Source organism: Yoonia sp. R2-816 (genome assembly GCF_046762905.1).
In the GTDB taxonomy this organism is placed as follows: domain Bacteria; phylum Pseudomonadota; class Alphaproteobacteria; order Rhodobacterales; family Rhodobacteraceae; genus Yoonia.
Genome location: NZ_JBKQXN010000185.1, coordinates 284127 through 339078, shown reverse-complemented (window position 1 = coordinate 339078; position 54952 = coordinate 284127). Strand labels below are relative to the sequence as shown.

Annotated in this window: 56 protein-coding genes (2 of these 56 only partly in view); 37 read left to right on the top strand and 19 right to left on the bottom strand. The window is 59.5% G+C overall.

Annotation, left to right across the window (positions count from 1 at the left end; genetic code table 11):
- On the top strand, positions 1-401 hold the 3' portion of the coding sequence (locus tag ACFWW2_RS11105) for a VOC family protein (RefSeq protein ID WP_393928126.1). It extends 238 nt beyond the left edge of the window; only the last 401 of its 639 coding nucleotides appear in the window; its start codon lies beyond the left edge, outside the window; it ends in the stop codon at positions 399-401.
- A 25-nt stretch (positions 402-426) separates the two neighbouring features.
- On the opposite strand, the gene ACFWW2_RS11100 is transcribed toward ACFWW2_RS11105, so the two are convergent.
- Positions 427-636, bottom strand: a complete 210-nt coding sequence (locus ACFWW2_RS11100) for a hypothetical protein (protein ID WP_393928125.1) — start codon at positions 634-636, stop codon at positions 427-429.
- A 179-nt stretch (positions 637-815) separates the two neighbouring features.
- Here ACFWW2_RS11100 and fmt point away from each other — a divergent pair, with 179 nt between their 5' ends.
- The 3 genes from fmt (at position 816) to ACFWW2_RS11085 (ending at position 3030) form a co-directional block, all read left to right on the top strand.
- Entirely contained in the window at positions 816-1715 is a 900-nt protein-coding gene (gene fmt / locus ACFWW2_RS11095; protein WP_393928164.1) for a methionyl-tRNA formyltransferase, read from the top strand.
- Positions 1716-1792: 77 nt separating this feature from the next.
- Positions 1793-2602 (top strand): aldo/keto reductase, encoded by an 810-nt coding sequence (locus ACFWW2_RS11090; RefSeq protein WP_393928124.1) that lies wholly within the window; start codon positions 1793-1795, stop codon positions 2600-2602.
- Positions 2599-3030 carry a VOC family protein gene (locus tag ACFWW2_RS11085; protein ID WP_393928122.1) on the top strand — a complete coding sequence of 144 codons (432 nt, stop codon included), beginning with the start codon at positions 2599-2601 and terminating at the stop codon, positions 3028-3030. The genes ACFWW2_RS11090 and ACFWW2_RS11085 overlap by 4 nt, the downstream gene beginning before the upstream one ends.
- A gap of 70 nt (positions 3031-3100) precedes the next feature.
- Here ACFWW2_RS11085 and ACFWW2_RS11080 read toward each other — a convergent pair whose 3' ends face one another.
- Together ACFWW2_RS11080 and ACFWW2_RS11075 are read right to left on the bottom strand one after the other, a co-directional pair.
- Complete coding sequence (locus ACFWW2_RS11080; RefSeq protein WP_393928121.1) at positions 3101-3517, bottom strand: VOC family protein; 417 nt, start codon at positions 3515-3517, stop codon at positions 3101-3103.
- A 138-nt stretch (positions 3518-3655) separates the two neighbouring features.
- Positions 3656-4141, bottom strand: coding sequence for a hypothetical protein (locus ACFWW2_RS11075; protein ID WP_393928119.1), 486 nt, complete (start codon positions 4139-4141; stop codon positions 3656-3658).
- Positions 4142-4448: 307 nt separating this feature from the next.
- Between ACFWW2_RS11075 and ACFWW2_RS11070 the strand changes: the two genes are divergently transcribed.
- Entirely contained in the window at positions 4449-5243 is a 795-nt protein-coding gene (locus ACFWW2_RS11070) for a L,D-transpeptidase (protein ID WP_393928118.1), read from the top strand.
- Here the strand turns inward: ACFWW2_RS11070 and ACFWW2_RS11065 are convergent.
- Positions 5240-5620: a cupin domain-containing protein gene (locus ACFWW2_RS11065; protein ID WP_393928117.1), complete on the bottom strand. Its 381-nt coding sequence runs from the start codon at positions 5618-5620 to the stop codon at positions 5240-5242. The genes ACFWW2_RS11070 and ACFWW2_RS11065 overlap by 4 nt on opposite strands.
- A gap of 153 nt (positions 5621-5773) precedes the next feature.
- Between ACFWW2_RS11065 and ACFWW2_RS11060 the strand changes: the two genes are divergently transcribed.
- The 9 genes from ACFWW2_RS11060 to ACFWW2_RS11020 all read left to right on the top strand — a co-directional run bounded on the left by ACFWW2_RS11060 (position 5774) and on the right by ACFWW2_RS11020 (position 13752).
- Positions 5774-6853 carry a hypothetical protein gene (locus tag ACFWW2_RS11060; RefSeq protein WP_393928116.1) on the top strand — a complete coding sequence of 360 codons (1080 nt, stop codon included), beginning with the start codon at positions 5774-5776 and terminating at the stop codon, positions 6851-6853.
- Positions 6854-7165: 312 nt separating this feature from the next.
- Positions 7166-8287 carry a hypothetical protein gene (locus tag ACFWW2_RS11055; RefSeq protein ID WP_393928115.1) on the top strand — a complete coding sequence of 374 codons (1122 nt, stop codon included), beginning with the start codon at positions 7166-7168 and terminating at the stop codon, positions 8285-8287.
- Between the two features lie 44 nt (positions 8288-8331).
- A complete protein-coding gene (locus ACFWW2_RS11050) occupies positions 8332-8508 on the top strand; it encodes a hypothetical protein (RefSeq protein ID WP_393928113.1) in 177 nt (58 codons plus the stop codon).
- Between the two features lie 13 nt (positions 8509-8521).
- On the top strand, positions 8522-10462 hold the full coding sequence (locus tag ACFWW2_RS11045; RefSeq protein WP_393928111.1) for an AAA family ATPase: 1941 nt from the start codon (positions 8522-8524) through the stop codon (positions 10460-10462).
- A gap of 93 nt (positions 10463-10555) precedes the next feature.
- The gene (locus ACFWW2_RS11040; protein ID WP_393928109.1) at positions 10556-10897 is read left to right on the top strand and encodes a hypothetical protein; all 342 of its coding nucleotides are present in this window, start codon (positions 10556-10558) and stop codon (positions 10895-10897) included.
- Positions 10876-11415: a hypothetical protein gene (locus tag ACFWW2_RS11035; RefSeq protein ID WP_393928107.1), complete on the top strand. Its 540-nt coding sequence runs from the start codon at positions 10876-10878 to the stop codon at positions 11413-11415. Before ACFWW2_RS11040 ends, ACFWW2_RS11035 begins: the two co-directional genes overlap by 22 nt.
- 1 nt (position 11416) lies before the next feature.
- Positions 11417-12766 (top strand): DUF6638 family protein, encoded by a 1350-nt coding sequence (locus ACFWW2_RS11030; protein ID WP_393928106.1) that lies wholly within the window; start codon positions 11417-11419, stop codon positions 12764-12766.
- Positions 12766-13041, top strand: a complete 276-nt coding sequence (locus tag ACFWW2_RS11025) for a hypothetical protein (RefSeq protein ID WP_393928104.1) — start codon at positions 12766-12768, stop codon at positions 13039-13041. Before ACFWW2_RS11030 ends, ACFWW2_RS11025 begins: the two co-directional genes overlap by 1 nt.
- A 9-nt stretch (positions 13042-13050) precedes the next feature.
- Positions 13051-13752, top strand: a complete 702-nt coding sequence (locus tag ACFWW2_RS11020; RefSeq protein ID WP_393928103.1) for a DUF1523 family protein — start codon at positions 13051-13053, stop codon at positions 13750-13752.
- 86 nt (positions 13753-13838) lie between these two features.
- On the opposite strand, the gene ACFWW2_RS11015 is transcribed toward ACFWW2_RS11020, so the two are convergent.
- Genes ACFWW2_RS11015 through ACFWW2_RS11000 form a run of 4 tightly spaced genes read right to left on the bottom strand, consistent with a single transcriptional unit; the run spans position 13839 to position 18406 of the window.
- On the bottom strand, positions 13839-16157 hold the full coding sequence (locus ACFWW2_RS11015; RefSeq protein ID WP_393928101.1) for an aldehyde dehydrogenase family protein: 2319 nt from the start codon (positions 16155-16157) through the stop codon (positions 13839-13841).
- Entirely contained in the window at positions 16154-16468 is a 315-nt protein-coding gene (locus ACFWW2_RS11010; protein ID WP_393928100.1) for a hypothetical protein, read from the bottom strand. The genes ACFWW2_RS11015 and ACFWW2_RS11010 overlap by 4 nt, the downstream gene beginning before the upstream one ends.
- A 33-nt stretch (positions 16469-16501) precedes the next feature.
- The gene (gene deoC / locus ACFWW2_RS11005; protein WP_393928098.1) at positions 16502-17512 is read right to left on the bottom strand and encodes a deoxyribose-phosphate aldolase; all 1011 of its coding nucleotides are present in this window, start codon (positions 17510-17512) and stop codon (positions 16502-16504) included.
- Between the two features lie 60 nt (positions 17513-17572).
- A complete protein-coding gene (locus ACFWW2_RS11000) occupies positions 17573-18406 on the bottom strand; it encodes a helix-turn-helix transcriptional regulator (RefSeq protein WP_393928096.1) in 834 nt (277 codons plus the stop codon).
- Between the two features lie 154 nt (positions 18407-18560).
- Here ACFWW2_RS11000 and rpe point away from each other — a divergent pair, with 154 nt between their 5' ends.
- The 4 genes from rpe (at position 18561) to ACFWW2_RS10980 (ending at position 22354) form a co-directional block, all read left to right on the top strand.
- Positions 18561-19241 carry a ribulose-phosphate 3-epimerase gene (rpe, locus tag ACFWW2_RS10995; RefSeq protein ID WP_393928095.1) on the top strand — a complete coding sequence of 227 codons (681 nt, stop codon included), beginning with the start codon at positions 18561-18563 and terminating at the stop codon, positions 19239-19241.
- 94 nt (positions 19242-19335) lie between these two features.
- On the top strand, positions 19336-20760 hold the full coding sequence (locus ACFWW2_RS10990; RefSeq protein WP_393928094.1) for a DUF4173 domain-containing protein: 1425 nt from the start codon (positions 19336-19338) through the stop codon (positions 20758-20760).
- The gene (locus ACFWW2_RS10985; protein ID WP_393928092.1) at positions 20757-21446 is read left to right on the top strand and encodes a response regulator transcription factor; all 690 of its coding nucleotides are present in this window, start codon (positions 20757-20759) and stop codon (positions 21444-21446) included. Before ACFWW2_RS10990 ends, ACFWW2_RS10985 begins: the two co-directional genes overlap by 4 nt.
- Positions 21431-22354 carry an ATP-binding protein gene (locus ACFWW2_RS10980; RefSeq protein ID WP_393928091.1) on the top strand — a complete coding sequence of 308 codons (924 nt, stop codon included), beginning with the start codon at positions 21431-21433 and terminating at the stop codon, positions 22352-22354. The genes ACFWW2_RS10985 and ACFWW2_RS10980 overlap by 16 nt, the downstream gene beginning before the upstream one ends.
- Before the next feature lie 96 nt (positions 22355-22450).
- On the opposite strand, the gene ACFWW2_RS10975 is transcribed toward ACFWW2_RS10980, so the two are convergent.
- The 5 genes from ACFWW2_RS10975 to ACFWW2_RS10955 form a co-directional block, all read right to left on the bottom strand.
- Complete coding sequence (locus ACFWW2_RS10975; RefSeq protein WP_393928090.1) at positions 22451-23068, bottom strand: imm11 family protein; 618 nt, start codon at positions 23066-23068, stop codon at positions 22451-22453.
- Positions 23069-23081: 13 nt separating this feature from the next.
- A complete protein-coding gene (malG, locus tag ACFWW2_RS10970) occupies positions 23082-23972 on the bottom strand; it encodes a maltose ABC transporter permease MalG (RefSeq protein ID WP_393928089.1) in 891 nt (296 codons plus the stop codon).
- Positions 23969-25501 (bottom strand): maltose ABC transporter permease MalF, encoded by a 1533-nt coding sequence (malF, locus tag ACFWW2_RS10965; protein WP_393928087.1) that lies wholly within the window; start codon positions 25499-25501, stop codon positions 23969-23971. The genes malG and malF overlap by 4 nt, the downstream gene beginning before the upstream one ends.
- Before the next feature lie 118 nt (positions 25502-25619).
- Complete coding sequence (gene malE / locus ACFWW2_RS10960) at positions 25620-26777, bottom strand: maltose/maltodextrin ABC transporter substrate-binding protein MalE (protein ID WP_393928085.1); 1158 nt, start codon at positions 26775-26777, stop codon at positions 25620-25622.
- 23 nt (positions 26778-26800) lie between these two features.
- Positions 26801-28420 (bottom strand): alpha-glucosidase, encoded by a 1620-nt coding sequence (locus ACFWW2_RS10955; RefSeq protein ID WP_393928083.1) that lies wholly within the window; start codon positions 28418-28420, stop codon positions 26801-26803.
- A 143-nt stretch (positions 28421-28563) separates the two neighbouring features.
- On the opposite strand from ACFWW2_RS10955, the gene ACFWW2_RS10950 reads away from it, so the two are divergent.
- The 4 genes from ACFWW2_RS10950 to ACFWW2_RS10935 are packed head-to-tail and all read left to right on the top strand — an operon-like array spanning position 28564 to position 31708.
- Entirely contained in the window at positions 28564-29613 is a 1050-nt protein-coding gene (locus ACFWW2_RS10950; RefSeq protein WP_393928082.1) for a substrate-binding domain-containing protein, read from the top strand.
- Between the two features lie 2 nt (positions 29614-29615).
- Positions 29616-30668 (top strand): ABC transporter ATP-binding protein, encoded by a 1053-nt coding sequence (locus ACFWW2_RS10945; RefSeq protein WP_393928163.1) that lies wholly within the window; start codon positions 29616-29618, stop codon positions 30666-30668.
- Between the two features lie 46 nt (positions 30669-30714).
- On the top strand, positions 30715-30966 hold the full coding sequence (locus ACFWW2_RS10940) for a hypothetical protein (protein WP_393928081.1): 252 nt from the start codon (positions 30715-30717) through the stop codon (positions 30964-30966).
- Positions 30950-31708, top strand: coding sequence for a hypothetical protein (locus ACFWW2_RS10935; protein WP_393928079.1), 759 nt, complete (start codon positions 30950-30952; stop codon positions 31706-31708). The genes ACFWW2_RS10940 and ACFWW2_RS10935 overlap by 17 nt, the downstream gene beginning before the upstream one ends.
- Before the next feature lie 18 nt (positions 31709-31726).
- On the opposite strand, the gene ACFWW2_RS10930 is transcribed toward ACFWW2_RS10935, so the two are convergent.
- Positions 31727-32947, bottom strand: coding sequence for a urate hydroxylase PuuD (locus ACFWW2_RS10930; protein WP_393928078.1), 1221 nt, complete (start codon positions 32945-32947; stop codon positions 31727-31729).
- Between the two features lie 90 nt (positions 32948-33037).
- Between ACFWW2_RS10930 and ACFWW2_RS10925 the strand changes: the two genes are divergently transcribed.
- From ACFWW2_RS10925 to ACFWW2_RS10910, 4 genes are read left to right on the top strand one after another with little or no spacing between them, the layout of a single operon-like run.
- On the top strand, positions 33038-33958 hold the full coding sequence (locus ACFWW2_RS10925; protein WP_393928077.1) for a LysR family transcriptional regulator: 921 nt from the start codon (positions 33038-33040) through the stop codon (positions 33956-33958).
- Between the two features lie 60 nt (positions 33959-34018).
- Complete coding sequence (puuE, locus tag ACFWW2_RS10920; protein ID WP_393928076.1) at positions 34019-35419, top strand: allantoinase PuuE; 1401 nt, start codon at positions 34019-34021, stop codon at positions 35417-35419.
- The gene (locus tag ACFWW2_RS10915) at positions 35416-35892 is read left to right on the top strand and encodes an ureidoglycolate lyase (protein ID WP_393928075.1); all 477 of its coding nucleotides are present in this window, start codon (positions 35416-35418) and stop codon (positions 35890-35892) included. Before puuE ends, ACFWW2_RS10915 begins: the two co-directional genes overlap by 4 nt.
- 36 nt (positions 35893-35928) lie before the next feature.
- Positions 35929-37356, top strand: a complete 1428-nt coding sequence (locus ACFWW2_RS10910; protein WP_393928074.1) for a uracil-xanthine permease family protein — start codon at positions 35929-35931, stop codon at positions 37354-37356.
- A 66-nt stretch (positions 37357-37422) separates the two neighbouring features.
- On the opposite strand, the gene bhcD is transcribed toward ACFWW2_RS10910, so the two are convergent.
- From bhcD to bhcA, 4 genes are all read right to left on the bottom strand, one after another.
- Positions 37423-38388, bottom strand: a complete 966-nt coding sequence (bhcD, locus tag ACFWW2_RS10905) for an iminosuccinate reductase BhcD (protein WP_393928073.1) — start codon at positions 38386-38388, stop codon at positions 37423-37425.
- Positions 38389-38487: 99 nt separating this feature from the next.
- Positions 38488-39651 (bottom strand): 3-hydroxy-D-aspartate aldolase BhcC, encoded by a 1164-nt coding sequence (bhcC, locus tag ACFWW2_RS10900; protein ID WP_393928071.1) that lies wholly within the window; start codon positions 39649-39651, stop codon positions 38488-38490.
- 11 nt (positions 39652-39662) lie between these two features.
- Positions 39663-40634, bottom strand: coding sequence for a beta-hydroxyaspartate dehydratase BhcB (bhcB, locus tag ACFWW2_RS10895; RefSeq protein WP_393928070.1), 972 nt, complete (start codon positions 40632-40634; stop codon positions 39663-39665).
- Positions 40634-41824, bottom strand: coding sequence for an L-aspartate--glyoxylate aminotransferase BhcA (gene bhcA / locus ACFWW2_RS10890; RefSeq protein WP_393928069.1), 1191 nt, complete (start codon positions 41822-41824; stop codon positions 40634-40636). The genes bhcB and bhcA overlap by 1 nt, the downstream gene beginning before the upstream one ends.
- A 147-nt stretch (positions 41825-41971) precedes the next feature.
- On the opposite strand from bhcA, the gene bhcR reads away from it, so the two are divergent.
- The 9 genes from bhcR (at position 41972) to ACFWW2_RS10845 (ending at position 52201) form a co-directional block, all read left to right on the top strand.
- Entirely contained in the window at positions 41972-42817 is an 846-nt protein-coding gene (bhcR, locus tag ACFWW2_RS10885) for an HTH-type transcriptional regulator BhcR (RefSeq protein WP_393928067.1), read from the top strand.
- Positions 42818-42863: 46 nt separating this feature from the next.
- Positions 42864-44024, top strand: coding sequence for a 4-hydroxybenzoate 3-monooxygenase (gene pobA / locus ACFWW2_RS10880; protein ID WP_393928066.1), 1161 nt, complete (start codon positions 42864-42866; stop codon positions 44022-44024).
- Between the two features lie 9 nt (positions 44025-44033).
- On the top strand, positions 44034-44408 hold the full coding sequence (pcaC, locus tag ACFWW2_RS10875) for a 4-carboxymuconolactone decarboxylase (RefSeq protein ID WP_393928064.1): 375 nt from the start codon (positions 44034-44036) through the stop codon (positions 44406-44408).
- Positions 44401-45120 carry a protocatechuate 3,4-dioxygenase subunit beta gene (pcaH, locus tag ACFWW2_RS10870; RefSeq protein ID WP_393928063.1) on the top strand — a complete coding sequence of 240 codons (720 nt, stop codon included), beginning with the start codon at positions 44401-44403 and terminating at the stop codon, positions 45118-45120. The genes pcaC and pcaH overlap by 8 nt, the downstream gene beginning before the upstream one ends.
- Positions 45120-45602, top strand: coding sequence for a protocatechuate 3,4-dioxygenase subunit alpha (locus tag ACFWW2_RS10865; protein ID WP_393928061.1), 483 nt, complete (start codon positions 45120-45122; stop codon positions 45600-45602). Before pcaH ends, ACFWW2_RS10865 begins: the two co-directional genes overlap by 1 nt.
- Before the next feature lie 277 nt (positions 45603-45879).
- Complete coding sequence (locus ACFWW2_RS10860; protein ID WP_393928060.1) at positions 45880-47040, top strand: acyl-CoA dehydrogenase family protein; 1161 nt, start codon at positions 45880-45882, stop codon at positions 47038-47040.
- On the top strand, positions 47040-49028 hold the full coding sequence (locus ACFWW2_RS10855; protein ID WP_393928058.1) for an acetate--CoA ligase family protein: 1989 nt from the start codon (positions 47040-47042) through the stop codon (positions 49026-49028). Before ACFWW2_RS10860 ends, ACFWW2_RS10855 begins: the two co-directional genes overlap by 1 nt.
- Positions 49025-49807, top strand: coding sequence for a carnitinyl-CoA dehydratase (locus ACFWW2_RS10850; RefSeq protein ID WP_393928057.1), 783 nt, complete (start codon positions 49025-49027; stop codon positions 49805-49807). Before ACFWW2_RS10855 ends, ACFWW2_RS10850 begins: the two co-directional genes overlap by 4 nt.
- A gap of 183 nt (positions 49808-49990) precedes the next feature.
- Positions 49991-52201 (top strand): methyl-accepting chemotaxis protein, encoded by a 2211-nt coding sequence (locus ACFWW2_RS10845; protein ID WP_393928056.1) that lies wholly within the window; start codon positions 49991-49993, stop codon positions 52199-52201.
- Between the two features lie 85 nt (positions 52202-52286).
- Here ACFWW2_RS10845 and ACFWW2_RS10840 read toward each other — a convergent pair whose 3' ends face one another.
- Positions 52287-53186 carry a LysR family transcriptional regulator gene (locus ACFWW2_RS10840; RefSeq protein WP_393928055.1) on the bottom strand — a complete coding sequence of 300 codons (900 nt, stop codon included), beginning with the start codon at positions 53184-53186 and terminating at the stop codon, positions 52287-52289.
- Between the two features lie 104 nt (positions 53187-53290).
- Between ACFWW2_RS10840 and ACFWW2_RS10835 the strand changes: the two genes are divergently transcribed.
- Together ACFWW2_RS10835 and ACFWW2_RS10830 are read left to right on the top strand one after the other, a co-directional pair.
- Positions 53291-54826: a trimethylamine methyltransferase family protein gene (locus ACFWW2_RS10835; RefSeq protein WP_393928054.1), complete on the top strand. Its 1536-nt coding sequence runs from the start codon at positions 53291-53293 to the stop codon at positions 54824-54826.
- Between the two features lie 9 nt (positions 54827-54835).
- On the top strand, positions 54836-54952 hold the 5' portion of the coding sequence (locus ACFWW2_RS10830; protein WP_393928053.1) for an NAD(P)-dependent oxidoreductase. Its footprint extends 783 nt past the window's final position; the window shows 117 of its 900 coding nt (coding positions 1-117); the start codon lies at positions 54836-54838; its stop codon lies off the right edge, out of view.

Sequence of the window (54952 nt, the reverse complement as noted above, 5' to 3'; positions counted from 1 at the left end):
GGGCCGACTGGGAGGATGGGCGACGTTTGCGAGGGTGGGTCGCCAGCACTGATGCAATTCAGACGGTCGTTTCCGCCCATCGCGCGATTTACGGCGATGTTGTACCGCTTCCGCCGGAGGAACCGGCCTTTGGCTTTGCCATTCGTGCCGATGGGTCGCTGCCGTTGGGTGGCGCGGCCCCATCGCTGATCGACCATCGTGGTGATCCGACGGCAATGGCCGACATTCCTGACATGGGTGCGCGTTTGCGGTGGTTCGGGCTTGCCTGCCCCGACCCGGTGGGGGTCGAGGCGCTGTATTATGACTTGTCGATTGATCGACCGCCCGCTGTCACGCAGGGACCAAGGATCCGTTATAGCGCACGGATTGACACACCAACAGGATTGAAAGAGCTCATCTGAACCGGTGTGTCGTTATTGTTGGTACCTATTCGTGCGGCGCTTCTTGTTCTTCATCTGCGCTGCCCATCGAGAAGACGATACCGCCGGCGATGATCGCGATCCAATGTGAAAAGCTCCAGACGATCGCGGGCAGGGTGATACCGACACGCGCCCAAAGATCCATGCCTTGCATGCCCATGACCAGGTCGGCGATGCCCCAAAGCACCAGAATGCCCCCAAGTATTTTGAACAACATTTTCGCTTCCTTACGGTTGTTAAAATATATGAGGTTTCATCGTGCCCAACGAAACATGGTTATTTTGCGGCGTGTTAAAGGAAATTTAACTATCGAGCCGATCCGTTGCTGCGTTGCGATATACGCCTGATTGGCCTAACTGAGTGCCGGAACGCGCGCAGTTGGCCGGGGGCGATATTGTGAAAATCATCTTTATGGGCACGCCTGATTTTTCGGTGCCGGTGCTGGAGGCCCTGCACGCAGCCGGTCATGACATCGTTGCTGTTTATTGCCAGCCGCCCCGTCCCGCAGGCCGGGGGAAAAAGGATCGTCAGTCGCCCGTTCAGCGCCGGGCTGAGGCGCTCGGTTTGATGGTGCGTCACCCGGTGTCGTTGAAGGGGGTGGAGGAGCAGGTGGCCTTTGCCGCGCTGGATGCGGATGTGGCCGTGGTTGTTGCCTATGGGTTGATCCTGCCGCAGGTGGTGCTGGACGCCCCGCGTCATGGGTGCCTGAATATCCATGCATCGCTTTTGCCGCGCTGGCGAGGTGCCGCGCCGATCCATCGCGCTGTAATGGCGGGCGATGCGCAGACCGGCGTGTGCATCATGCAGATGGAGGCCGGGCTGGATACCGGCCCGGTTCTGCTGCGCGAGTCGACGGATATCGGGGCGGAAGAGACGACCGGCGCCCTGCACGACCGTTTGTCGGGGATGGGGGCCCGACTGGTGATCGATGCGCTGGCCCGTTTGCCGGACCTGACGCCGGATGCGCAGCCCGAGGATGGCGTGACCTATGCCGCCAAGATCGACAAGGCCGAGGCGCGGGTGGACTGGACCCGACCGGCGGTTGACGTGGACCGTCTGGTCCGGGGCTTGTCGCCTTTTCCCGGGGCCTGGTGTGACGTTCAGGGTGAACGGGTCAAGCTGCTGGGGTCGCGGTTGGCAACGGGTGCCGGTGATCCCGGTCAGGTGCTGGGTGGTTTTACCATTGCCTGCGGGGAGGGTGCGGTCGAAGTGACGCGCGCGCAGCGGCCCGGCAAGAAGGCGATGTCGGCTGATGAGATCCTCAAAGGATTGGACCTGGGCGGTCAGTTGGACTGAATTGCCGGGGCAATACTGCGCTGGCGCTTCTTTCGTAATCGTTATAGTTCTAAGAAAAATGCAGAGAAGGTCGCCGCATGGATACGATTCCGCAGATTGGATATGGCACGTGGAACAGGCCGGATGGGGCGGCTTATCAAGGTACACTGGCCGCGCTTGAGGCCGGATACCGCCATCTGGATTGCGCCGAAGGATATCAGAATGAAGAATTCGTCGGCCGCGCCATCGCCGCGTTTGACCTGCCCCGCGAAGATCTATGGGTGACGACAAAGGTGGCCCCCGAAAGCTTTGGCCCCGGTCAGGTTCGCCAGCATGTGGAGGCATCGCTGGAAAAGCTGGGCGTTGGACCGGTTGATTTGTTGCTGCTGCACTACCCGTCGATCAAGGATGAATACGACATTGCGGATTACATGGCCCAGTTTGCCGCCGTTTATGACGCAGGCCTTTGCCGAAACATTGGGGTATCGAACTTTACCAAGCCCTATCTGGACAAGGCGCTGGACCTGTTGGGTGACCGCCCGTTGTTGACCAATCAGGTGGAATTACATGTGTATCTGCACAATCGCCCGATTGTAGAGCATTGCGCGGCCAAGGGTATCCGCATGACCGCCTATTCGCCGCTGGCGCGGGGTGCGGTTGTGGATGATCCGGTGCTGCAACAGATCGGGGCCGAGCTTGGTGGGACCGCGTCGCAGGTCGCACTGGCGTGGTTGATGTCCAAGGGCTATGTGGTCATCCCGTCTGCGGGCAGCCCGGCCCGGATCGCCGAGAATTTGGCGGCGAGTGATCTGACCCTGACGGCAGCACAGATTGTCGCGATTGATGCGCTGGACAAGGATATGCGTTTGGTGGACGGGCCATGGTGCCCGGTCTGGGACGCAGCATGACGGTCCCTTTCACCCTTGTGGGCATCGACCATGTGGTGCTGCTGGTCGATGACATGGAGAAGGCGCTGGCGTTTTACTATGACGTATTGGGCTGTGTGCAAGGCTATTCCTATCCCGCTCTGGGGATGGAGCAGGTCTGGGTCTGGGCCGGGGCCGCGCTGATCGTGCTGTGGGACACGACGCACCCGGGAGCCGCCCATGCCGTACCGCCGGTCGCGGGTGGTCGGAACATGGATCACCTGTGCATTGCCACATCCCCCTTTGCGCCGGACGCATTGCGCGCCCATTTGGCCGCCCACGGGATCAAGATTGACCGCGAGGCCGTCCATGGCGGGGCACGCGGCGTCGGGCATTCGTTCTACATCTTTGATCCGTTTGGGAACAAGCTGGAAATCAAGGGGCCTGCTGAATACGCGGACGGGCGTTGAAGGTGATCGCGGGCTGAGTTGGATGGCCGGTTTGAGCCCATACCTGCCAACAAAACTATTACGAGTTATTCTAGGTCGACCGGCGATATATGATGAATTCCAGTAGGTTCTGATCGGGGTCACGGAAGTAAATGCTGTCACCGATTTCTCGGCTTTGCGCACGCGCGCCTGTCCGTTCTACAGGCCCAAACTCGATTTGAACTCCCTTTTCACAAACGAATTCGACCGCTTCTTCGACCGTACCGTCCCACACAAAGCAAAAGTCGCCACAACCGGGTAACGCGTTGGGTCCACGCGGAAAATCTGCAGTTTTCCAAGTCTTTGGCTCATGGAAATTCAGACGGATATTGTCCAGCATTACCGCATGGATTGGAAGATCGTCATCGCCGAAGGAACGAACCGAGAAGCCAAGTGATGCGTAGAAAGAGAGCATCTCCTCGACGTTTCCAATTGGCACGGCGGCGTGATCAATTCCAGCTATGGTCATAAGGGTAGCTTAGCCACGATGACCAGCATGTCCAACGGTGACAAAGTCCCGCAAAACCGATGTTTCGTCTCGTCGATCTCAAAACGAAGACAACCGGGCTGGGCCCGGCTGTTTCGTTCAGAGGAGGGAGCGTGGTTTTCAGGCGTGGGCGGGTTGCAGCGTGACAGGTGATTTGACGATCCCGCGCGCCTCCATCACCCAGGCGGCGACGAGGGCGAAGACGATATGGCCCCAGAGTGCGACCCAGGTGATCCCGGTGAAGCCGAGGAAGGGTTTGTTGCCAGCCACCAGATGCGCCATGATGTAGAGCGCAAAGACCCACAGGACGACGCCATAGGCCGTGGCGGTCGCGACCCATGGCAGGGACGGCATGATGCGTTGTTGCAGGGGGCGTGCGATCAGCAGGTAGCCCAGCGTGTAGGCGACCATGCCGGTAAAGACATGTAGCAGATGGGCGAGGCCGGAGGGGCTGGCCCCGAAGACGGTCTTGATCGTCTGGTTGGCGAGGCCGACAGGGGCGAGCTTGGCATAGCCAAAGAGCGGTGACAGCCCCTGACCGAATGCGTCGAATGCGATGGTGGCGAAGGCCCCGGCGGCGAGAATGGTGAAGACGGTGTTTTTCATGGCGAGCGTTCCTTTGTATGCGATTGTATGCGGTTGTTCTGGGGGCTTTATCGGGGGTTTCGGGCTGGCTGTGCAGCCCCCTCACACAAGGGTGACGATCTTTTTCAGCTTTGAAACAGAAGCTGAAACAATGGGCAGGTCAGGCTGATATCGCCGTGAACGCGCCGTAACACTGTAACAATTTCGGGAACTGGGCCGCAGAGTGTGACGTTTTGCAACATATGTGTCTGGAAAGTCGCCGGGTGGTGTTTTGCCTTGTGTCGTCCGGGTGTTAAGAGGGGATTCGCTTGAAACAGGGTGCTGATTGATGACGATGACGACAAATATGACCAGACGGTCATTTGGGGCCATGATGCTGGCAACCACGGCGGCCTGCGCGCGGCCAGCGGCCCCGCCGCCCCTGCCGGATGCGCCCGAGTTCATCGACGGTTACGGCCCAATCCAGGATGCGGGTTACAACCTGCCCGGTATTCCCGACAGATATCTGCAGGGTGTGAATCGCCGGATGTCCGGCATTTATAATGGAGAACAAGGGCCAAATACGCTGGATGTCGATCCTTATGCGAAGTTTTTGTACCATGTGCGCCCAGACGGGACGACCACCCGCTATCCTGTTGGCGTTGGTCGCGCGGGCCGATCTATCCGTGGCAGTGCCACCATCAAGCTCAAGCGGAAATGGCCGGGCTGGACGCCCACCCGAAATATGCTGCGCACCGAGCCAGAGGTTTACGGGCCCTTCCGTGCCGGTATCCCCGGTGGCCTGCGCAGCCCGCTGGGCGCGCGGGCGCTGTATCTGTATCGCGGCAGCCGCGATACGTTTTATCGCATTCATGGCACGAATGATCTGGAATCAATCGGGAATTCTGGTTCGGCCGGGTGTATCCGTCTGTTCAATCAGGATGCGATCCACCTGTATGACCAGATTGACGTGCCGATGAAGGTACATATCCGGTCGCGTGAGGAATCTCTGCGCGTTGATCCGGAGAATTACGAGCGCGGGATCGAGTTGCCGCCCAAAATCATCTCGCCCGATGAACTGCTGGGGCCGGAGGCCGAAGCACTGGACCGCCCGCCGCAGTTTGACGGGTTCGGCGACGTCTAGAGCCGGATCACGTAATCCTTGATCGTGGTTTCCACCACGTCCCATGTGCCGCTGAAACCGGGCCGGATGACATAGCTGTCGCCGGCCCGCAGCGTGACGGCTGTTTCGTCATCGCCGGTGATGACGGAAACGCCCGCGATCATGCGGAAATATTCCCATTCATCATAGCTGATCCGCCATTTGCCCGGTGTGGCCTGCCAGATACCGGCATAAAGCCCATCCCGTTCCTCGATATTCCAGGTGGTAAAGACGGGGTCGCCCGCGATCAGTTTTTCTGGTGCGGGCCGGTCGGTTTCGGGCGTAGCCGCATCCTTGGTCACGGGGAGGAGCAGGTTGGTCATGGCGCTGGTTTCCAGTTTGGTGGGCCTGCCATTCATCCGCGCAACCCCTTCGCCTTGTCAATGCGCCTCGATACGTTGCGAATGGGCAGCTATTGTGCCCTATTCCCGGGCGCTGGGCCTCATGCGCTATTCCCTTCAATGCCCTCGTACCCATATAAGTTGCAGGACAGTGTTATTCAGGAGCCCGATATGGCGAATTTTGAAACCCAGATTGAGGAATCGCAAAAGCAGGTGGCGGAAGCCCAAAGCAAGATTTCCGAGTTGACCAGCCGCATTGAAACCGCCCGCACCAAGATGGCGCTGGGCACCGACATTTCGGTCGATATCGAAAATGCCAGCCTAGAGGACGTGCATCAGCATACCGAGCTGATGAACGCCAATATCGCGGAACTGATCATGGGCCTGGATGATGTCACATCTGCCTTTTCCAAGGACTTTGACGAGATGCGGTCAAAGACCGGGATGGAGAGCCTTATTGGTTTTTTCAGCAAGGCGAAGGCCGACAGCATGCGCCAGGAACGGATGCGCACCGCGTCTGTCGATGACAAGCTGCAGGATCTGATTTCGAAATCTGATGTCATCCTGAAACTGCTGGAAAGCCAGCTGGCCGTTCTGAACGAGCAGAAGACAAGCGTGGAAAAGAACCTGTCTGGTACGTTGGTTGAGCGGGAAGAGACCGTATCGACCCTGGAAGGGCTACGCGCCGATATTCTGGCGATGGATCCGAAGATCATCGAGCTGGAAGGCAAGATTTCGGTGGAACAGGATGCCGCCGCCCGCACCAAGCTTGAGACCGAATTGCAGGCCCTGAACGGCCAGTACAATGAGATGGTTCAGCAGGAGCAGGTCCAATTGGCGAAATCCCAGACGCTGGAACGCTATATCGAGAAGGGCAAGACCTGGATCGATTCATTGCAGAACCAGGCGGCGACCCAGATGGTGCTGATCAACAAGCTGCAGACAGACACCAAGCAGCGGGTGGTCCTGTATGATGCCCTGTCGAAGTCGTTGAAAACGGCCCAGCAGCAGGATGTGGCCCACCAGATCAACGAGATTGGGGTGCAGACCGACCAAGAGGCACAGACGGCCATGGCTGCCATTGGTTCGGCCACGAACGCCCGGATGGCCGACATGCTGGAAGCGCATGAGGACCACATGGTGTTCGCCCGCGAAGTGCTGGAGCAGAAGGCGAAAGCGGATGAACGCTTTATCCGCCGGTTCCAGAAGATCGTGGAGAAGCATGACAGCAATGAATATGGGGCTGAATGAGGTTTGGTGTTCAGCAAGCTGTATTAATCGCGGTCAGTGTGGGAACGCTTAACTCACCAAGGCTTTCTCAATTTCTTGGAGGCATAGAAGCGTGGCAATTACCTGAACACGTGAAGGTGTTCATGGTGTGCCTTATGAATGTTGCTGTTTTTAGGTACTTCTTTTGGTTGGCTTGGAACTCAGAACGAGGAGATAGGTTTTTTCTAACCGTCGGCCTATCGAGGGAGAGGATATTGCACGGCTTTGGTTCCAAAGTCCTTCGATGGTATTGCCACGTTGATGAGCGTGGTGCTGATCGAGATATGATTAGTTATGACAACAACTGACCTCCAAGCCGATCATATGAAGCTGGAAGATACCCGCGTCACGCGCCGGTATTTTGGCAAGTTTGCCAAGATCACAGGTTATCTGACCAAGGTGGCCGCGACGATGGAGGCGGAGGGGCGGTTTTCGCGCACTGATATCGAGGCCTTGGCCCGCTATCTGGTGGGGCTCAACTGGACCTTTACCGCCCTGTCGCACAAATACCATTTCTCGGGCCGGTTTGCGCATGCGGGATCGCTGACATTTGACCGGCGTGAAAGCGGTTTTCCAGTCTATCAAGAGCTGTTGGAGATGGCCAATGATGCGCTGCAGGCAGAGCGGCATCTGGCCTCGCAACCGTCTGCTGAGGCGCTGAAGGATCAGATGGTGCGTGTGATCCTGTCCGAACAGGAAATCCCGACCAAGTTACAATATGCGCTGTCACAGCGGCTGTATTATGAGGAGTTGTTGCGTGGTGATCAATTCTGGGCGCGTAATGATCCGCAGGCGGTCTGGATCGAAAACAAGGGCGACCGGCGTTTGTTTCAGGTGCATTGGGCGGTCTATGACAGCCAGGTGAACCTGCCCACGATCTACCTGATGGATCTGGAGGATACGGGCCGTACCGGCCTGCCCAAGGATGAACGCCGCTGGCCCGAGGTGCAGGCGCATCTGATGGCCCAATCGGTGGCGCATTTGAAGCTGCTGACCATCGCCAAGGGGTTTGATGAGGATTTTGGCGATTTGCATCCTGTCCGGCTGCGCCGTTTCCATATTGGCCCGATGTATTCCCATGCGTTTACCCGCCAAACGGGGCCACTGCGCGAGGTGCTGGAGGCGGCCAAGGCCCCGGTGGGCGAGGATTGGGCGCTGGTCTGGACCGAGGAAGAGCTTGTGTCGGATCGGGTGGAGCATGTGAAATCCGGCTGGTTTGGCACGGTGGAACGCCAAATCTTTGCGCTCGACCCTTTTGAGGGCGGCGGGACAGAGACGGGAGCTTCGCGAATGGAACGGTCGCTGATCATGCCCGAACGCCCCTATCAGGCACTGGCCGAGCGGAACCCGCCGGGGTTTCGGGACGTGCGCAAATTTGTGGTCAGCGATAGCGGCCGGGTGTTGAGCTATCGATAGGATGGGTCAAGACCCATCTTACGATGTGGCAAAGGAGGAAAAATATGGGCTTTCGTTTGGTGATGTTGATCGCTCTTGCCGCCTGTGCCCCGGCTGCCGATCCGCCCCCGCGTTTTCCCGTTGATGACTTTGCTGGCAACACTTCCTTTCCTGTCGATACCCAGGCGATCGCCCGGCAGGTGGCCTTGTCAGAACACCAAGATATTTTGAATTCCCCATAAAGCCGGAGAGAACATGAGCCAGACAAGTGATCAGATGGAACTGCGCGAGGATGATATCCGCAAGCATTACGTGCCCGCGGCGGAAATGCTGATGCAGCTGGATCATACCCCCCGGCTGGCGAAGGCCCGCCTGTCTGTTCAGACGCCCGAGAAATCCCCCGATGTGGCCGCCACCCGTCGCCGGTTCCGTTCGACCACGCCCGGTTTGCTGTCGCGCACATCTGCCCCGTCTGGCGGTGTTCGTTTGCTGGACCGGATTGCGGAAGCTGACGATGATGATCCGCTGACATCGCCCGCCCAGGCGGCGGTGGCCCATGCGCTGCGTCGTGCGGTGTCTATCGCCTTGACTGTGGCTGATGCCTATGCGGACCAGACCCCGCTGACCGAGCTCAAACGTATCAATCTGGAAGGTCGATTGTCTGCGGATCGGTCGGCTGAATTTACTGAATTTCTGGCGGCTGAATCGCTGGTTGCCCTTTATACCTTTGCCAATGCCACGTCGTTTCTGCTGGCACCGCAGGCCAGTGAAGTGAGTGTCGAGGTGGGGTCGGTCGATGAGGTGCTGACGGACAACGCGCCCCTTGCCCTGCATGGCGCCATTTGGGAGCTGGACCAGAAGCTGGCCCAGTTTGCCAAGGATGAGGGCACGCTGATTGCCACGATGCTGGCCTATGCCGAGCTGCTGATGGACAAGGTCGCGAGCCGCGCCAACACAGCGAGTCGTTTGGAATCGTTCAATAATTCGGCCTGGCGGGTGGAAGCGGATGACTTTGTGGTTGATGGGTTCAGCCCGGCGCGCAAGGCCAAGGGCAGCAGCCTGACCATGACCTTCAAGAAGCCAAATGAGGTCGTGGGCAACCATATTGCCAAGTATCAGGCGATGAAGCTCAGCAAGATGCTGATGGCCTATGATTTTGAGCGGCGGTTGAACCCGTTTGCCGAACTGGGTGGCTTCATTTTTACCTTCATGGGGGATGGTAAGCCGGGGACCGGTAAGACCACCCTGATCCAGATGATGGCCGGTCTGGTCAATGATTACTGCAAGGTGGCGGGCTATCCGTTCCGTTATCAGAACCTGAGCACCGACAATATCGACAGCTATCAGGGCAAGTCGGGTCAGAATGCCAAGGCGTTTATCAACAATGTGCTGGATCCGCATGTGATCGGGTTTGGTACGATTGACGATATTGACCAGTTGGCGGGGAAACGGGGGGATCGTCAGTCCTCTGCCGGGCAGTTGGAGATTACGGCTGTTCTGATGGAGAGTTTTGCTGGGGCGAATACCGTCGTCCGAGGCAATTGCACGTTCGGGATGTTTTCGAACTATCCGGAGAACGTGGATGACGCGCTGCGCCAGCGTGCCGGGGCCCGGTTTCTGGTGGATGGGCCGCAGACACGGGATGATTATATCGACATCCTTTATCTTTTGATGGGCAAGAACCACGACATCCCAGTAGGCGAACACGAGGTGTTCAGCGCGCAGGAGATCAAGAAGGCCGTCGCGGCCTCTTTCGAAAGCCACGCCCGTCCCCATGAAGAAGGGCTGCAGCGGGTGTTTGAACGGGTGCATTCCCAGATCGGTGAATTGGACACGATTGCCAAGCTGGGCACTTATCTGAAGGGTATTCAGGAGGCCGATGACCGGTTCACGGGCCGGGCGATCAAAAACATCACGGATGCGGTGAAGGTCAGGGCGATGGATTTCGAACTGCCGGATGAGTGGATGGAGGAGCCCGATCTGTTTCTGTTCAAGGACTACGAGACCAAGAAGGGAATGATTTCCGAACTGCGCCAGCCGATCACGGTGGACATGGTGATCCAGGAGATCAATCGCTATGCCGATAGTGAGTTCCGCTATGCCGACAAATCGGACGAAGTGGCGATTGACGCGATGGTGCGTGATTTTGGCCGTCAGGAGATTGCAAAAAAACGTTATCTGGAGAGCAAAGGGTGATCATTCTGCGGCACCGTCCCGGGCTTGACCCGGGACCTCAACTTCAGCTTCCGTCAAAGGTCCCGGATCAAGCCCGGGACAGTGGGCACTAGAATGGCCGCGGTTTCCGACAGCCTGTTCCTGCCTGCCGTCGTTCTGGCGATTTTGGCGTTTGTCGTGCCGCGCCTGTTGGGGCGGGTGTTGCCCGAAGGGGTGACGCCGCTGCTGCTCAACGCATTTTTGTCAGCGGTATTGTTGGTGGTGATCTCGGGCGGGTTCTTTTTCTGCCTCTATTTGTGGCAAGGGGTCAGCATGGCGCAGATCATGGAGCCGGGGTTGGCGGCCAATGTGGTTTTCTTTGGCCGGTTGGCCTTGATGTCAGCCATCATCTGGGCACCGATCATGGTATTGTCGGTGGCGGGCTTGCCGCGGAAATGGGTGAAAGAGACGTGGTAGCATTGCGCGCAAGATATCTTTTCTGGATTGCGTTGGCCGTTGCAGCGTCGGCGCATGCGCATGCCGATACCTCGGAGGACCTGCCGTATCAGACACTGGAGGCCTGTCTTTCCGAGAACTTTGTCTGGCCCGAGAACTGCCTGAATGCTGTTTACAGATCGTGTATGGGATCGACCCGGGGGTCCATATCTGATGCAAATCTGGCGCGTGAAACCTGCTGGACCGCCGAAAAACAGGCATGGGAGATGGCAATATCCGTTTCCAGATGGCGATTGGAGGCGAATATGTCGCCGACCGCGTTTGACGCATTTCTTGAAGCTATCGAAGGCTCTGCGGTTGACGGAAAGGTGTCTGACAGGTTTGTGGAGCAGTTTCTTGATCGGGATAATCCGCTTGATCGCTCTTACATCGCGCGGACCGAAGCCATCGCTGCACGTAACGTGGGGCTGCAGTTTTTGGACTATCAATCCTATCTCCGAGATGGATTTCTTGAAGAACTGCCGGAGGTGAATGAGTAGAATGCACCGACTGATCGAAAAAGGCCTGATGTTCGGCAACCTGATCCGGGTGGATTCACCGATTTTGGTGGAGCGCTATAATCGTGCGCTCAAGCATTTGACGGGCCGCCAGACCGGGCTGTCGGACTTTCATGTCGACATTTCCGGGTTCAGCCCCGAGATCGGGGATGAGTTGGGTGATGACCTTTATCTCAACCATCAGGGGGTGAACCGGCAGTTCATTCTTTTGACGACAGAACAGGCGAACGCTCCGCTGCTCAACGCGAAGTTTTCAACCTCGCGCGGGATCCTCAAGCAGTTTATCGAGGAAAACCGACAGCAGCTTTTCGCCCTGACCGCGCGGGATGCGGTGGCGGGCGAGATGGTGAATTCGGTTTATGTGGCTGACAGTCCTGCCCGCCTGTTTGATATCCGCAAGGTCCGGATCGAGGCAGATACGACCAGCGGGACGGTGGCCAATGCCGAAAAGCTGGGCCAGATGATTGATCGGTTCAAGACCGAACAGGACGCCTGGTATGATGATGTGCTGATTGCTGAGATGATCGGCATGGCCAAGCAGACCGGTGATGTGGTGCGCAACCCGGTGCGGTTGAAGCATATGGAGTTTGCGCAGGACAATTTCTGGACCGACCATTTCGGGGGCATCTATGTCTTTCGCGGGGTCGAACATCCGGCGGCGATTGTGGCAGGCAACAAGGGCAAAGTGGGCAAGCTTCCGATCCCTTACGTCTTTGATTTCAGCGAACGGTCGGCGATTGCGAAATTTCTGAACCTGAACGATCTGGTTGAGCCGATTACCGATGCGCGCGGCATCGATGCCGCCGCGATCCTGCATCAGAAGATGGATTTCATCGTGATGGCGGTTGCGGCCTCGATGAAAGAGGATCTGACCGGGGCGACCCGGCGTGATCTGCGCCGGTTGGGGCGGCAATATGCCAAGTTGCTGCCGGAAGCGTGGCAAGGGTTGGCGGCGTTGGCGCGCTGGGCCGAAGAGGATGGGCCGTGGCCCAAGATCACGTCGGAACACCCGGCCTATTTCTATACCCTGCGGGCCAAGCCGCATGTGGATTCGGATCTGGTAAACATGCTGCTGGCCGAGATGACGCCGCTGGATGTCCGGCAGTTGTTTATCTGCCACAAGGAGGTGTTTTATCGCGCCTATGCGAAGTGGCCCGAGGAAAAAAAGGCCTATGTCGTTGATTTTCTTGATCGCGAATACCAAGTCGATAAGGCGGGGACGCGCGATGCCCTGTTTGGTCACGAGGCCCCGATGGAGGAACCGCAAGCGGTCCCCCAACCTGATTTGATTACGCGTGTTGGCCCCTGGGGGTCTGTGGCGAGGAGAAACTGATGCAGTTTGTCAGACTTGTTGTGATCGGTTTTGTGGCGCTGAGCATCGTGTATTTTTCGGTTTCGCTTTATTCGCGGTCGGTTCGCAAGGAGCGGTTGGAAAAGGAATTCGATGCCGATCCGCCGGAAGGTGCTGACGAGGCGATGCGAGAGGCCTTTATCGCCGAGGGTATGGCCGAATATAACAGCTCGATCAGGCCCAAGCTGATTGCCCTTGTTTACGTGGTGCCGGTGGTTTTCTTTTCGATTGTGACTTATGTCATCAATGCCAGCTGAGGAATTATGATGCGCAAGATCAAGATCACCCTGCGGATATTGTTTCTGTTGATTTTTGCGACAATCGCGCATTATGCGCTGCCGCAGCACGATGTGGTCCGCGTTGTGAACACCTATCAGGAGCGGCAGGATCTGAACGACTGGACGCGTATGTTCTGGGCGCGCCCGGATGACCAGTCGGCCGAATTAATCAACCGCGATGTGCAGTTCATTCAGACGGTCAAACGACGCACATTCCTCTTGGGCTTCATCCCGCGCGAGGCGACAGAGCCCATGGTTTACCGGAATGAGGATACGGGTTTTTCATGGCCGTTCTATTTCAAGTTCGACACGGCCAATCTGCAAACCGAAGCCGACGATCTACGCTCGACCTCGGAAACGCCCAAATGGGCTGTGATGACCCATTATGGCTGGCGGAATGAATATATCTCGGCCTTCCCCAACGCCATTGCGATCCGTCCAGTGGATAGCCCTAATGTGACGATCATCCCGTGGTTCAATATCTTCTTCTTTATCTGTCTGGCCGCCCTGCTGTTGTTCATACGCGCCATGTGGCGCCAGTTTCGCGAGCGTTCGGTTGATCCGCTGTTGGATGCGGCCGGTCACCGCGTGGACGAGGTGCAGGCCGATGTGGCCGAACGCAAGGGCCGGATTTCGCGCTGGTTGGGGACGTGGCGCAAGAAGGACAACTCGCGCCTGCCGCCAGAATGACGGCTGCGCCGACGACATGATTGGATGGGGGAGTTGCCCCCGTCCCGTGCCGGGACTCCCCCAGAGTATTTTCGGAAGAAAGAAGTTTATTCGCCGTAGGGGATCCAGATGTTTTTGACCTCTGTTGATGCCTGCAGGTAACTCTGGGTGTCCGGCGTCAGGGCCATCGCGTTGTTGACCCATGTCCGTTTGAGGTTTCCGGCGCTGGCTTTTTCGATTGCGCCCGAGAGGTCGCTTGAGGAGAAGGACCAGACCGCGTCAACGTCCAGATGTTTGGCGAGTGTCGGGGCGAGTTCTGCGTGGCTGCCTGTCAGGATGTTGACGACGCCCGCAGGGACATCGGAGGTTTCCAGCACTTGGTAGAAATCGCTGGCGGCAAGCGGGAAAGGTTCGCTGGCGACCATGATGGTCCGGTTGCCCATGGCGATGGCGGGGGCCATGGTTTCGATCAGTCCGGCGAGCGGTTTTGCATCGTCGCAAAGAATGCCGATCGTGCCGACCGGTTCTTTCATTGCCAGTGCCACGCCCCGGATCGGGACCCCATGCACCTGCCCGTCATATTTGTCGGACCATGCGGCATAGGTGAAGAGGGTCCGGATGCTGGTTTCGACTTCGTCCGCGCCTGACCTGTTACCAGTCATGTTGTTGATCCGGGTTGCGAATTCGTCGGCGCGGGCTGACAGGTTCTCGGCGATGTAATAGAGGATTTGCGCGCGCAGGTGGCCGGTGGTTTTGGACCATCCTTTGGCCGCATTGCAGGCCTCGACCGCGTTGCGGATATCCTTGCGGTTGGCTTTGGAGGCGTGCCCAAGCAATTTGCCTTTGGGGCTGTAGACCGGGGTGGAATAGCCGCCATCTGGCCGCGCCTGCTTGCCGCCGATATAGAGCTTGGCCGTCCGGTCCAGCGGATCGGCCGGGTGGCCGTCTTCTGTGGTGTAGGCGTCGATTTTCTTGAGTGGTTTGGCGGTGCCTTTGGGTTTGGTGTAGCCTGAGAGCCCTTCCCAGCCACCTTCGCGCCCGAAGCCGCTTTCGCGCACACCGCCGAAACCGGCAGCGGCGTCCATCATGTTGGTGCCGTTCACCCAGACGATCCCACAGGCGAGTTTCGGGGCGATATCGAGGGCGAGGTTGATGTTTTCCGACCAGACGGAGGCGGCCAGCCCGTAGCGGGTATTGTTGGCGATTTCGACGGCTTCGGACGGGGTGCGGAAGGTTGTGGCGACGAGGACGGGGCCGAAGATTTCCTCTTGCATCAGGGTCGATGCGGGGGAGAGGCCGGTGATGAGGGTTGGCGGGTAGAAACAGCCTTCGGGCGCCTTGGTCTGGTAGGTTTCGCCTTCGGTGTTGGCGCTGACCATTTTGCTGATCTGGTCAAGCTGGACCGGATCGACGATGGCGCCGACATCGATGCATTTGTCGAGCGGGTCGCCGATGCGCAGACCGTCCATGCGGGATTTCAGTTTGGTGTAGAACCGTTCGCTGATCCCTTCCTGCACCAGAAGGCGTGATCCGGCGCAGCAGACTTGGCCCTGGTTGAACCAGATCGCATCGACGAGTCCTTCGACGGCTGAATCCATGTCGGCGTCGTCGAAGACCATATAGGGGGATTTGCCGCCGAGTTCGAGGGAGAGAGCCTTGCCCGATCCGGCGGTCACTTCGCGGATCTTGCGGCCCACCTCGGTCGAGCCGGTGAAGGCGATTTTGTCGACCTCAGCGTTGACGAGCGCCGCACCTGTTTCGCCGTCGCCGGTGACGATGTTGACGACGCCGGGGGGCACGCCGGCCTCTGTACAGATTTCGGCGAATACCATGGCGCTGAGCGAGGTGTATTCGGCGGGTTTCAGGACGACAGTGTTGCCCATGGCCAGTGCGGGTGCGATTTTCCAGGCGAGCATCAGCAGTGGGAAGTTCCACGGGATGATCTGCCCGCAGACGCCCAGCGGTTCGCGGTCGGGTAGTTCGGTGCGCATCAGCTGGGCGAAACCGGCGTGGTGGTAGAAGTGGCGGATGGCAAGGGGGACGTCGATGTCGCGGCTTTCGCGGATCGGTTTGCCGTTGTCGAGCGTTTCCATGACGGCGAGCAGGCGGGAATGTTTCTGCATCAGACGCGCAATGGCATAGAGGACGCGGGCGCGTTTGTGCCCGGACTTGGCCCATGCGGGTTGGGCCTTGCGGGCGGCGTGCACAGCTGTGTCGATTTCCTCTGTCGTGCCTTTGGTGACGCCTGCCAGCTTTTCGCCGGTGGCGGGGTTGTTGGAGGGAAAATCGTCGCGCAGCGGGCCCCATTTGCCGTTGATGTAGTGACCCGCGATGCCGCCACGATCGGCGAGCCATTGCAGCGCTTCGGCGCTGCTTTCGGGGGCGGGGCCGTAATCCATGGTGTCGAAGATTTCTTTGATGGTCATAGCGCGTACACCTCTAGGAGTTTGTACCATAAAACCAGTACAGAAAAGAATTGGAGTGCCATCCACCGGTATAAAGTGCGCAAGTTCCGATCAACTTCGTCTGCATATTCATCGAATTTTGTTGGCATATTGGCTCTGTCTTTTCGTTTCAGAAATTTCGCTCGAAATTCCTGCAGGTCTTCATCGCTTAATTGCTGAACAACAACAGACTTTCTCCGTAGCATACGAAAAACTGAAAGGATAAAGGCTACCGAAACGATAAAGAAAAATAGAAAATGCGGTGTGAGCATCAATCCGATGGTTTCTTGCATATCGGGTGAATTCAGCCAATCTTGTATCATTCCCTACCCAATCGCATGCCGCCACTGCGCCGAATAGGCCCCCGTGACGTGGTGTTCGAGTTGCCGTTCGATGTCGCCCAGCAGGCTGGACGCGCCGAAGCGGAAAAGGTCGGGTTGCAGCCAGCGGTCGCCCAACTCGTCCTTGATCATCGACAGGTAGACCAGCGCGTCCTTGGCTTTGCTGATCCCACCGGCGGGTTTGTAGCCGACCTTGATCCCGGTCCGGTCCTGATAGTCGCGGATCGCCCGGATCATCGTGAGCGTCACGGGCAGGGTGGCGTTCACCGGTTCCTTGCCGGTGGAGGTCTTGATGAAATCGGCTCCGGCCATCATGCAGACCAGCGATGCGCGGGCGACGTTGCGCAGGGTGCCGAGTTCGCCTGTGGCAAGGATGGCCTTGACATGGGCATCGCCGCAGGCCTCGCGCATTTCCTTCATCTCTTCATAAAGCGCCTGCCAGTTGCCGGTGAGCGCGTGACGCCGGCTGATCACGATGTCGATTTCCTGCGCCCCGGCGGCGACGCTTTCGCCGATTTCCGCGATGCGCAGGTGGAAGGGTGACAGCCCGGCGGGAAAACCGGTTGAGACCGCAGCGACCGGAATGTTGGTTCCGGCCAGGGCATCAACTGCGGTGGGCACCATGTCGTGATAGACGCAGACAGCGCCGGTGGTCAGGCCCTGCATGCCGAGTGCTTCCAGCAGTGGTTGCGCGACAGGCTGGCGCGCCTTGGCACACAAGCGGCGCACGCGGCCTTCGCTGTCGTCCCCTGATAGGGTGGTCAGGTCCATCAGGCTGATCGCCTTGCAAAGCCATGCGGCCTGATGATCTTTCTTCACGCTGCGCCGTCCGGGCAGAGTAGCTGCGCGCCGTTCGATGGCGGATGTGTTGGCCTGCACAGCCATGACCCAGTCAAGATCGAGCGGGATACCATCGTTACGCTGTTCCTGGACCTGCGGCAGCTGGGTTGCGGTCAGCGAAGGGGAATGAGTCGTCTGCAAGGGGACCTCCTGCATTGCCGGGATAGCGTGGCATGCTGCCGGGTTCTTGGCAAGTTTTGACCGTTTGGTCAAATACTATGTCGGCTGCACGACGTGACGTTGATATTTCTGCCGGTATTGCAGGGGTGTCAGCCCGTGGGCCGTGCGGAAAAGTTTGTGGAAATGCGACATGTTTGGGATGCCGCAATCGGCCGCGATCTGCGCGACGGGATCCCCGTCGGTGGTCAGCGCGCGGGCGGCATGGGCCATGCGCAGCCGGTTGATATAGTCGGACGGGGTCACGCCCATGAATTTACGCATGATCCGGCTGACATGCGGATGCGCCTTGCCAGTCAGGGCCACGAGCCCGGCGGAGCCATCGCGAAAGACCGCCGGGTCCTTGGCCGCGGTGCAGGCGGCCGTTAGCCATGCGGGCGCGTCGTCCGGATAGGTGCCGGCGGTCAGATCGGCGCAGAGCGGCAGCAGAAATGCCTCGGCCGCGAGGGTGTCGCAGGCGCTGCGTTCCAGTTGCACGGCGGCGTGGTTGAGTGCGGCGAGTTGCCGGATGTCGCGCCGTGTTTGCACCGGGCCGCCGGGTGACCAGAACAGACGCCCTTTGAGGCCTGGATGCCGTTTGGCCAATGCCTTGACCGTTGTTGGGTGAATGCAGAGCGACACGACAAGCGCGTGTTCCCCGCGCCCCTGCACGGCGTGCGGCTGGCCCGGCTGCAGAAAGATCACGTCGCCTTCCCGCAGTGTGTCGCCCCCGTCTGGCAGATGATGCCGGACCGTGCCATTCTGCACCCAGAAAAGTTCGTAAAAGTCATGGTCGTGCAGGGATTTTGGTCGCGCTGTGGTCAGCGTGGCCCGTGTCAGGCGAATCTGTGCATCGTTCTGCAGGATGTCCCGGTGGAGCAGTTTGTGGGTCATGGCTTAAAATAGCATATGATAACTTTGCATGCAGCATCAAAATATCAAATTTGCACGGAACTTGTGATCTGGGTAGCGCGGCGGCCAATCGCCGGGTGACAATGCCGATGATGCGCGCTATTGCCCGGACGCGCCAATATTGAAGGGAAGCCCCATGTCCTTTGACCGTTCGATCAAGATCGCTCCGTCCATCCTGTCCGCCGATTTCGCAAATTTTGGGGCCGAGTGTGAGGCGATCGAGGCGCAGGGCGCCGATTGGGTCCATGTGGATGTGATGGACGGCCATTTCGTGCCCAACATTACTTTTGGTCCGGCAACCTGTGCCGCCATCCGTCCGCATATCAAGACGGTCATGGATGTGCATCTGATGATCGCTCCGGTCGATCCTTATATCGAGGCGTTTGCCAAGGCCGGCGCCGATATCATCACCGCCCATGTGGAGGCTGGCCCTCATATCCACCGCACGGTGCAGGCCATTCGTGGGGCCGGTGCCAAGGCGGGCGTCGCGCTGAACCCCGGTACGCCAGCCGCTGCCGTGGCCGAGTTGTTGGATATGGTCGATCTGGTCTTGGTGATGACGGTGAACCCCGGGTTTGGGGGCCAGAAGTTCATCGACATGACCGCCAAGGTTCGCGCGTTGCGCGCGATGATCGGCGACAGGCCCATCCATATCGAGATTGACGGCGGCGTCGATCCGACAACCGCACCATTGGTGGCCGCCGCAGGGGCCGACGTGCTGGTCGCCGGTTCTGCCGTGTTCCGGGGCGGGTCGGTGACTGACCCAGCACCTTATGGTGCCAACATCCGGGCGATCCGCGCGGCGGCGGAAGCCTAAAGCGCCATATCTCTACGCAAAATCTGCACACTTGTACAAGCTGGTCTGCACGCTGCTGTCCTAGCCATGGCTCTCAAAAGACGTGAGAGGGACAATGATGGTTGTGAGAGGCGTGCCAGAGCGGTTGGCAAAGGATGCGTGGTGGCTGGATGAGGGCGGGGCGAACCCGATCAGGTGGTTGCCCGGGGGGCTGTTATTGGCGGCAGTTGCGCTGGCGGATGCGCTGAATTGGAATGTGTCGGCTGGTCTGGGGCTGATCGTTTGGATTATGGTCGTCGGCGCGGCGGCACAGATCATCCTTTGGGACAAGGTCAGCCTGCGCCGCAGTCTGGCAGCTTGGGCCGCCTTGCTGATTTCGCTGATTCCGGCGGTGGATCTGGTTCAGGCGCTTTCGATCCTCTTTGCCGTGTCCGGCCTGTTGGCATTTGCCGCGATCATGGCGCTGGGCCGGTGGGATGTGCCCGCGATCTTGCGCGCCATGCTGCGGTTTCCGGGTGCTGGTGTGTTGCAGAATCTGCGCGATGTCAGGGGCTTGCGTGTGTCGGCCCCGTCGGCTGGGACGATCAAGGCGGGCTTGCGTGACTGGCTGATGCCGCTTGGGATTGGCACGGTGTTTGTTGTGCTGATGGCTGCGGCAAACCCGGTGGTCGATGTCTGGCTGCAGCGGCTTGGCGCGTTTGATCCGGGTGTTTCGCTGAATTTTGGCCGTTTGGCGTTTTGGGCTGTTGTACTGTGCGCGGTCTGGCCGTTCCTGCGCCTTTCCGCTTTGGCTGATAGACTTGGCCGTGCCCCGGCCAGCCGAACTCGTATCTGGCGCAGTGGGCTCCTGAATGACCGGTCGGTCTTGCGCGCATTGGTGCTGTTCAACCTCATCTTCGGGATCCAGACGCTGCTGGATGTCGGCTATCTGTGGGGCGGCGTCGCCTTGCCCGAGGGGATGACCTACGCGGATTATGCTCATCGCGGGGCCTATCCGCTCTTGGCGACCGCGTTGCTGGCGGGGTTGTTCGCGCTTTTGGCGCAGCCGTTTCTGGAGGCGCGGCCGGTGCTGCGTGCGTTGCTCTATCTTTGGGTGGCGCAGACGGTCTTGTTGGTGATCTCTTCGATCTTGAGGCTGGATTTATATGTGGATGCCTACGGGCTGACACGGTTGCGCTTTGCAGCGTTCATCTGGATGGTTCTGGTGGCGCTGGGGTTGGTGTTGATGATCATGCAGATGATCGGTCGTCAGACGGTGGGCTGGTTCATGCTGCGTGCGGCCGGGCTGGGGCTGATCGCGCTTTATGGTGTGTCGCTGGTCAATGTGGATGGTTTCATCGCCCGGCATAACCTGGCTGCGGGCAAGGCAGACCCCTACTATCTGTGTAACCTCAGCGAAGGCGCGGCACCGGCGATTGTGGCAGATGGCCAGTTGATCTGCGGGTACAAGGTGAGCGCCCCGGATGACTGGCGCGAATGGGGGTTCCGGAATGCAAGGCTCCGCCGTAGTTTGGCGGCAATGAATGAGGTGCTGGGATGAGTGGTCAGATACTGGTCGCCGATGATGACAGGCAGATTCGTGATGTGGTGCGGATCGCGCTGGGCCAGGTAGGGTTTACGGTGGCCGAGGCGGCGGATGGCCAGCAAGCGCTGGAAATGGCGCGCAGCCTGACCCCCGATCTGATTGTGCTGGATATCGGGATGCCGGAAATGGACGGGCTGGCGGTGTGCCGTGAGTTGCGCAAATCCTCTGACGTGCCGGTGGTTTTTCTGACCGCCCACGGGGACGAGATTGACCGGGTTGTCGGACTGGAACTGGGCGCGGATGATTATGTGCCCAAGCCGTTTTCCCCGCGCGAGCTGGTGGCGCGAGTACGTGCGATACTGAAGCGCGCGTCCCCTGCGCAGGCCGCGCAGGTCGTGATGCGCCGCGGGGTGCTGAGCATCGATCCCGACCGTCACCTGTGCCACGTGCAGGATGCGCCCGTCACCCTGACATCCCGCGAGATGGAACTGGTCGTGCATCTGATGCGCAGGCCCGACAACGTGATGTCGCGCCCGCAACTGGTCGATGCGATCTATGGCACCAATGTGCATGTCAGCGACCGGACGATGGACAGCCATTTACGCAATTTGCGGGGCAAACTGGCCAAGGCCGGATGTGTGGACGCGATTGAAACCGTGCATGGCGTGGGTATCCGGATGGGTGCATGCCGCGCCGGGTGACCCGGAAATGGCGCCCGCCGCTCGCCTTTGTGCTGGGGGGGACGCTGGCGGCGGTGTTTTTCCTGCCGATCATCGGCATCGCCTATTTTCGGGTGGCGGGTGGCATTCTGGGTTGGGCCGAGACCAGCTGGATGATCGCCTGGATGGCGTTTGTGGCGACGGCGGTGCTGGGTTATCTGCTGTGGCGGCTGGTCTTGCAGCCGGTGCGGGCACTGACCGCATATGCCCAAAGCGAAGGCGAGGCAGAGGTGCCGGAGCATTTCGGCACGCCGGAGTTTTCCGATCTGGGACAGGCCGTGATCGGCATGACATCGACCTTGCGTGGCCGCGAGGCGGTGCTGCGGTCTTACGCGGATCATGTCACGCATGAGTTGAAATCGCCGTTGACCGTGATCCGGGGCGCTGCCGAGTTGCTGGATGATCCCGGGCTGCCGGATGCGGACCGGGCCAGGATGCTGGGCAATATTGGCGAGGCCGTGGGCCGGATGGAGGCGCTGCTGGACAGCCAGCGCGCGCTCGCCCGCGCGCAGGAGCCGATGCCGCCGGGGGAATGTATGTTGTCAGAGGTTTTGGCAGATCATGACGTGGTTTTGCCGCGTGATGGGACCGTGCCGCTGCCGCACGAGGTGATGGACCTGGTGGCGACCCATCTGATCGGGAATGCGCGCGCGCATGGGGCCAGTGCGGTGACATTCGATCTGCACAGTGACCGGCTGCGGGTCAGCGATGACGGGCCGGGGATATCGGACGGGAACCGGGACCGGGTATTTGATCCGTTCTTTACCACGCGGCGAGAGGATGGCGGGACCGGGATGGGCCTGCCGATTGTGCGCCGGATGTTGCAGGCGCAAGGGGCGGAGATCGTGCTGCGCGATGGCGCCGGAGCCGTGTTCGAGATCAGGTTCTGATGGGTGAACTCACACAACCTACGCATACTGCAAAGCCCAGATAGCGTGCGAGAGATGAAAACGCTGACATGGAAATTCTTTCTATTCTTTACCAGATCAAATCTGATCGTACCTCTTGAAGCCGAAGCCTGTGAAATCCGCTGCCGCTAAGGCATCGAACAATTCGTTGCTGACCAAACGGCCAATATTAAAACGATCATTCCAGGCATGATGAGAACCAATTTTACTGGAATCATAAATTATTTGATCATTACCATCATATGCTGGCATGTATTTTGCACCTTCTGCGACTGGCGGCACGCACAGATCCTTTGCAAGCGTGTCGAGACGATTGCAGACGTAAAAGATGTAACGGTCGGCGATGACTTTGCCGCGTTGTTCAATCTGTATAGGAAAGAACTGATGAACGCCCGCCTCAAAGCTCTCCACAATTTCTTTAAAGCGATCAGTGACGAGTAGACCGCCACCCCACATGTTATCAACATCGTAGAGAGGGCGACCCTCGTTCCCCTTTCTTCGTAACCGCGTCGGCATATAGGTTGGGTCAACAGGCCGACCACTATACCCACCGCTGAATGTTACCCCGTATTTGCCATCAGGACTGGTATCTTTCAGTTCGAGTTTCTTGTAATCCCCATCAATCGGTTCAAGAATTTCGGTGTGTTTCAACTCGACGCGTGGATCGCGGCTACCACCTGCAATATGGTAAGGCATCTATTTGTCCTTTCTATCCTTTCACGGCACCGTCGCTGAGGCCCGAGACGAGGTAGCGTTGCGCGATCAGGAAGACGACCGTGATCGGCAGGCCTGACAGAATCGCGGCGGCGGCGAAATCGCCCCAGAGATACTGGAATTCGTTGAGATACAGCCTTGAGCCGACGGCGAGGGTCATCTTGTCCTCTGACCGGATCAGGACGGATGCGATCGGGTAGTCGTTGATGAACCCAATGAAGGCCAGCACGAAAACGACGCTCATGATCGGGACGGCGAGCGGCAGAAAGATGAAACGGAAGGTTTGCCAAGGTGTGGCACCGTCAATCGCAGCGGCTTTGTCGAGGGCGGTGTCGATGCTGTCGAAATAGCCCTTGATCGTCCAGATATGTAAGGTGACCCCGGCCAGATAGATCAGCACAAGTGCGGTGTGGGAATTGAGGCCGAGGAATGGGCTGACCTCGCCCAATGCGTCGAAGATCGCGTAGATTGCGACCAGCGCGAGCGTGGTGGGGAACATCTGGATCAGGAACAGCCCATCCAGCATCGCGCCCTTGCCCTTGATCCTGATCCGACTGAACGCATAGGCCGAGATCGTGGCGATGGCGAGCACACCAAGACCTGCGATCAGCCCGATCTTGATGGAGTTCCACATCCACAGCATGACGGGATAGGGCGGTTCGACAACGGTGCCGTCGGCCCGCGTGTAGTCGAGGCCGAAGGCGAGGTACCAGTGTTCCAGCGTCGGGTTTTCAGGGATGATGGAGCCGACGGAAAAGTTCCCCTCGCGAAAGCTGATCGAGAGAACCATGAAGAAGGGGAACAGGATTAGCGCCAGAAAGATCAGCATGAAGCCGTGGGCGAGGATTTTCTTGACCAGCAGGTCCTTTGGGCGTTCGACAATCATGCGCTGACCCTCCCCGATCGTTTTTGCGCCGCGCGGCGCATGGCGACGAAATTGGCATAGGATATGGCTGCGACCACAAGGAAGATCAGCAGGGTAATCGCGCCCGCAAGGCCGAATTGCTGGCCTGCATTGTCGAAGGCCAGCCGGTAGGTAAAGCTGGCGAGGATGTCGGTTTCGCCTGCCGGGATGACCGTGCCTGGGATGTCGGGCAGCCCGCGCGTGAGCAGGAATATCAGCACCATGTTGTTAAAGTTGAACGCGAAACTCGCGATTAGCAGGGGCAGGAAAGGCGGGATGATCTGCGGCAGGGTGATGGTGAAGAATACCCGCAGCGCGCTGGCCCCTTCGAGAGCTGCCGCTTTCTTGTGATCCTCAGGCACTGCCTGCAGGAACCCCATGGCCAGCAGCATCATGTATGGATAGCCGAGCCACGTGTTGACGATCAGCACCATGACCCGCGCCAGATTGCCATCAGTGAACCAGCTGGGGCGGACGCCGAACAGCGCCTCAAGGATCAGGTTGATTTCACCGAAATTCTGATTGAACAGGCCCTTAAACACGAGGATTGAGATGAAGGCGGGTACGGCGTAGGGCAGGATCAGCAGGATCCGGTAGACCGCCTTGAACCGCAGATGCGGCCACTGGAGTATGACGGCAAGCGTGAGCCCAAGGGCAAAGGTCAGGACGACCGAGGCGATGGCGAAAACGAAGGTCCAGATGAAGATGCTGACCATGGGGCCGCGGATACCTTCGGAGGTGAAGATGCGTTCGAAATTGTCCCAGCCGATACCGACACGCCAGCCGGGTGGGACCTGATCACCGTTTTCATCGGCGAAAAAGCCGGTTTCGTGATTGGCAGTCAGAACTGCCCCATCAAAGCGGGTCAGCGTGTCGGGTCCGGTCTGGACGTAATCGGGTGTGACCGTGCCGAAGGTGCGAAGACTGGCATTCTGGATGATCGTGCCATCCGGCGTGGTCAAGGTCAGCGCCTGCAGACCGCTGCGCAGCTGGATTGCATCGCGCCGTTCCAGCAGGTCAGTGGGTTCAGCGGCGGGTAACAGGGTGGCTTCGGCATCGCCATCAAGCGCAACCGGATCAGAAAGCAACCCGGATTCGGGCAGCCAGATGCGGAATTGGTCACCATCGCGGGCCACGGCAAAGGGCTGTTCGGTGTCAGGATCGACAGAGCCGCGCGAGGTCAGTACCTCAACCGCGCGGTCATAGGTGAGCAGGTTGAAACTGCTGTAATTCGTGAAACCGATATAGATCGTATAGACAACCGGGAAGGCGATGAAGATCAGCACGGCCGAGACACCCGGAAAGATGAACCGCGCGCCGTAGTACCGATTTGCCCCAAAGATGATCGCAAAGCCGGTGGCGAGCGCCAGCATGATCACCCCAAAAAGGGGCTGCGCAATCTGGTAAAGGAAGAAGGCCGCGAAAAGCAGGGCAATCGTGACAGCGCCAACGATGATCAGGCGCGGGATTGGTGATCCTTCGATCACGGGGGTGTCGGTGGCTGCGGTCATCGGTGCGGTTCCTTGCGGTGCAATCCGACCATGGCCCAAGCGAACAGGGCATGCGGGGATGCGTCAAGAGAAAGCATTTGACGGGCGGCGGAGGGAGGTCCGCCGCCTGTTTCTGGGTTCACTCGCCCAGAATACGCGCGGCGGCGTCGTTCAGCGCGTCGGCAGGTTCAGCCGCGCCTGTCGTGATGTTGGTCAGCGCAGGACCCATCGCGGCCCAGAATGCCCCCATTTCAGGGTTGGACGGCATCGGCACGCCATTGGCGGCCACGGCCAGCATATCTGTCACCAGCGGATTGTTCTGTGCCACAGCAGCAGAGGCATCGGCCAGCGCGCCAAGCCCATTCTTGGCATTCCAGATTGCCAGCCCATCATCGGTGGCCAGATAGTTTTCGATCAGTTCCACCGCGAGGTCCTGATTGGGCGAGGCTGCGTTGATGCCAAGTGCCTGCACACCCAAGAAGGGGGGCGAGACTTCACCATTCACGGTTGGGATCGGGGCGACACCGAAATTGATGTCCGACCCTTCGAATCCGGCCCAGGACCATGGGCCGTTCAGGACCATGGCGACTTCACCGTTATTCATGGCCCCGTCCATGACGCCGTAATCGACGCCCTGCGGCATGACACCATCGTCAAAGAGCGATTTCAGCACCTCTGCACCGGCAATCGCTCCGTCGGTGTTCACACCCGTCGTCGAGCCGTCATAGGAGCCATCGACCTTTTGGAAGGCGTAGCCGCCACCGGCCATCAGCATGGGCATGGTGAAATAGGTGTTGTTGTAGTCCCAGAGGATTTTCTGACCTGCGATGTCCAGATCCTTGATTTCCTCGAAAGAGGCTGGTGGCGTGTCGATGATATCTTTGTTGTAGATCAGGGTCACGGCCTCGACTGCCAGCGGGTAGCCCCATGTTTTGCCATCGAACTGCATCGCATCCATCGCTGCGGGCAGGATGTCTTCGGACCAGCTGGCCGATGGCTGCACCGGCGCGATCAGGCCACCGCTGGCCCATTCGCCGAACCGGTCATGCGCCCAGAGCACGATATCGGGGCCATCGCCGGTGGCCGCGGCCTGCTGGAATTTCTGGGGCAGATCGGGGTCCACGATTTCGACGGATACTTCAACGCCAAGGTCATCGACGAAAGGTTGCACGGCCTCAAGCAGCGCGTCGCGGTCCCGATTGTCGCCGGTCCAGATCAGGATCTTGCCGTCTTCCAATGCGGCGGCGGGGGCGGCTGTGGCGAGCAACAGCGCGAGGGTTGATAGGGTCTTTTTCATTTTTCTCCTCCCAGAGAGTTGGATCAGGCGGACAGGGCGAGCGCCCCGTCATGGTTCAGGTAGGCAAAGCCGTTGCCGGGTAGTGTCAGCGTCGGCCCATCAAGATTGGCGTGGCGGGGCCCAGTCAGGGTCGCCGCGCCGGTCAGTTGGATGACCTGGCTGTCCTTAGACAAGTTGAACGCGCAGGTGATCGTCTGCCCGTCTGCCTTGCGATGAAAGGCCAGCAGCGGTTCGGGCAGGTTGATGAATGATGTCTTGCCAGCGGTCAGCGCAGGCTGTGCTTTGCGGAAGGCAATGGCGCTTTTGTAGAAATGCAGCGTGCTGTCATTGGCGGCCTCTTGCGCGTCAACGGACAGGGCCGCTTGTGGTGCTTTGACCGGCAGCCACGGGCGCCCGGTGCTGAAACCGGCGTTGGGCTTGTCCTTTTCCCAGACCATCGGGGTCCGGCAGCCATCGCGCCCTTTGATCGCTGGCCAGAAGCGCAACGCGGGTGGATCTGTCAGCTCGTCATAGGTCAGTTCGGTTTCGGTCTGGCCCAGTTCTTCGCCCTGATAAATGCCAATGGTGCCTTCGAACGACATCAGCATCGCGCAGGCGAGCCGGGCGATATCGGTGTCGCTGACGGCATGATCGGCCCAGCGAGTGACATGGCGGGGCACGTCGTGATTGCTGAACGACCATTTGGGGTGACCATCGGGTGCGCCTTGCTGGAACCCTTCGATGCAGCTGCGGAAATGATCAGCGGTAAAGTCAGGGCCGAGCATGGCAAAGCTGTAGGCCATGTGCAGGCGGCTGGTGCCGACGGTGTAATCGCCCATGATGCGGATGGATTTTGCGCCCATTTCACCGACCTCGCCGACCATCATGATGTTATCATACTGATCGGTCAGCGCGCGCAACCGTTCGAGAAAGTTCAGGTTCTCCGGCCGCGTCTTGTTATAGATGTTGTCCTGCATCCCATAAAGATCGGTCGCCATGACCTGTGGGCGGGTCTGCGCGGGCGGGTTTGAGCGCAATTGCGCGTCGTGGAAATAGTAGTTCACCGTGTCGAGGCGGAACCCATCCAGCCCCCGATCCAGCCAGAATTTGCAGGTCTCAAGGATTGCATCGATCACTTCAGGGTTGTGAAAGTTAAGATCTGGCTGGGCAGCGAGGAAGTTGTGCAGATAGTACTGCCCGCGCTGCGGATCGAACTCCCAAGCGGGCCCGCCGAAATGGCTGTGCCAGTTGGTGGGGGGCGATCCGTCGGGCAAGGGATCGGCCCAGACATACCAGTCCGCCTTGTCGTTATCGCGGCTGACCCGGGATTCGCGGAACCATGGGTGTTGGTCGGAGGTGTGCGACAGGACCTGATCGGTGATGACCTTCAGCCCCAGTTCATGGGCGCGGGCGATCAAAGCGTCGAAATCTTCCAGTGACCCGAAAAGCGGATCGATGTCGGTATAATCCGACACGTCGTAACCCATGTCTTTCTGCGGGGATCGGAAGATCGGGGACAGCCAGATGCAATCGGCACCGAGGGCCGCGATATGGGGCAGGCGGCGTGTAATCCCCTTCAGATCGCCAACGCCATCGCCGTTGTCGTCCTGAAAAGAGCGCGGATAGACCTGATAGATCACCGCGTCGCGCCACCATTCTCTCATCCGGGTGCCTCCTTTTGATTCGGGGGTAAGTTAACAAATCAGTTTCATAATTCAAAACGTTTTAATTTGTGATTTGAACTAGGAATTTGCGGAACTTTGCGATAATCTGCGTCAGTAATGCAATCGCTTTGAGGAGGAAGCGTGTGGCAACGCTTAAGGATATAGGCGCGGAACTGGGGTTGTCGGCAGCCACCGTCAGCCGGGCGCTGAACGGCTTTCCCGAAGTGAATATCAAGACCCGCGACAAGGTCCGCGAAACCGCTGAACGGCTGGGGTATCGTCCGAATCGCGTGGCGCAGCGGCTGGTCACCGGTCGGTCCGGCATGGTGGGCATGATTATCAAGATCAGGGCTGATATGAGCGCGGACCAGACGTTTTTCGAGATGCTGACTGGGCTGACCGCCGCACTTGGCGCGCGTGATGTCGATCTGGTGTTGGCCGTCGATCAGGATGACGATCCTGTCCTCCCCTACCGCAAACTGATGGAGCGTGACATTCTGGACGGCTTTATCCTGAACGCACCTGTGCCGGATGATCCACGGGTCGCGTTCCTGCGCGAAAAGGGCATTCCTTTTGTGATGCATGGGCAGACAGCACCCGATGTCGATTATGCCTGCTATGGAATCGACAACGCTGCGGTGTCCGAAGATGCGGTGAAATTGCTGGCCTCGCTGGGCCACAAGCGGATTGCCCTGCTCAACGGGCAGTTGCGCTATGCCTATGCCGTGGATCGCCTGCGCGGGTTTCGCGATGCGGTCGATGCGGAAGGGCTGATCGTGCCCGACGCCTTTGTTGCCGCGAATGCCGAGACGGAAATGGACGCCTATAAGACCGCGCTTTCCATGCTGTCGGGGCGTGATGGTGCCCGCCCTACGGCGATGATCTGTGCCTCAACCCTGATCGCCGCTGGTGTGATCCGTGCTGCAAAGGATCGTGGTTTGCTTGTGCCCGACGATCTGTCGGTCATGGCGCATGACGATGCGCTGCCCCTGATGCGCGCGGTCAGTTTCGACCCCGCCCTGACCGTGACGCGGGCACCGTTGCGCGATGCCTGCGTGCCATTGGCGAACCTGCTGATCGACTTTGTCAGCGGCGCACCAGCCGAACAGAAAATCGACCGGGCCGAGCTGATCGTGCGCGCATCGACCGGTCCCGTCCCGAAGGAGGAGCAAGACCCATGGCCTTTGACGTGAGCATGCAACCGGCGCTGGAAACGCGCGGATTGGGTAAGTCCTACGGCGCTGTCGAGGTACTGCGCGATATCGATATCGAGATGGCGCAGGGCGAGTTCCTTGTGCTGGTCGGCCCGTCCGGCTGCGGCAAATCCACCCTGCTGAACTGCATCGCGGGGCTGGAGGAAATCACCGCCGGGTCGTTGATGATCGGCGGGCGCGATGTGACGCAGGAGCCACCCAAGGACCGCGATATCGCGATGGTGTTTCAGAGCTATGCGCTCTACCCCACCATGTCGGTGGGCGAGAATATCGGCTTTGGCATGAGAATTCGTAAGGTGCCGAAGGCAGATATGGACGCTAAGATTCTACAGGTGGCAACGCTGTTGCAGATTGATCACCTGTTGGACCGCAACCCGTCCCAACTGTCCGGCGGTCAGCGCCAACGTGTTGCCATGGGCAGAGCATTGGTTCGCGACCCCAAGCTGTTTCTGTTCGATGAACCCCTGTCGAACCTCGACGCCAAGCTGCGGGTCGAGATGCGGGCCGAGATCAAGCGCCTGCACAAGACGACTGGGGCCAGCATCGTCTACGTCACCCATGACCAGATCGAGGCGATGACACTGGCCAGCCGGATCGTGGTGCTGAAAGGTGGCGATATCCAGCAGATCGGCACCCCGCAGGAGATTTACGACCGCCCTGCCAATACATTTGTCGCGGATTTCATGGGGTCACCACCGATGAATATTATCCCGGCCAAGGTCGATGGTGCCCGGTTGGCGATGGGTGATGTGACCCTTGCCGCACTGGCGGGCCTGCCGCAGGCGGTACAGGTGGGGATCCGCCCGGAGCATTTGATGCTGGCGGTGGGCAATCCCGATATGCAGGTCAGCCCGACGATGATCGAGAACACCGGCGCCGAATGCTATCTTAATTTCGCGCTGAACGGGGTGACAGTCACCGCACGATTGCCGGGGCGGATGGATGAGGACAGCACCGATGTGGTCGGTCTGTCGATTGCGCCGGGTGCGCTGAATTTCTTTGACGCCGAAACGGGGATGCGGATCGATCTTTGAACCGCGATGGGTTGAAACCCATCTTACGATGTGGCCTCTGTCGGGCATGCATATGACATGGTTTGAAGAACTGACCGGTATCACCGACGAGACGCCCGCGCGCGTTTATGAAAACCTGTCGCTGGATGGAACGGTGATTGTGTCGGATATCACCGGGTGGCGGGCCGAGACTGGCAAGCTATCCACCCCATCGCTGAGCGAGCTGCGCGAAAGCGTGACGCCCGCAGACACTGGGCCTGTTGACCGTTCAGGAAGTCGTCGCCGACATACAACGCCTGCATATGCGCCCGGAGAATGAGTGCGCGACGTTTCAGGTCGCCTCGCAATTCAATCTGCTCGAGATGATCGGCCCGTCGGTAACACCCGAAATGGGTGTTGGGCGGTATGAACATGATCTGACCCAAGGTCCGGCCTGTGCGCTGGCCTGTCTCGCGGGGACCATCTATCGCAACTATTTCGTCCCACTTGATGGCGGGATCGGTCAGACCGCTGATCGCCAGATTGATTGCCTCGCGGATCTCGGGCGGCTGTTGGGCAGTGATCGACATTTCCTGTGGGAGATGCGCAATGGCTATGCGTTGCCCACCGCTGACAGTCTGCGTGTCATCAATGCCCAACTGGACCGGTTGGACCGCGATGCGGTGCGTACCGCATTGCGCGTGGGTGTCCATAGTGGGACCCAGGTGACCATCAATGATGCCGCACGTCTTGTGTGCCAAGTGTATTGCAGCGCGATGCCTGTCGCCTATTCTGATGTGGATGCCGGTTTGTGGGCACCTCTGGCACAGATTGTTCTGGAGGCTGCGTATGAGGCGACACTGCTTGCCGCAATCCGGAACGCGGCGCAGACCGGCAATAACCGCGTGTTTCTGACGATGCTGGGCGGTGGTGCCTTTGGGAACAGGCAGGACTGGATCGAGGCTGCGGTGCTTCGCGCATTGCGATTGCATGCGAAGAGCGGGCTGGACGTGCATCTGGTCAGCTATGGGCAGTCAAGCACCCTGGCCCGCCGTATCATCGCAGCGTTTGATGCGACGTAAGATGGGTTTCAACCCATCCTACGATCCGGCCTGATACCACGCGATCAGTTTGGCCCGGTCTTCGGCCCTCAGGTTGGTGATATTGGCGGGTGGCATGGCGTGGCTGACACCGGCCTGCAGATAGATTTGCCGCGCGTACCGTGCGATGTCGCTTTCGGTTTCCAGGAATACGCCCTTCGGTGCCCATTGCATGTTCCCCCAGACCGGTTCGCGCGCGTGGCACATCGAACAGCGGCCGATGACGATGTCATGCGCCTCCTCAAACCCTCCTGCGCTCGCAAAGCGTTGTTCGTAAGGGGTCAGCGCGCGCGCCTCGGCCTCTTCATAGCTATCATGCCCCGGTTGGGTGGACAACCACGCAATCAGGATGAACAGGATCACGGTCACCGCCCATGTCCATGTCGGTCTGCCTTTACGGGCATGCATGGAGTTAAAATAATGCCGGATCGTGACGCCCATCAGGAAAACCAGTGCGGCGATGATCCATGCATATTCGGTGCCGAAAGCCAGCGGATAGTGGTTCGACAGCATCAGGAAGATCACGGGCAGGGTGAGGTAGTTGTTGTGGGTCGACCGCAGCTTGGCGATCTTGCCGTATTTGGCATCAGGCGTTCGCCCGGCCTTCAGATCGGCCACCACAATCCGCTGGTTCGGCATGATGATAAAGAAGACGTTGGCGGTCATGATTGTGGCGGTGAAGGCCCCAAGATGCAGAAGCGCCGCGCGCCCGGTGAAGACCTGATTGTAGCCCCATGACATCACCACCAGCAGGATGAACAGGAGCACCATCAGGGTTGTCGGCTGTTCGCCCAAAGGTGATTTGCACAGGAGGTCATAGACGATCCAGCCCAAGGCGAGCGACGCCGCAGAGATCAGAATACCTTGCCAGATCGCCAGATCGGCCTTGCTGGGGTCGATCAAATACAGCTCTGCCCCGACCCAATAGACGACCGCCAGCAGGGCGAACCCGGACAGCCATGTCCAATAGCTTTCCCATTTGAACCAGGTCAGGTGTTCTGGCATCGCGGCGGGCGCCACTAGGTATTTCTGGATGTGGTAAAACCCGCCGCCATGGACCTGCCATTCCTCACCATCTGCGGGACCAGCGATATCGCGGTTCAGCGACAGGTCGAGCGCGATGAAATAGAACGATGACCCGATCCACGCGATCGCCGTGATCACATGCAGCCAGCGCACCGCAAAGGCGATCCAGTCCCACAAGATAGCGATGTCATACATGGCACGTCCCCTTTTGCGCCCAGTCTAGTCAGGGCGTTGGTTTTCTTGTATTCCCTGATATTGCAAGGCTCTATCAAAAATTGCGAAATAATGTCGTATCTTGAGAATATCCGGACCTTCGTAAGGGTCTATGAATTGGGGTCAATGTCGGCGGCTGGCCGCGATTTGCGGATATCGCCTGCGGTCACCTCGGCCCGGATATCGGCACTGGAGGATCATCTGGCGGTCCGCCTGTTCCAGCGGACCACCCGCAGCCTGACGCCAACCGCACAGGGCAAGGCGTTTTATGGCGGGGCCTGTTCGGTGCTGGATGCGGTGGACTATGCCGAGGCGCAGGTGACCGATCTGACCGAAAACCCGAAGGGGTTGCTGCATGTGGCCGCACCCTTGGGCGTCGGGCGGCGATTGATCGCGCCGCATGTGCCGGATTTCACCGCTGAATACCCGCTGATCGGCGTGCGTCTGCGCATGACAGATCGGAATGTGGACATGACGGCAGAGGGCCTTGATCTGGCGTTTCATCTGGGCAAACCCGCCGACAGCAACCTGCGCATTCGCAAGATTGCGGATGTGGCGCGGGTGCTGGTCGCGTCGCCTGCCTATATCGCGCGGCGCGGGCATCCGGCGGATGGCGCGGCGCTGGTCGGTGATGGCCATGAATGCCTGAACCTTCGGTTTCCGGGCGCGTCGGAGTTTCAGTGGCGACTGATCACGGCGGACGGCCCGCAAAAATTCCGTGTCGCCGGGCGGTTGGAAAGCGATGATGGCGATGTGCTGACCGATTGGGCGTTGGCAGGGCAGGGCGTCGCCCTGAAACCGCGTTTCGAAGTGGCCGAGCATCTGGCGTCCGGTGCCTTGATCCCGGTGGCAGAGGCGACTCCGCCGGAACCGGTGCAGATGGCCTGCCTCTATACCCATCGGCGGCATCAGGACCCCAAGACCCGCCTGTTCATGGAATTCATGATAGGCCGCATTGCCAGCGCGATCAAAGCCGCCGAAAGTGTTTCGTGAAGAATTTGAAAAACGCTTGGGATCTTTCAGATTAACCTGACAATGAATGGGAGTAAGCGCGTGAAACGATATCCACGTGACATGACCGGCTATGGGGCGCACCCGCCTGACCCGCAGTGGCCCGGCGGCGCGCGGATTGCCGTGCAGATTGTCCTGAACTACGAGGAAGGCGGCGAGAATAACGTGCTGCATGGGGATGCCGCATCAGAGGCCTTCCTGTCCGAGATTGTCGGCGCTGCTGCATGGCCTGGTCAGCGCCACTGGAACATGGAAACCATCTATGAATACGGGGCGCGCGCCGGGTTCTGGCGGTTGCACCGGATGATGGCTGACCTGCCGGTGACGGTTTACGGGGTCGCGACCGCGCTGGCCCGCGCACCGGAACAGGTCGCGGCGATGAAGGATGCGGGCTGGGAAATTGCCAGCCACGGGCTGAAATGGGTCGAATACAAGGATGCGCCGGAGGATGTGGAGCGTGCCCATATGGAGCAGGCGATCCGCCTGCATAGCGAGGTGGTCGGCACACCCCCGCGCGGCTGGTACACGGGCCGCTGTTCGATGAATACGGTTCGGCTGGCCGCGGAAACCGGGCAGTTTGCCTATGTCGCTGACAGCTATGCCGATGATCTGCCTTACTGGATGGAGTTCGGGCGGCGCGACCAGTTGATCGTCCCTTATACGCTGGATGCCAACGACATGCGTTTTGCCACGCCGCAGGGGTTCAATGCGGGCGCGCAGTTTCTGGACTATCTGAAGGCCAGTTTTGATGCGCTGTACCGCGAAGGCGGGCGGATGATGTCCATCGGGTTGCATTGCCGCCTGATTGGGCGACCCGGACGGGCAGAGGCGTTGCGGGAGTTCATTGAATATGTCCAACGCCATGAAGGGGTCTGGTTCGCCACCCGCGAACAGATTGCCGACCACTGGGCCAAAACCCATTCGCATCAGCGCTGGGCGCGCCCGTCGCAGATGGACAAGGCCACTTTCATGCAGAATTTCGATCATGTCTTCGAACATTCACCATGGGTGGAAGAGCGGGCCTTCGATCTGGAGCTTGGCCCTGTTCATGACACAGCGACCGGGTTGCATAACGCCATGTGTCGGGCATTCCGGGCTGCGTCCGAGGAAGAGCGGCTGAGCGTCTTGACAGCCCACCCTGATCTTGCAGGCAAACTCGCCACGGCCAAGCGGCTGACGGCGGAAAGCACGGCAGAGCAGGCCAGCGCGGGGCTGGACGCGCTGACGGACAATGAACGCGCCGAATTTGCGGCGCAAAACGCGGCATATACCGAGAAATTCGGCTTTCCTTTCATCATCGCCGTGCGAGACCATGACAAGGCGTCGATCAAGGCTGCATTCGCGGCGCGGCTGGAAAATGATCGGAAGACAGAATTTGCAGAGGCCTGCCATCAGGTCGAACGCATCGCCCTGCACCGGCTGAAAGACATGCTGCCCCGATGACCCATGACATCAGCATAACACCCCTGACCACGCAAGCATTCGCGCCATTTGGGGATGTGCTGAATTGCGAGGGGGATCCGGACAAGATCATCAATGCGGGGCTGTGCGGCCGATTTCACGACCGGGCCAAGGTCGATTGTGATGGGCGTGTCGGCATCAGCCTGTTCCGGTCTGAACTGCGGCAATTGCCCTACAAGCTGGATCTGGTCGAACGACATCCACTTGGGTCACAGGCCTTCATTCCGATGAGCATGGACCCATTTCTGGTCATTGTCGCCGACACGGACCTGCAGCCACAGGCCTTCATCACCGCCCCGGGAGAGGGCATCAATTTCCACCGTGGGGTCTGGCATGGGGTGCTCACCCCTTTAACCGGCCCCGGTCTTTTTGCCGTGATCGACCGGATAGGCAAAGGCGACAATCTGGAGGAGCATCATTTCACCACGCCTTACCGCGTGATTTTCGACGAGTGACCGGCGCGTAAGATCGGCAACAACAGGGGACGATCAATGACAACTTCATCCATCGGGACGCCGGACCAACTGCGCGATCCCAATTATACACCCGCCCTGTACAGGGCCATACCGTTGGGTATCCAGCACGTGCTGGCGATGTTCGTATCCAATGTCACGCCAGCCATCATCGTGGCAGGAGCTGCGGGTTTCGGGTTTGGATCAAACTCGCCCGATTTTCCAGAACTTCTGTATCTGATCCAGATGTCGATGCTGTTTGCGGGCGTGGCGACACTGCTGCAAACCATCTCAATCGGACCGGTTGGGGCCAAGCTGCCGATTGTGCAGGGCACATCCTTTGCTTTCATCCCGATCATGATCCCATTGGTCGCGGGCAAAGGCGTGGACGGGCTGGCGGCACTTTTCGGTGGCGTCATCATTGGGGGCCTGTTCCACGCTGTCCTTGGCGTGTTCATTGGCCGGATCCGGTTTGCCTTGCCGCCGCTGGTCACTGGGTTGGTGGTCACGATGATTGGTCTGGCGCTGGTTAAAGTCGGCATCCAATACGCGGCTGGCGGTGTGCCTGCCATCGGGACACCCGAATATGGCTCGCTTTTGAACTGGTCTGCCGCGCTGGTCGTGATCATCGTCACGCTAGGCATGAAGTTTTTCACTTCCGGCATGCTTTCCGTGTCAGCCGTGCTGATCGGTCTGATCGTCGGCTATTGCTATGCGCTGGGCGTCGGTATTCTGGAATGGTCTGCCGTGACCGGTTCGTGGGAACGGTCTGCCGCCTTCGCATTGCCGCAGCCGTTCAAATATGGGTTCGAGTTTAGCGCTGCTGCGATTATCGGCTTCTGCCTGATGGCCTTTATCTCTGCCATTGAAACGGTGGGCGATGTGTCCGGGATTACCAAAGGTGGGGCCGGGCGCGAGGCCACGGATAAAGAGATCGAAGGGGCCACCTATGCCGATGGTTTGGGTACCGCAATTGCCGGTATCTTTGGCGGCTTTCCGAACACATCGTTCAGCCAGAATGTCGGCCTGATCGCCATGACCGGCGTGATGAGCAGGCATGTCGTGACCTGCGGCGCGATCTTCCTGATCATCTGTGGGCTGGTGCCCAAGGTCGGCGGCGTGATCCGCACCGTCCCGATTGAGGTGCTGGGTGGCGGTGTGATCGTCATGTTCGGTATGGTGGTTGCTGCCGGTATCTCGATGCTGTCAGACGTGAACTGGAACCGCCGCAACATGGTGATCTTTGCGATTGCCCTGTCCATCGGTCTTGGGCTGCAACTGGAACCCGGTGCCGTTGCTGGCCTGCCGGATACAGCGCGCATCCTGATGACGTCGGGCCTGCTGCCCGCAGCATTCATCGCGATTGTGCTGAACCTGCTCTTGCCCGAGGAACTGTCTGGCGAAGCAACGGATGAGGTTGCCGGTGGTCTGTCTGGCAACGGGCAAGGATCGCTGAACGGCGACTAATCGCTGTTACTCGAACAAAGAAAGCCCCGCATTTGCGGGGGCTTTTGCGTTTCGCAGAATTCGCGCCTAAAAATCAACCTCGATTGCGACGCCCTTTTCAACGGCCCGATCAACGACTGAGGCGGCAACAGCGAGGTCCTGCAAACCCACACCGGTCCCGTCGAACAGGGTGATCTCGTCATCGCTGTTGCGCCCGGGATGCGTGCCGTTGATCACGGCGCCAAGTTCGGTGATGTCGTCCTTGGTTTTCAACCCAGACTTCACCGCATGTTGCGTCTCGCCCAAAGTCACGGATTGTGCGATCTCATCGGTGAATACGGTGGCCGTGACGACCAGATCGGTTTCGCATTCCTGTTTGCCGATAGTATCAGTCCCCATGCAGGCCATATGAGTGCCGGGGCTGATATGGGCCGCGCCGAAGATGGGTGAGAAGACGGAGGTGATGGAGATGACCACATCAGCCTCGACCATACCGTCAAGGCTGACCTCTTCGAATGGCACGCCTGCTTCCTTTGCCACTTCGGCCAGACCGGGCAGCATTTCAGGGTGGTAGTTCCAGCCGATGACCTTTTCGAAATTGTGGGTTTCCAAGGCGGCGCGCAGCTGGAATTTCGCCTGATGGCCCGCGCCGATCATGCCCATGACCTTGGCGTCTTTACGCGCCAGATGTTTGATCGACACGGATGATGCTGCTGCCGTGCGCAGGGCCGTCAACAGGTTACCGCCGACCATGGCGGCGACTTTACCGGTATCGGGATCAAACAGAAACACCGTGGACTGGTGGTTGATCAAGCCGCGTCGTTCGAGATTGTGCGGCCAGTACCCGCCCGCCTTAAGGCCCAGCGACATGCCCTTGCCATCAAACCCGCCCTTGAAGCCGTAAAGCGCGTCTTCGTGGCCAATCGCCTCTCGGACCACGGGGAAGTTGTAGGCATCGCCTGCAGCCATGGCTGCAAAAACCTGTTCAACGGCGGTGAAGGCGTCGGCGCGTGTGAGGATATCCGCAATCGCGGCTTCGGGGACGATGATCATGGTGGGTCTTCCGGTATTGGGTGCAACGCGTCCCGGGCTTGACCCGGGACCTCGTGGAGTGACGTGGAGGCCCCGGATCAAGCCCGAGGCGGGTGTTGTTTAATACGCCTTGCCGCGTGCGGATACGGGCCAGAGCGTTTCGACCTTGCCGTTCCGCACGCCCACATACCAGTCATGCACGTTGCAGGTCGGGTCGCAGTGGCCGGGCACCAGCTTGAGCTTGTCATTGACCTTGAGCACACCATCGGGGTCGGCCACGACACCATGTTCGTCGGAGCATTTGACGTATTCCACATCGTCACGCCCGTAGATCGTGGGCAAGCCGCTATCGACCGACTGCGCCTTCAGCCCTGCATCCACGATGGCCTTGTCCGCCTTGGCGTGGCTCATGACCGAGGTCAGGATGAACAGCGCGTTTTCCCATTCGTTTTCATCAATCCGGTTGCCATCCTTGTCGAGGATACGGCCATAATCGGCATCCATGAAGGCGTAAGACCCGCACTGCAATTCGTTGAACACGCCCGAATTGCTTTCGAAATAGTAGGACCCGGTACCGCCACCGCCGACGATATCAGACTCGATCCCTTCAGCCTTCAGCATGTCGAGCGTTTCGCGGACCTGATCGATGGCGATTGTTGTTTTGGCCTTGCGCTCTTCATAGCTATCAAGGTGCTGCATCGCGCCCTGATAGGCCTGGATACCGGCGTATTTCAGACCGGGGGCAGCGTCGATGGCCTTTGCCAGATCAACCACCGGCTGACCATACTGCACGCCGCAGCGGCCCGCGCCCACGTCGATTTCCACCAGGCATTCGATGATTGTGCCATGCTTCTGCGCGGCGGCAGACAGGTCGGCCACATTGTCGATATCATCAACACAGCAAAGGGTCCGCGCTCCCAGCTTGGGCATCCGGGCCAGACGGTCGATCTTTTGCGGATCGCGGACCTGGTTTGAGACCAGCACATCCTTGATGCCGCCACGGGCGAACACCTCGGCTTCGGAAACTTTCTGGCAGCACACACCGACAGATCCGCCCAGCTTTTCTTGCAGCAGGGCGACATCGACCGATTTGTGCATCTTGCCGTGGACCCGGTGGCGCATACCGTGGGATTTGGCGTAGTCGCCCATTTTCTTGATGTTGCGTTCCAGCGCGTCCAGATCCAGCACAAGGCAGGGGGTCTGGATATCAGCCTCGTCCATGCCAGGGATGGCCGGGACGTCATAGCCAACTTCAAGGTTTTTCAGGTTGCTCATATCGTTCATTTTCTTCCTCCTCAGCCCTGCATCCAGGGCAGCTTATCCAGATCGACATTGCCGCCGGTGATCACCACACCGACGCGTTTGCCTGCAAAAAAGTCGCGGTTCTTGATGATTGTGGCGAGTGGCACGGCGCAGCTTGGCTCCATTACGATCTTCATGCGCTGCCAGGTCAGTTTCATCGCGTCGATGATTTCCTGCTCTGACGCCGTGAAGATATCGGTCACATGATTGCTGACGAAATGCCAGGTCAGCTCTTTCAGCGGGACCTTCAAGCCATCCGCGATGGTGACCGGGGCATCATCGGCGATGATATGACCGGCCTTGAAGCTGCGATAGGCGTCGTCGGCCTGTTCTGGCTCTGACGCGATGATCTGCACCTCTGGCGCGATGTTCGACAGGGTCAGGCAGGTGCCTGAAATCATCCCGCCGCCACCGATAGGGGCAACCATGATGTCCACGCCATCGGTCTGTTCCATGAATTCGCGACTACAGGTGCCCTGGCCCGCAATCACACGGGGATCGTTATAAGGATGCACAAAATCGCCGCCGGTCTTGGCCTGAACCTGGGCAAACACCTCCTCACGCGATGTGGTGGATGGCTCACATTCCGTGATGATCCCGCCATAGCCTTCCACCGCATCCTTTTTCGCCTGTGGCGCTGTGCGTGGCATGACCACGTTGCAGGGGATGCCACGGCGGCCGGCCGCGTAGGACAGGGACAGCGCGTGGTTGCCGGACGAATGGGTGCAGACGCCTTTCTTGGCGTCTTCATCGCTCAAACCAAATACCGCGTTGGACGCTCCGCGCACCTTGAACGCACCTGCCTTTTGAAAGTTCTCGCATTTAAAGAACAGCTCGGCCCCGGTCAGATCATTCAGATAGCTTGAGGTCAGGACAGGGGTCCGGTGGATATACGGCTTGATCCGTTCATGGGCGGCGATCACATCGTCATAGGTTGGAATATACATGTCTGTGATATCTTTCATCACGCTGCATCCTTGAGTTTTTGGGCCGTGTGCCCGCGATAGTAATCCTGAGCTGCCGCGACGCCCGAGCCGAGTTTGATATCCAGCCCCAGATCGACCATGCACATTTCCGCCGTTGCGATACCGGACAGGGCCATGACGTCGGTCATGCTGCCCAGATGCCCGATGCGGAATACCTTGCCTGCGACCTCGCCCAAGCCGGTGCCAAAGGCGACGCCGTATTTTTCGGCGGCCAGTGTCACGATGTCCGAGGCATTGAACCCTTCAGGCGTCAAGATAGCGCTGACAGAGTCGGATTCCACATCCGGGCTGGCCGCACAGAGTTTCAGGCCCCACGCGTCAACAGCAGCCCGCACGCCGGACGCGATGCGATGGTGGCGGGCAAAGACATTGTCGAGCCCCTCTTTCAGCAGTGTTTCGGTGGACAGCAGCAGCCCGTTCATCAGGCCGACAGCGGGTGTGTAGGGATAAGCGTTGGCGGCATAACCAGCGGTCATGTCGTTGATATCAAAGAAGGTGCGTGGCAGTTTTGCGGTCTTGGTCGCATCCAGCGCGCGCTGGCTGAACCCGACAATGGCAAGACCCGCAGGCAGCATGAACCCTTTCTGCGACCCGGTCACGGCGATATCCACGCCCCATTCGTCAAAGCGGAAATCCATTGACCCGATGGAACTCACGCCGTCTACGAATAGCATTGCGGGGTGCGCTGCGGCATCCATTGCATTGCGGATCGCGCGGATATCGGATTTCACGCCAGTGGCGGTTTCGTTATGGGTGGCCAGCACCGCCTTGATCGTGTGGCCGGTGTCGGCCATCAGCGCTTCGGCCATTTCGCCGGCCGGAATGCCCTGACCCCAAGGTGTTTCGATCACCTGCATATCCAGCCCGTGACGCTGGCACATGTCGATCCATTTATGGCTGAACATCCCGTTGCGGCAGGCCAGCACCTTGTCGCTGGGCGACAGCGTGTTGGTCAGCGCGGTCTCCCAGCCGCCGGTGCCGGTGGATGGAAAGATGAAAATCTCGACACTGTCAGATTTCAGGACTTGCTGCACATTGGCCCGCACGGGGTGCAGGATCTGGCCAAACAAGGGCGACCGATGGTCGATCGTGGGCATGTCACACGCCTTGCGGATCGCCTCGGGCATGTTGGTGGGGCCGGGAATAAAGACGGGGTTCTGAAAACTCATTGGCCTATCCTCCATTAGGTTGATGGTGTTTTGCCAGATGCCCCTGCGTCACTCAATTTTTTTGAAATTATTTTTCAAGAACTTGGTGGACTGGAAAACCGTTTGTTGTCAGGTGGTTGTATTTTTCATAATGTGAAATTGTTTTTCATGCGGAGGAAGAGAATCGTGGAAGAGGATACCAAACGCGCCCGTGGCCGCCCCAAAGCCTGGGATGACAAGGGCCAGCAGAACACGATCAAATCGCTGGATCGCGCGCTGGAGGTGCTGGTGGAACTGGGAAACATGGGCGGCGGCACCTTGTCAGAGATTGCGGGCGCTTTGGATCAGTCACCCGCAACGGTTTATCGCGTGCTGACGACATTTCAGGGCCGCGGCTTTGCTGATTTTGACGAACAGTCACAGGTCTGGAACATCGGCGCTGCGGCCTTCCTGACTGGCTCGCAGTTTCTGCGCCGCACGTCGCTGGTCGAACGGGCGCGGCCCATCATGCGCGAGTTGATGGAGGCGACAGGGGAAACCGCCAATCTGGGCATCGAACGTGATGGCAAGGTTCTGTTCCTTGGGCAGGTCGAAACACATGCCACGATCCGCGCCTTCTTTCCGCCCGGCACCGCGTCAGCCATGCATGCCTCTGGCATTGGCAAGGCGCTCTTGTCCCGCATGGACGATGCGCGCCAGCGGCAGGTGCTGGCGGCGAGCAAGCTGGAACAATTTACCCCGCATACGCTGACCGACCCTGAGGCGATGATCGCCGATCTGCATGCGGCCAAGGCGCGGGGTTATGCGATTGACGGGGAGGAACGAAACCTTGGCATGCGCTGCATAGCTGCCCCTGTCTATAACGTGTTTGGAGAGGCGGTGGCGGGCATTTCCGTATCGGGCCCCACATCCCGCATTACTGAGGATCGCATTGCCGAACTGGCCGAACCTGTGATGGCGGCTGCGGCACGGCTGACCACGGCTATTGGCGGCAATAACCGCCCTGCGGGGTGATTTACTTTGCCTTGTCCTGCCGCCAGACTGGTTGCGGGAGGATAGCGTGAAGACACAAGTTGCCATCATCGGCGGCGGCCCTTCGGGGCTGCTTTTGGGTCAGCTGCTGCATAAGCGCGGCATTGATACGGTCGTGCTGGAACGCAAGACCCGCGATTATGTATTGTCCCGGATCAGGGCTGGTGTGCTGGAACAGGGGCTGGTTGATCTGATGGAGGAGGCGGGCTGCGGCGACCGGATGCAGCGCGAGGGTATCCGCCATGATGGTACGCTGATTTCCTATGGAGATCAGATGTTTCGGGTGGATTTCACCGAACATACGAGCCGCCCGGTGATGGTCTACGGCCAGACCGAAGTGACCCGCGATCTTTACGATGCCCGCACCGCCAAGACGGTGTTCAATGTCGATCAGGTCCGGATTTGTGATGCGGACACTGACGCGCCTTATGTGACCTATAATGTCGATGGCGCGCCTCAGCGGATCGACTGTGATTTTGTCGCCGGATGCGACGGGTTTCACGGGGTCAGCCGCAACACGATCCCGCTGTCGGTGCGGCGCGAGTATGAGAAGGTTTATCCGTTCGGCTGGCTTGGCGTCCTTTCGGAAACGCCACCGGTTAACGAAGAGTTAATTTATGCCAATTCCGACCGCGGTTTTGCCCTCTGTTCCATGCGCAACCCGCAACTCAGCCGCTATTACATCCAGTGTTCGCTGGCCGATAGCGTGGCCGATTGGACCGATGATGCGTTCTGGGCCGAGTTGAAACGCCGTTTGCCGCCTGATCAGGCGCAGGCCCTTGTCACCGGGCCGTCGATTGAAAAATCCATCGCCCCGCTGCGATCGTTCGTGACCGAACCGATGCGCTGGGGTCGTTTGTTCTTGTGCGGTGACGCCGCCCATATCGTGCCGCCCACAGGGGCCAAGGGGCTGAACACGGCGGCGTCGGATGTACATTACCTGTACCAAGGTTTGCGCCAATACTATGAAGATGGGGTTACCGACGGGATCGACGCCTATTCCGAACAGGCGCTGGCGCGGGTCTGGAAGGTGGAGCGGTTCAGTTGGTGGTTCAGTTCGCTGATGCACCGCTATCCCGATCAGTCCGAGTTTGATCTGCGGATACAGCGGGCCGAGTTGGAGTTCCTGCGCAGCAACGCCGCCGCGCAGGCGGCGATGGCGCAGAATTACGTTGGATTGCCATATTAGGGGATTGTCATGGACCGATATGAACAGGGAGAGGCGCGGCGCAGGCAAGTGCTGGGTGATGCGCATGTAGATGTCTCTCAGGCGCGCCAGACCGCATTGGATGAGCCGTTTCAGACACTTGTGACCGAAGGCGCCTGGGGCACTGTCTGGTCATCCGACGCGATCAGTCTGCGCGAGCGGTCGATGATCACGTTGGCGCTGCTGGCGGCGACCAAGAATTTCAACGAAATCCCGATGCATATCCGCGCCACCGCCAATACCGGGGCCAGCGAGCGGGATATTATGGAGGCGTTTCAGCATGTTGCCATCTATGCGGGCGTGCCTGCGGCCAATCACGCGGTGAAGATCGCCAAGGAGGTTTTCGCGGAGATGCGCGGTGAATGAGTTTCCACCACGGGATCGGGCGCGGCATCCGCCAGCGCTTTATGAGCCTTACAAATCGACGCGGCTGCGTGCCCCGCAACAACCGTTGTTGCTGATGCCGACCAGCCCGGCAGAGGAAAGCGGGCCGGTCTTTGGCCCTGATCTGATTGGGCAGGAGGATGCTGATCTTATTCACAATTTCGCGGCGGAAGGTGGGGCGGCCATCGGCCCTCGGATCGTGGTGCATGGCCGCGTGATGGATGAGTTTGGGCGCCCGGCGCCGGGGGCCTTGCTGGAGGTGTGGCAAGCCAATGCCGGGGGCCGTTACCGCCACAAGCGCGAGGGGTATCTGGCCCCGCTTGATCCGAATTTCGGCGGCTGTGGGCGCGTGGTGACGGGCGCTGATGGGGCGTATCGGTTCCACACGATCATGCCGGGGGCCTATCCTTGGCCGAATGGGCCGAACAGCTGGCGGCCCGCGCATATTCATTTTTCCCTTTTTGGTCAGGCCTTTGCGCAGCGGCTGGTGACGCAGATGTATTTCGAAGGTGACCCGCTGATCCTGCTTTGCCCCATCGTGCAATCGGTGCTGGATGCGGATGGTGTCGCTGCGTTGACCGCAACGCTGGATATGGATGCGGCGGTGCCGATGGACAGCCTGGCCTATCGGTTCGATATCGTGCTGCGCGGGCGGCGGCAGACACCGTTTGAAGACAGACCGGAGGGTATGTGATGGCGCGCGAAACACCGTCGCAGACGGCAGGGCCCTATGTGCATATTGGGCTGATGCCCAATGCGGCAGGGATTGCTGGGGTCTACGGCCAAGACATTGGGACTGTTATGGTTTCTGACCCTGATGCAGTCCTGACAGGGTGTATCTACGACGGCGATGGCGCGCCGGTGACCGATGCGGTGGTCGAGGTGTGGCAGGCGGATATCGGGGCGTTTGGGCGCTCTGCGTCTGATGCCGAAACGGGTGAGTTCCGCATCGAAACCCGCCGCACGGAGGATGTGTTTCTGACGCTTTGGATTATTGCGCGGGGGATCAATATCGGACTGCATACGCGGGCCTATTGGCCGGGGCAGGTGCCTGATGTGCCGGGGCTGGATGGAACGCGGGCGCAGACGATGGTGATGCACGAGGTCGGGCCGGGTGCATACCGGTTTGATATTCATCTGCAAGGGCCGGGGGAGACGGTTTTCCTTGATGTCTAGGCAACGTTCGGTGGGGTGCGCAACACCGGCGCTTTGCCGGTTTTCGCGGTTTTGCGGGAATCACCTGTTAATATTGGCGATGGGGCGAAAACGGGCTGTCGGCATCGCGTCGGATTTGCGTCGGCAAAGCGTCGGACCCCTTTGCCGTTTTTACCCCCTTTAATGCCGCGCACGGTCGAATTGTGAATGCGCTGTTAAGGTTTTGACGCCACTGCGCAAATTCCGTTTGTCAGACCGGATAATCTGGTTCTAGGCTTCCCGAAACGGGAGGAGATGCATGGATTTTGGCCTGAGCGATGAGCAGGAGATGATCGTCTCGACCGTGCGGTCCTTTGTCGAGAATGAGATTTATCCGCATGAGGATCTGGTCGAGCGCACGGGTGAGGTGCCCCCTAACATCGCCGAGGCGATCAAGGCCAAGACGCAAGAGCTTGGCTTCTATGCCTGCAATTTTCCAGAAAGTGTCGGGGGCGCGGGCCTGTCTCATGTCGATTTCGCGCTGGTAGAGCGTGAGTTGGGCCGAGGGTCCATGGCGCTGACCCATTTCTTTGGCCGCCCGCAGAATATCCTGATGGCCTGTGCGGGGGATCAGGTTGACCGGTATCTGCTGCCCGCGGTGCGCGGCGAACGCATGGATGCGCTGGCGATGACGGAACCCGATGCCGGATCGGATGTGCGCGGCATGAAATGCAATGCCCGGCGCGATGGCGGCGATTGGGTGCTGAACGGGACCAAGCATTTCATCTCGGGCGCGGATCATGCCGATTTCTTTATCGTGTTCGTGGCGACGGGTGAGGATGACACCCCGCGTGGACCCAAGAAGCGGATCACGACCTTTCTGGTGGATCGCGGTACGCCGGGCTTCACGGTGCGCGACGGCTACAAGTCGGTCAGCCATCGCGGTTACAAGAACATGATCCTCGAGTTTGACGATTGCCGGTTGCCTGATGCGCAGGTTCTAGGGGCCGTCGATGGTGGTTTTGCAGTGATGAATGAGTGGCTTTATGCCACGCGCATCACCGTGGCGACGATGTGTGTGGGTCGTGCCCGGCGTTGCTTTGATCTGGCATTGCAGTATGCCGCCGAGCGCAAGCAGTTCGGCCAACCGATTGGCAAGTTTCAGGGCGTCAGTTTCCAGATCGCCGATATGGTGACCGAGATTGATGCCGCGGATCTCCTGACGCTGGCAGCGGCCTGGCGGCTGGATCAGGGATTGCCTGCCAACCGTGAGATTGCGAGTGCGAAGGTTTATGCCTCAGAGATGCTGGCGAAGGTCACCGACACGACCTTGCAGATTTTCGGCGGCATGGGGTTGATGGATGACTTCCCGGTGGAACGGTTCTGGCGCGATGCGCGGGTGGAACGGATCTGGGACGGGACCTCGGAAATTCAACGCCACATTATCAGCCGCGAATTGCTGCGTCCGCTGGGGGCCTGATGGAGCGTCTGCTGCGGCCCGCGTCGATTGCAGTGGTTGGTGGGGGTGCCTGGTGCCGTGCCGTGCTGGAACAGACCCGCAAGATCGGGTTTGCCGGGCCGGTCTGGCATGTGCATCCGACGGCTGAAGGGGCATTTGCCACGCTGGATAATCTGCCGGGCGTGCCGGATGCGGTTTATGTGGGCGTGAACCGGCAGGCGACCATCGGGGTTGTGGCCGCGCTGCGCGCGATGGGGGCGGGGGGTGCCGTCTGCTTTGCCAGCGGGTTCAAGGAGGCCGCCGATGGCGCCGGTCTGCATGACGCGCTGTTGGAGGCGGCGGGCGACATGCCGGTGCTGGGGCCGAATTGCTATGGCCTGCTGAATGCACTGGACCGGGTTGCGCTTTGGCCGGATCAGCATGGTCTGGTGCCGGTGGAACGGGGTGTGGGGATTATTGCCCAGTCGTCGAATATCGCCATCAACCTGACCATGCAGCGCAGGGGACTGCCGATTGCCTATGTCGTGACAGCAGGCAATCAGGCGCAGCAGGGGATGGCGCAGATTGGCGCGGCCTTGTTAGGCGACGACCGGGTCACGGCACTGGGTCTTTATGTGGAGAGTTTCGGCGATGTACCGGGGTTTGAGGGTTTGGCGGCGTTGGCGGCAGAGCTTGGCAAGCCGATTGTCGCGCTGAAGGTCGGACAGTCGGATGCGGCACAGCGCGCGACCGTGTCGCATACCGCGTCGCTGGCTGGAAGTGCGGCGGGGGCAGAGGCGCTGATGGCCCGGCTGGGGATCGCGAGTGTGTTGTCGCTGACGGTTTTTCTGGAAACGCTCAAGATCTTCCACTGCTTTGGCAGGTTGCCCGGCGTTCGCATTGCGTCCCTCAGTTGTTCGGGGGGTGAGGCGAGCGTCATGGCCGACGCCGCGGCCCGTCACGGGCTGATATTTCCAACCCTTTCAAGTGCGCAGCATGACGTTCTTTCGCAGCATCTCAGCCCGCTTGTTCAACTGACCAATCCGCTGGATTATCACACCGATATCTGGCGTAACAAACCGGCCATGACGGCGGTTTTCGCGGCCATGGTCGGGCCGGATCTGGACCTGACGATTGTGGTGCTGGATTTTCCGCATGCGGACCGGTGTTCGGTTGCCGACTGGATCACGACGGTCGAGGCGATTGAGGCTGCAGCGGCAGAGGTTGGCCAGTTTGCCGTGCTGGCGACTATGCCGGAGAACATGCCGGAGGAGACTGCGACCCGTTTGATGGCGCAGGGTATTGTGCCGCTATCGGATGTTGATCAGGGGTTCATGGCGATCCGGGCTGCTGCATCGCCAGTTGCGTCACCTTTGCCCCCGGTCTGGCCCGTTGCGGTGCTGGACCGGACCCGGACATTGACCGAAGGCGAGGCCAAGGTCGCCTTGGCCGCCGCCGGAATGGATGTGCCGCGTCGTGTGTCGGGCGTGTCGCGGGATGGGTTGGCAGGGGCTGCCGCTGAGGTTGGCTTTCCGCTGGTTTTGAAAGGCGAAGGGGTGGCCCATAAGACCGAGAAGGGCGCGGTGGTCGTGGGCCTATCCGATATGGCGGCGGTTCTGGCTGCGGCGGATGCAATGCAGGCGGACACATTCCTGATCGAAGAGATGATCGGCGGGGCGGTTGCGGAGTTGCTGGTCGGTGTCGTCGCCGACCCCGCGCATGGCTTTGTGCTGACCCTTGCGGCTGGCGGTACGTTGACCGAATTGCTGCAGGATCGCCAATCGCTTTTGTTGCCGGTTGATGCGGATACCTTGCGCGACGCCTTGGGCTGCTTGCGCATCGCGCCAATCTTGCAGGGTTATCGCGGTCAGCCGGGGGCCGATCTGGACGCGATTGTGCAGGCTGTCATGCAATTGCAGGACTACGTGGGCGCGCATGGCGACGTGACAGAGATTGAGATCAATCCACTGATCTGTACAAAGGACCGGGCCGTCGTTGCCGACGCCCTGCTTGTGAAAGGGACATCATGACCAATCCGATCAAGACCCGCCGCGAAGGTGGCGTGCTGGAGGTGACTCTGGACCGCCCCAAGGCCAATGCGATCGATCTTGCGACCAGCCGGATCATGGGCGATGTCTTTGCCGGTTTTCGCGATGATCCTGAGTTGCGTGTCGCCATCGTGACCGGTGCGGGCGAGAAATTCTTTTGCCCCGGCTGGGATCTGAAGGCGGCTGCGGATGGTGACGCGGTGGATGGTGATTACGGGGTTGGTGGCTTTGGGGGCCTGCAGGAACTGCGCGATCTGAACAAGCCGGTGATCGCCGCGGTGAACGGGATCTGCTGCGGTGGCGGGCTGGAACTGGCCTTGTCTACCGATATCATTCTGGCAGCGGATCATGCGACATTTGCCTTGCCCGAAATTCGGTCGGGGACGGTGGCCGATGCGGCATCCATCAAGCTGCCCAAGCGCATTCCCTATCACATCGCGATGGAAATGCTGTTGACGGGCCGCTGGCTGGACGCGGAAGAGGCGCATCGCTGGGGCTTTGTGAACCAGATCCACGCGGCCGACGCGTTGATGGATCAGGCCTGGGACATGGCGCGGATGTTGGCCAGCGGTCCGCCGCTCGTCTATGCGGCGATCAAAGAGGTCGTGCGCGACGCCGAGGACAGCAAGTTTCAGGACGCGCTGAACCGGATCACGGGGCGGCAATTGCGGACGGTCGATGTGCTTTATGGGTCAGAGGACAACCTGGAAGGCGCGCGCGCCTTTGCCGAAAAACGCGATCCGGTGTGGAAGGGCAAATGAATGCCGCGCCAGGCCAGATCGCATCCGGTGATGCGTGCAAGGTTAGTGGCTGCGATCTGGAGCAGCGACACGCCAGCGATTGGAGAGTAAAACGGTTCATCTATTAAGTACCGGGTTATCGTCAATCGCTTCTTAACGTCCGAGCGCTAGACGGTCCTGCACATGGCACTGCAGGAGCGTTTGATGAAATCGCCGTCTATCTCAAATCGGATCAATATTGGCTTTGCGGCCACGACCACCCTTATTGTCTTCGGCGCTATTCTGGCCTTTGTGGCGGTTAGCGCGCTGGGGGACAGCTACAAACGGTATCGGCTGACGGCAAAACAGAACATCGTCATTACTGCCTTCGTTGAGGACTTGTTCGAGGCGCGTGTCGCCTCGCTCAAATACCGTGCAAATCCAAATGACATTGCCCGGAACGAGGTCACAAGCAATATCGGAGAGATTATTCGCGATGCGGCATCCGCGCCGGAGTTCGCAAATGATCGGGAAACTGCACGCGAGATTAGCGAGATTTCCGACCTGGCTGAGGCTTACAGGACAGATTTTTTGGCAATGTCCACCAGGCTGTCTGACTCCAGACGCAATGTCACTGATCTGATAGCTGTTGGTGAAGCGGCCCAGTCGGCCTTGGCAGATCTTGGCACCTTGGCTGTGCCCAACGATGATGCGACGCTCATGGGATATCAAAGCGATGCGTTGACGCAGGTACTTCTTGGGATCGCGGAAGAGCGACAGCTGCGGGGGGCTGAAGGTCCGGACGCGCAGGACCATATGATTGCACATTTTGTTGCGGCTGATGCAGCTTTGGCCAATGCCGAAGCGCATCTGGCAGAGGGCGGGGTGATCGCGTGGGAACGGACCGCTCAACAGGCCATCGCAGAGGTGCGTAGCGCCGTGGCCGATCTGCAAGGCATCGCCGAGACACTGCACACAAACCTGGCTGAGGCGGCACGGCTGCAATCCTCTTCGCTTGATCGGATCGGGCCAGAGATGCAGAACCGGCTGGAGGTCATGGCTGAAAAAATTGTCGGAGAACAGGATACGCTTGGGCCGGAAGGGCAGGCCGTGGTTGGGCGCGTTTTGGGTGTCACGCCATTTGTTGGCGGGTTTGCCGTTCTGGCCGCGGTCTTTGCGGCGTTCATGATCGGACGTTGGATTACCCGACCCATCCGCGGCCTTGCCCAAACCACCCAAGCCCTGGCGCAGGGAAACACCGATGTTGCGATCGAGGGAACACAGGACCCGCATGAGCTGGGCGACATGGCCCGCGCGCTGGAGGTGTTTCGCGAGGCGCATATTGAGCGCACCCGGATCACGGCAGAGCGTGAAAAGAAAGCCGAGGCCGAGAAACAGGCAGTGGCCGCGTTGTCCAAAGGGCTGCAGCTTATGGCGGCCGGTCGGCTGGATGCCCGGGTCAATGAAAAATTGGGCATTGAATACGAGGAACTGCGCCAGAACTTCAACAGCGCCCTGACGCAATTGGAAGAGGCGATGGCCGGTGTGATCGCAGCCTCGCACCGTATCGAAGGCAATGCCGTCAGTATCAATGCGTCGTCTCAGGACCTGTCACGCCGCACAGAAAATCAAGCTGCGACATTGGAAGAAACGGCCGCGGCACTTGACGAGTTGACCGCGAGCGTCAAATCCTCGGCCGACCGTGTGCAACAGGTGGCCTCAACCGTGCAAACCACGCGGTCAGAGGCAAAGGACAGCGGTGCCGTCGTGAGTCAGGCGGTGAACGCCATGGGCAAGATCGAACAGTCGTCGGAACAGATTTCCCAGATCACGCAGGTGATTTCCGACATCTCGTTCCAGACCAATCTGCTGGCCCTCAATGCCGGGGTCGAGGCGGCGCGGGCAGGCGACGCCGGCAGGGGCTTTGCAGTCGTCGCGTCAGAGGTCCGTGCGCTGGCGCAACGATCATCAGAGGCTGCCAAGCAGGTGTCTGAACTGATCTCGACCAGTTCCATGCATGTCGAAGAGGGCACCAAACTGGTGAACAATGCGGGCACAGCGCTGGGCACATTTATTGAAAAGGTCGATCATATTTCGGATTTGATCGCCGAGATTGCATCGAATGCGGGCGAACAGGCCTCTGGCATCTCGGAAATCAATATTGGTGTGAACCAGCTGGATCAGGTGACCCAGCAGAATGCCGGTATGGTGGAATCTTCGCATCAGCAAGGTCAGCAACTGGTCAATGAATCCAAAGAGCTGGATCGCCTGGTCAAGGTATTCCGCTTGTCACCCGGTGTGGCGGAAAAGGCCGGTTCCATAGCACCCACAAATGTCGTGAAGATGGACCCGCCCGCAACACCGGAGTTTGTCAGACACGATCATGCGCCGCGGGCCAAGGCCGTCGGTGATCCTGACGCCTGGGAGGATTTCTGACCATGGCGGCTAGCACCTAAGATCAGCCACACCCGGTCTGGCGGAGCAGCTATAACCAGCCCCCCGGATCAGTGACCATTCCGGCTCAACCGCCTTTCTGGGGGCTGGGCCGGGTTGTAGCAGTCAGGCCGGATTGCCCGTCTGTATAATGAGCCAGCAGAATGCGCAGCAACTGCCGATAAGATGTCCGATGCCTGTTGCGCATATTGACCCCTGCAAAAACCGGCTGCGTGATCGTCGGGGCGTTGCGGACACGTCGGCAGTGCCCTGTTCCACACAGTTCTTCCGCCGAATGGCGCAAGACATATGCCGTCCCCGACAGTGATTTCAGCAGATCGACCATGGCGGCATTCTGCCCGATCGACAGCGATACATCCGTGAGCGCCGGCAGGATGGCCGCATGGGTATGGGCAAAGGCGGCGGCATAATTGGCCAAGATGTAACTCTCCGGGCGCACATCGGCCAGATTGTCCGTTTCAGTCGACACCATGACATATGCGACCTCGCCCAAGGCTTCAAAATGCAGATCGGGATGGGTTTGCGGTGAATAAAGCACCCCCACATCCTGCGCGCCCGATACCAGATCCACGCACATCTGGTGCGAATAGTCAGCCTCGAAATAAAAGACGGTGTCGGGCAGAACCCTGCGGAACCCGCCGATTAGCGCGTCCATCGCGATGGCGACAAGATCATGCTGCAGACCGATGCGCATGGTCACCCCGGCCATCCCGGTGTCACGCGTCGCGTTCAATGCCGTGACCCAGGCATGGCGCAATGCGCGGGCATGCGGTTCAAACCGCAGACCAGCTGTTGTCAGCGCAGTGCCCGACCGTGACCGTTTGAACAATGGGCGACCCACATGGCGTTCCAGCGACTTGATCCGACCAGACACAGTGGACTGGGTGACACCCATCCGGTCGGCCGTCTGGTTGAAACTATGCGTGCTGCACAGGTCCAAGAAGGTTTCGATCAATTCAATCTGCATGGCTTACTCTGTCCTGATCGGAACTTCCGATCAATATTGTACTGCTATGCGAATTGATTGAAAGCCATCATCTGCGGATACTTCCCATATCGAGGGAGGATCCATTGGCTCGGATTGACAGAAAAGGGCGGAGCGGGGGCCGCGCGGCCCGCGTCGCGCTGCGCAATGCACCGCTGGCTGAAGAGTTACGCCCGGTCAGGGCCGGCTTGCCCGGCGGCCAGTACAAGCCGCTGACAGATGCGGATGTCGCGCGTATCCACGCCGCCGCACTTGATGCACTGGAACAGATCGGGCTGTCGCAGGCCCCGCCATCGGGGATCGATGTCATGACACGTGCCGGCGCGATTCTGGGCGATGATGGCAGGCTGCGATTTCCCCGCGCCTTGGTCGAGGATATGCTGGCCAAGGCCGCGCGCAACATCACCTTGCACGGGCGCGACCCGAAACATGACCTGCATCTGACCGGATCAAACGTCCATTTCGGCACCGCCGGTGCTGCCGTCCATGTTGTCGATATCGAAACCAACACCTATCGCGACAGCACGGCGCAGGATCTGCATGATGCCGCCCGGATCACCCATGCCCTTGATAATGTGCATTTCTTTCAGCGTGCCATGGTGGCGCGGGACATCACCGACAATCTGGAGATGGACCTGAACACCATCTACGCCTGCTGCGCGGGCACGACCAAGCATATCGGCACGTCCTTCAGCGAGCCGGATCACGTGGCCCCCGGCCTCGAGCTGATCCATCGGATCGCGGGGGACGAGGCGACATGGCGGGCCCGCCCGTTCATGTCCAACTCCAACTGTTTTGTGGTCCCGCCGATGAAATTCGCCGAGGAAAGCTGCATCGCCATGGAGCACTGCATCAGGGGCGGCATGCCGGTTCTGCTGTTGTCGGCCGGGCAGGCGGGTGCCACAGCCCCGGCCCCCATCGCGCTGGCCATCGTGCAGGCGGTGGCCGAATGCCTGGCCGGGGTGGTCTACGTCAACGCACTGGCCCCCGGCCACCCGGCAGTGTTTGGCACCTGGCCCTTCGTGTCGGATTTGCGGACCGGAGCGATGTCAGGCGGGTCGGCGGAACAGGCGCTTTTGACAGCGGGCTGTGCCCAGATGCACCGGTTTTACAACCTGCCGGGGGGTGCTGCAGCGGGGATTTCCGATAGCAAGCTGCCCGATATGCAGGCAGGTTGGGAACAGGGGATCACCAATGTTCTGGCCGGGTTGTCGGGGCTGAATATGGTGTATGAATCCGTGGGCATGCATGCCTCGCTTCTGGGGTTCTGCCTGGAATCGCTGGTGCTGGGTGATGATATTCTGGGGCAGGTTTTGCGCTGTGTGCGCGGCATTGATGTGACCGAAGACAGCACCTCAATCGAAGCGATGAAGGCGGTTTGTCTGGACGGGCCGGGGCATTATCTGGGGTCGGACCAGACGCTGCAACTGATGCAGACCGAATATATCTATCCCAGCCTTGGCAACCGGATGAGCCCCAAGGAATGGGGCGAGGCGGACCGGCCCATGCTGTTGGACAAGGCGATCGAGCGCAAGAATGACATTCTGGCCAAGGCGCAGATCCAGATCGATCCGGGCCTCGATGCGGCGATCCGGGCCGATTACAACATCTACTTTCACTAGGGGCGAGTCATGCATTACGGCTATATCGGTCTTGGCAATCTGGGGGCGAATTGCGCGGCCTGCCTGCTGCGGGCAGGAATGAAGGTCACCGTCACCGATCTTGACCGTAACGCTGGCGATGTGTGC

Excerpts from the sequence above, each read along its gene's own strand:
- ACFWW2_RS11040 (WP_393928109.1), top strand. The coding sequence starts at position 10,556 with ATGGCCGCGGTTTCCGACAGCCTGTTCCTGCCTGCCGTCGTTCTGGCG.
- ACFWW2_RS11035 (WP_393928107.1), top strand. The coding sequence starts at position 10,876 with ATGGGTGAAAGAGACGTGGTAGCATTGCGCGCAAGATATCTTTTCTGG.
- ACFWW2_RS11000 (WP_393928096.1), bottom strand. The coding sequence starts at position 18,406 with ATGACCCACAAACTGCTCCACCGGGACATCCTGCAGAACGATGCACAG.
- ACFWW2_RS10855 (WP_393928058.1), top strand. The coding sequence starts at position 47,040 with ATGGAGCGTCTGCTGCGGCCCGCGTCGATTGCAGTGGTTGGTGGGGGT.
- ACFWW2_RS10945 (WP_393928163.1), top strand. The coding sequence starts at position 29,616 with ATGCAACCGGCGCTGGAAACGCGCGGATTGGGTAAGTCCTACGGCGCT.
- ACFWW2_RS10935 (WP_393928079.1), top strand. The coding sequence starts at position 30,950 with ATGCGCCCGGAGAATGAGTGCGCGACGTTTCAGGTCGCCTCGCAATTC.
- deoC (WP_393928098.1), bottom strand. The coding sequence starts at position 17,512 with ATGCAGGAGGTCCCCTTGCAGACGACTCATTCCCCTTCGCTGACCGCA.
- bhcD (WP_393928073.1), bottom strand. The coding sequence starts at position 38,388 with ATGATCATCGTCCCCGAAGCCGCGATTGCGGATATCCTCACACGCGCC.
- ACFWW2_RS10845 (WP_393928056.1), top strand. The coding sequence starts at position 49,991 with ATGAAATCGCCGTCTATCTCAAATCGGATCAATATTGGCTTTGCGGCC.
- ACFWW2_RS11030 (WP_393928106.1), top strand. The coding sequence starts at position 11,417 with ATGCACCGACTGATCGAAAAAGGCCTGATGTTCGGCAACCTGATCCGG.
- ACFWW2_RS10985 (WP_393928092.1), top strand. The coding sequence starts at position 20,757 with ATGAGTGGTCAGATACTGGTCGCCGATGATGACAGGCAGATTCGTGAT.
- ACFWW2_RS10990 (WP_393928094.1), top strand. The coding sequence starts at position 19,336 with ATGATGGTTGTGAGAGGCGTGCCAGAGCGGTTGGCAAAGGATGCGTGG.
- ACFWW2_RS11055 (WP_393928115.1), top strand. The coding sequence starts at position 7,166 with ATGACAACAACTGACCTCCAAGCCGATCATATGAAGCTGGAAGATACC.
- ACFWW2_RS11025 (WP_393928104.1), top strand. The coding sequence starts at position 12,766 with ATGCAGTTTGTCAGACTTGTTGTGATCGGTTTTGTGGCGCTGAGCATC.
- ACFWW2_RS10925 (WP_393928077.1), top strand. The coding sequence starts at position 33,038 with ATGTCGTATCTTGAGAATATCCGGACCTTCGTAAGGGTCTATGAATTG.
- ACFWW2_RS11100 (WP_393928125.1), bottom strand. The coding sequence starts at position 636 with ATGTTGTTCAAAATACTTGGGGGCATTCTGGTGCTTTGGGGCATCGCC.
- ACFWW2_RS11050 (WP_393928113.1), top strand. The coding sequence starts at position 8,332 with ATGGGCTTTCGTTTGGTGATGTTGATCGCTCTTGCCGCCTGTGCCCCG.
- ACFWW2_RS11015 (WP_393928101.1), bottom strand. The coding sequence starts at position 16,157 with ATGACCATCAAAGAAATCTTCGACACCATGGATTACGGCCCCGCCCCC.
- ACFWW2_RS10975 (WP_393928090.1), bottom strand. The coding sequence starts at position 23,068 with ATGCCTTACCATATTGCAGGTGGTAGCCGCGATCCACGCGTCGAGTTG.
- ACFWW2_RS10940 (WP_393928081.1), top strand. The coding sequence starts at position 30,715 with ATGCATATGACATGGTTTGAAGAACTGACCGGTATCACCGACGAGACG.
- bhcC (WP_393928071.1), bottom strand. The coding sequence starts at position 39,651 with ATGAACGATATGAGCAACCTGAAAAACCTTGAAGTTGGCTATGACGTC.
- ACFWW2_RS11010 (WP_393928100.1), bottom strand. The coding sequence starts at position 16,468 with ATGCAAGAAACCATCGGATTGATGCTCACACCGCATTTTCTATTTTTC.
- ACFWW2_RS11060 (WP_393928116.1), top strand. The coding sequence starts at position 5,774 with ATGGCGAATTTTGAAACCCAGATTGAGGAATCGCAAAAGCAGGTGGCG.
- malF (WP_393928087.1), bottom strand. The coding sequence starts at position 25,501 with ATGACCGCAGCCACCGACACCCCCGTGATCGAAGGATCACCAATCCCG.
- ACFWW2_RS10955 (WP_393928083.1), bottom strand. The coding sequence starts at position 28,420 with ATGAGAGAATGGTGGCGCGACGCGGTGATCTATCAGGTCTATCCGCGC.
- ACFWW2_RS10850 (WP_393928057.1), top strand. The coding sequence starts at position 49,025 with ATGACCAATCCGATCAAGACCCGCCGCGAAGGTGGCGTGCTGGAGGTG.
- ACFWW2_RS10915 (WP_393928075.1), top strand. The coding sequence starts at position 35,416 with ATGACCCATGACATCAGCATAACACCCCTGACCACGCAAGCATTCGCG.
- bhcR (WP_393928067.1), top strand. The coding sequence starts at position 41,972 with ATGCGGAGGAAGAGAATCGTGGAAGAGGATACCAAACGCGCCCGTGGC.
- ACFWW2_RS10930 (WP_393928078.1), bottom strand. The coding sequence starts at position 32,947 with ATGTATGACATCGCTATCTTGTGGGACTGGATCGCCTTTGCGGTGCGC.
- ACFWW2_RS10840 (WP_393928055.1), bottom strand. The coding sequence starts at position 53,186 with ATGCAGATTGAATTGATCGAAACCTTCTTGGACCTGTGCAGCACGCAT.
- ACFWW2_RS10860 (WP_393928060.1), top strand. The coding sequence starts at position 45,880 with ATGGATTTTGGCCTGAGCGATGAGCAGGAGATGATCGTCTCGACCGTG.
- bhcB (WP_393928070.1), bottom strand. The coding sequence starts at position 40,634 with ATGAAAGATATCACAGACATGTATATTCCAACCTATGACGATGTGATC.
- ACFWW2_RS10910 (WP_393928074.1), top strand. The coding sequence starts at position 35,929 with ATGACAACTTCATCCATCGGGACGCCGGACCAACTGCGCGATCCCAAT.
- ACFWW2_RS11080 (WP_393928121.1), bottom strand. The coding sequence starts at position 3,517 with ATGACCATAGCTGGAATTGATCACGCCGCCGTGCCAATTGGAAACGTC.
- ACFWW2_RS11020 (WP_393928103.1), top strand. The coding sequence starts at position 13,051 with ATGCGCAAGATCAAGATCACCCTGCGGATATTGTTTCTGTTGATTTTT.
- ACFWW2_RS11090 (WP_393928124.1), top strand. The coding sequence starts at position 1,793 with ATGGATACGATTCCGCAGATTGGATATGGCACGTGGAACAGGCCGGAT.
- rpe (WP_393928095.1), top strand. The coding sequence starts at position 18,561 with ATGTCCTTTGACCGTTCGATCAAGATCGCTCCGTCCATCCTGTCCGCC.
- malE (WP_393928085.1), bottom strand. The coding sequence starts at position 26,777 with ATGAAAAAGACCCTATCAACCCTCGCGCTGTTGCTCGCCACAGCCGCC.
- ACFWW2_RS10865 (WP_393928061.1), top strand. The coding sequence starts at position 45,120 with ATGGCGCGCGAAACACCGTCGCAGACGGCAGGGCCCTATGTGCATATT.
- bhcA (WP_393928069.1), bottom strand. The coding sequence starts at position 41,824 with ATGAGTTTTCAGAACCCCGTCTTTATTCCCGGCCCCACCAACATGCCC.
- ACFWW2_RS10980 (WP_393928091.1), top strand. The coding sequence starts at position 21,431 with ATGCCGCGCCGGGTGACCCGGAAATGGCGCCCGCCGCTCGCCTTTGTG.
- ACFWW2_RS11045 (WP_393928111.1), top strand. The coding sequence starts at position 8,522 with ATGAGCCAGACAAGTGATCAGATGGAACTGCGCGAGGATGATATCCGC.
- ACFWW2_RS11065 (WP_393928117.1), bottom strand. The coding sequence starts at position 5,620 with ATGAATGGCAGGCCCACCAAACTGGAAACCAGCGCCATGACCAACCTG.
- pcaC (WP_393928064.1), top strand. The coding sequence starts at position 44,034 with ATGGACCGATATGAACAGGGAGAGGCGCGGCGCAGGCAAGTGCTGGGT.
- ACFWW2_RS11085 (WP_393928122.1), top strand. The coding sequence starts at position 2,599 with ATGACGGTCCCTTTCACCCTTGTGGGCATCGACCATGTGGTGCTGCTG.
- ACFWW2_RS11075 (WP_393928119.1), bottom strand. The coding sequence starts at position 4,141 with ATGAAAAACACCGTCTTCACCATTCTCGCCGCCGGGGCCTTCGCCACC.
- ACFWW2_RS11070 (WP_393928118.1), top strand. The coding sequence starts at position 4,449 with ATGACGATGACGACAAATATGACCAGACGGTCATTTGGGGCCATGATG.
- malG (WP_393928089.1), bottom strand. The coding sequence starts at position 23,972 with ATGATTGTCGAACGCCCAAAGGACCTGCTGGTCAAGAAAATCCTCGCC.